Source organism: Brucella cytisi, assembly GCF_038433355.1.
Classification (GTDB): Bacteria; Pseudomonadota; Alphaproteobacteria; order Rhizobiales; family Rhizobiaceae; genus Brucella; species Brucella cytisi.
The window spans coordinates 56,103-112,152 of sequence record NZ_JBCAUP010000008.1; the positions used below are offsets into that span (position 1 = coordinate 56,103).

The window sequence follows — 56,050 nt, forward strand, 5'->3', positions numbered from 1 at the left end:
TCGCGCTGGCAATCGTGATTTTCTTGATGTTTGTATAGGGTGCAGTGACTGTAGCGATGGCCGCTTTTAATCCGCCATCGCTTCTTCGTATTCGGTGGAAAGTTCCAGCCACTTGTCTTCAGCATCTGCAAGTGCAGAACGAGCGTCGCTCATGTCCTTGTTGATCCGGATCGCCTTCTGAGGTTCCTTCTCATAAAGGGCCGGATCCTCCAGCTGTGACGAAAAACCTTGAATCTGTTTCTGCAGTTTTTGGATCAAAGATTCGGTTTCCTTGATCTTTTTCTGCAGCGGCGCCATGGCTTCGCGTCTCTGGGCGGCGAGCTTTCGCTGTTCGGCCTTGTTGACCTTGGCGTTATCGTCGCGGTCGGCAGCCGGTTCTCCCTTGGCATCAGCAAGAACAATCTGCCGGTATTCATCGAGATCGCCCTCAAACGCCTTTACGCCACCTTCGCGGACCAGCCAGAGCCTTTCCATTGTAGCTTCGATAAGATGGCGGTCGTGGGCAATCAGGATAACCGCGCCGTTGAAAGCGTTGAGCGCATGCACAAGCTCTTCGCGGCTGTCTATATCGAGATGGTTGGTCGGTTCGTCGAGGATGAGCAGGTTTGGACCATGAAAGGTCGCAAGTCCCATCAAGAGGCGCGCTTTCTCGCCACCGGACAGGTCTTTGGCCGGTGTCAGCATCTTCTCGGTCGACAGGCCCATTTGCGCAACGCGCGCGCGCACCTTCGCTTCCGGTTCCGTCGGCATCAGCTTGCGCACATGCTCGATGGCATTGTCTTCGGGGATCAGATCATCCATCTGATGCTGTGCGAAGAATGCAACTTTCAGGCTCGGCGAAAGCGTAAGCGTGCCTTTTTCCGGTGTCAGGCGACCGGCAATCAGCTTTGCAAGCGTCGACTTGCCGTTACCGTTCGAGCCGAGCAGGGCGATGCGGTCATCATTGTCGATGCGCAAGGTCACATTGCGAAGGACCGGCTTGCCTGGCACATAACCGACATCGGCATTATCAAGCGCGATGACAGGCGATGCAGTCTTTTTGTCAGCGTCTGGAAAACGGAACGGCTGCACATTGCTTTCAATATAAAGCTCGATTGGCTTGAGCTTTTCCAAAGCCTTCATGCGCGATTGCGCCTGACGGGCCTTGGTGGCCTTGGCGCGGAACCGTTCCACGAAGGATTCCATGTGCTTGCGGTGGGCTTCCTGCTTGGCGTGGGCCTTCTGTTGCAATTCCAGCATTTCGTGACGCTGGCGCTCGAACTGATCGTAATTGCCGCGCCAGAAGCTGATCTTCTTCTGGTCGAGATGCATGATCGAGCTGGTCGCCGAGTTCAGAAGATCGCGGTCGTGGCTGATGATGATGACGGTGTGTGGATAACGCTTCACATAGTCGACCAGCCACAGCACGCCTTCAAGGTCGAGATAGTTGGTCGGTTCGTCGAGCAGTAGCAGGTCCGGCTCGGCGAAAAGGACAGCGGCCAGAGCGACGCGCATGCGCCAGCCGCCGGAAAAGGCGGACGCGGGCTGGCGTTGTGCTTCGGCATTGAAACCAAGGCCGGACAGAATGGCACCTGCGCGAGCTTCCGCAGAGTGAGCGTTGATGTCGGCAAGACGGGTATGAATCTCGGCAATGCGGTGCGGATCAGTTGCCGTGTCAGCCTCTTCAAGAAGTGCCGTGCGCTCCTTGTCGGCCTTCATGACGATTTCGATCAGCGCATCCTCAGTGCCGGGCGCTTCCTGCGCCACCTGACCGATACGGGTGTTTTTCGGAAGCGAGATGCTGCCCGTTTCCGGCGCAAGATCGCCCGTGATCACACGAAACAGCGTGGATTTGCCGGTACCGTTGCGGCCCACAAAACCCGTCTTCGATCCCGCAGGCAGCGTTACGCTGGCGTGGTCGATCAGGAGGCGTCCGGCAATTCGTACGGAGATGTCGTCAAGGATAAGCATGGTGAAAGCGCTTTTGCACGGCTTGAAGCGTTTCCGCAAGTATCAACATCAGTCAGGCGAAACGGCGTCCGCCTTCGGTTCGCTGGAATTTTGAGAGGTCGAGCGATGGAGCGTCGTTACCGAGCCGCGTCAATGCTGCGTGGATCTGACCGCGATGATGGGTGTGATGATTGAACAGATGCGCCAGCGAAGGCGCAAGCCGCTGGCTCATCGTGCGCATGTCCGAAACAGTCGTATAGGTAAAACGTCCAGCAAGCTTGTCGGTGTTCAATGAGTCAGTATATCGGCAGATGCGTTCATCTTCGGCATTACGCAGATCGCGCAGCGTGATGAAATTATCGGTGATAATGGCGTCAAGTTGCTTTGGATGGTCACCTTCGCCTGTAAACCGCTTCATCCAGATGCGGTCGGTGACCAGAAGATGGTTGAGCGTGCGATGGACCGAACCGAAGAACAGCCCAAGATCGAGCCGGTATTCCTCGTCGCTCAGATCGGCGGCAGCGGCATAGAGCAGTTCGTTGGCCCAGCGATTGTACCACGCAAACATTTGAAAATGCTGTTCCATATAAGTCCCCCCGCTGCCCGATAGCCTGAATCAGAGTGACATTATCTATGCCTTCAAATTTCCACCGTCTCAAGCTGTCAGGCAGTGTTCGATGTGTTCTAAATTGAACGGCCTCTTGGCAATTCGGCCTATCGACGGTATAGAGCCTCACTTTTCTGAAATCTCCCAGCGAACAAGGTGTCATAATGGCAATCGAACGTACCTTCTCCATGATCAAGCCCGATGCGACCCGCCGCAACCTGACCGGCGCCATCACTGCCAAGCTCGAAGCAGCTGGCCTGCGCGTCGTCGCTTCGAAGCGCGTCTGGATGAGCCTGCGTGAAGCTGAAGGCTTCTATGCTGTTCACAAAGACCGCCCGTTCTTCGGCGAACTGACCGAATTCATGTCTTCCGGCCCGACGATCGTTCAGGTTCTGGAAGGCGAAAACGCCATCGCCAAGAACCGCGAAGTCATGGGTGCGACCAACCCGGCCAACGCTGACGAAGGTACCATCCGCAAGGAATTTGCCCTGTCGATCGGCGAAAACTCCGTGCACGGTTCAGACGCTCCGGAAACCGCTGCAGAAGAAATCGCATACTGGTTCTCGGGCACCGAAATTGTCGGCTAATCCCGCCCGGAATTCAAAGAAAAAGCCCGGTCAGACCGGGCTTTTTTGTTGGGTGGGATGACGCGCAAAAGCAAACCTCAAAGGCTTTGTGAGAGCCTTGCCATCTCTTTCCCTTCGTCATCGAAGAGAACAAGCTTGCCCATGTCGATCTTATAGGATTTAGTTTTGCCGAGCACATCGAGGAACTTGCGTTCCTGGTTCATGAGGGCAGGCGGGCACTGGACATAAGTCGATCCGATATCAGCGAAGGAAATGTTTTCTCCGGTCACGACCGCCTTGCTGAAATAACGGTTGCAGCCGCCTGAGCCACTGACGGCACCGTCGCTCGAAACCGTCAGCGTCGTCTGGGCATTGTCAATCACGCCGCCGCCCTGAATGTCTTCCGCAAGCCAGTCCTTGCCCTCGATGCCGATGGCAACGCCTGCATCACCGCTCTTGCGAACCATCACAACCTTGATTTCTGCCGGTTCTCCCGGGTTCTCCGGATCGATAGCGTAGCGCTCGTCATTGACGAACCAGAGCGTGTCACCTGCTGAAATGCGCGCCTGCAGGGCATAGGTATGACCGGGCTGGATCTGGTCTGTATCAAAATTGATGGCAAACGGGATCGGCGATCCCTGAACGGATTCAATCCGCGTTTCACCAATGACTTTGGACGGGGCATCGGCCAGCGAGATATCGGAGAGCTGAACCGTCAGGTCTGCCTCTGGTGGCAGCGCGATACGCTCACGATACATCACCTTGCCGCTTACGGTTTTTTCCGCAGCAATGCTACTCGTCGGCATAGACGTGGTCAGGAACAAGGCAGCGCCGCCAAGCGCGCCAATACCGACCACGAGTGCCGCAGCAATTGAAAGGGTTTTTGCCAGTCCATTTCGCATCGTCAAAGCCCGAAACTTCCGTTCCCGCACGCGTTATCTGTTGCAAGACAGATGGCACAGATGCGGTTTCCAATCTGTCTTTCATCGTCGCTTGTCAGCGTCTGATTCATCACGCCGACATTAGCGAAATCTTCATGTGAAAATTGTGGCAGCACAAGAACACGCCACCTAAATTAGCCATTATTCTAGGGGGTTAAATAGTTAATTCACGATTAAAATGAGAAATAGAGATCAACAGAACAGCTGACAATCGAAAGATTATGACTGTTTCCAGCGTTCGCGGATCTTCTCGTCTTCCTCTTTGGACGACACCCAGCCACCGACCGAACCATCTGCGAGATGTTCCCGCTTCCAGAAGGGAGCGTCGGTTTTCATGTAGTCCATCAGGTATGAGGCGGCCTCGAAAGCTGCATGTCGATGCGACGACGCTGCGGCCACCAGAACGATGTTTTCGCCTGGTTTGATGAGCCCGTAACGGTGAATGATCGTGAGGGCTGTTATCGGCCAGCGCTCGATGGCCTGTCGGGCGATGCGGGTAATTTCCGCTTCGGCCATACTCGGATAATGCTCCAGTTCCAGAGCAGAAAGCGTGCCGCTTTCATCGCGACAAAGGCCGGTAAAGGTGACGATGGCGCCGATATCCGTGCGCCCTTGTTCAAGCTTGCGCAGTTCTGCCGCCGTATCGAAGTCTTCGCTTCTTATGCCGACGAAAAGTGGGCACCTAGTTTGCCCGCTCATGTCATCCTCCCGTCATGGGCGGAAAGAGCGCAACTTCATCGCCGTCATTCACAAGTTCAACATGCTCTGCATGTTCCTGATTGATTGCTGCGCGGATGACATGTTCGTGCTCGAAGGCGGCTTCATATTCATCACCGCGCGATTTCAGGTGGCTGATCAGATCGCCAACGGTGGTTTTGGGCGAGGGGAGTTCGATTGACTCTTCACCCTTGCCGATTTTCTCGCGCACCCATGCAAAATAGACGAGTTTTACCGTCACTGGATCAATCCATTACGTGTTTGAGGCCCGCCTTGAAGTAATCCCAGCCCGTATAAAGCGTCAGAAGAGCTGATATCCAAAGCAGGACAATACCCATTTCGGTTACATAGGGCACGACTTTGTCACCAGCAGGGCCTGCGAGTAGAAATGCGAGAGCAACCATTTGTGCCGTCGTCTTCCATTTGGCGAGGCGAGAGACGGGAACACTGACTTTGAGTTCGGCAAGATACTCACGCAGACCCGAAACAAGGATTTCGCGACAAAGGATGATGATTGCGGCCCACAGCGTCCAGCCGGCAATTGTACCATCAGCCGCGAGAAGCAGGAGGATGGCGGATACGAGCAGCTTGTCGGCAATCGGGTCCAGCATGCGACCGATGGTCGATGTCTGCTTCCAGATACGGGCGAGGTAACCGTCGAAAAAATCTGTAATGCTAGCGACGATAAACAATCCCAGAGCTGTCCATCGGGCGAAATCGCTCGATTCCAGCCGCCCCTCGACAAAGAAGCACAATACCACAAGGGGAACGGCGATGATCCGGCCGTAAGTGAGGATATTGGGCAAGGAGAGGGTATGATTTTTCTGCATTGTTCCGCCGCGTCGTTGTTAGCGCACATCAACAGGGATGACCGATAAAATCAACACCTGCGAATATGTTCTGCCGGGACCTAATGACGCTTGTGCATAAATCCCGGACAAAATTGCGTCATCTGTCACGAAAATGATCGTGAATCGTCTTGGCCATGGCCTCCGAGATACCTTCAATCTGCATCAGATCGGCAACTGCGGCTCGGGAGACCGCTTTTGCAGTCCCAAAATGGTGCAGCAGGGCACGCTTGCGCGATGGGCCGATTCCCGCAATTTCATCGAGTGGGTTCTTGACCATTTCCTTCTTGCGACGAGCGCGGTGTGTGCCGATTGCAAACCGGTGCGCTTCGTCGCGCAGGCGCTGAATGAAATAGAGCACAGGATCGCGGGGAGGCAGCGTGAAGGCCTGTTTGCCTTCCACGAAGAAACGCTCGCGTCCTGCTTCGCGGTCGACGCCTTTGGCAATACCGATTGCATTGACGAGATGGCTGATTCCAAGCTCACCGAGAATCTGCCTGACTGCACCGACCTGACCTTGCCCGCCGTCGATCAAAATGACATCGGGCCATGCGGGAAACGTATCGATTACTTCTGCATCGGAGGGTTCTTCCGGCGCGCCATGCTCCTTGACTAGGCGTGAGAAGCGCCGCTCGATAACCTCGCGCATCATGCCGAAGTCGTCGCCCGGCGTAATGTCGGTCGAGCGGATATTAAACTTCCGGTACTGGTTTTTGACGAAGCCTTCCGGCCCGGCGACGATCATGCCACCGACGGCATTCGTGCCCATGATATGCGAGTTATCGTAGACCTCAATGCGGCGTGGGGGCTGGGACAGGCCGAAGGTCTCAGCCATGCCTTGCAACAGGCGCGCTTGTGACGATGTTTCTGCAAGCCGCCGCCCAAGCGCCTCTCGCGCATTGGTCAAGGCGTGATCGACAAGGTCTTTCTTCTCTCCGCGTTGTGGAACGTTGACCTGCACCCTATGGCCCGCGCGCGTCGAGAGCGCTTCGACGATAAGCGATTGCTCCTCAACCGTCTCGGACAAGAGAACCAGACGCGGACATGGCTTGTCGTCATAGAACTGGGACAGGAATGCCCCCAGAACCTCTGCCGGGCCGAGCGAACTGTCCGCCTTGGGGAAATAGGCGCGATTGCCCCAGTTCTGGCCGGTACGGAAGAAGAAAACCTGAATGCAGGTCATGCCGCCTTCCTGATGGATGGCGAAAACGTCAGCCTCTTCGACCGTCTGTGGATTGATTCCCTGATGTGATTGCACATGAGAAAGTGCCGCCAGACGATCCCGGTAAACCGCTGCATGTTCGAAATCGAGGTCTGCCGATGCGGCCTGCATTGCCGTTGCAAGGTGGTCTTTTACCGACTGGCTCTTGCCGGACAGAAACGCCTTGGCCTCGTTGACGAGTTCGGCATAGTCCTCATCGCTGATCTCGTGCGTGCAGGGGCCGGAACAACGCTTGATCTGAAAGAGAAGGCAGGGACGGGTACGCGTCTCAAAAACCGAATCCGTGCAGGTCCGCAGCAGGAAGGCGCGCTGAAGCGCGTTGATCGTGCGACCGACAGCACCGGCAGAGGCAAAGGGACCGAAATAGTCTCCCTTGCGGGACCGTGCGCCGCGATGCTTGAAGATGCCGGGTGCCCGATGGTCGCCGGTCAGCAGAATATAGGGAAACGACTTGTCGTCGCGCATCAGCACGTTGAAGCGCGGACGCAATCTCTTGATGAGATTGGCTTCCAGCAACAAGGCCTCGGTTTCCGTCCGGGTGACGACGAATTCCATCGTCACCGTTTCGCGGATCATCCGGGTGATGCGATTCGAATGGCCGATCCCGCGCGCATAGTTGGAAACGCGCTTCTTGAGATTGCGTGCCTTGCCGACATAGAGCACGTCACCATCACTGTTGAACATGCGATAGACGCCCGGATTGTTCGGCAGGCGCTTCACGAAAGCATTGATGATGTCCTGACCGCTCAGGCCTTCAATATCCGGCAGGCCATCCGAAGAATCCCATTGAATGGAATCGGCAGCGGACGGCGAGGCAGGAACGTCGACTATATCGTCGGTCTCGTCATCGTCGTCGGTTTCCGCATCGCCAATGATAATACCGGCCACATCCTGTTCGTCATCAGACGGCAGGTTTACAACGGTATCCTCATTGTTCTTGCGGTTTCCAGTCATTCGGTGATTCCTGCAATATCCGGGGTTTCCCACGCCAGATGCTGTCCGCCATCAAGTGCGATCATCTGGCCGGTAACGGAGCGGCTTTCCCAGAAATAGCGAACAGTACGCCCAAATTCCGGCAATTCCGGCGCACGTTGCAAAAGAAGTTTCTCGACCTGCTGTTCGAAATCGCCTGGCTTCTGCCGCTCGCTCGGCAATGTTGGACCAGGTGCGATTGCATTGACCCGGATCTGCGGTGCAAGCGCCTGCGCCATGGTTCGGGTGGCGTTCCAGAGGGCCGTTTTTGACAACGTGTAGGAAAAGAAGTTCGGATTGAGCTTCCAGACTCGCTGGTCGATGACATTGACGACAAGCGCTTCTTCGCCATCGGGCAGAGCTTTTGCCATTTCTTCAGCCAGCAGGACAGGCGCCTTGAGATGGATGGCAAAGTGCTTGTCCCACAGCGCCATGTCCAATTGGCCGATGCGGTCATCTTCAAAGAGGGATGCATTATTAACGAGGAGCCGGATCGGCCCGATCTGGCGCGATGCATCTTTAACAAGATTCCGAATATCGGATTCGGACGACAGGTCCGCACGCACGACGCAGGCTTTGCCGCCTTGTTCGTTTATGGCGGCCGCAAGGGTGGCGCTTTCATCGATGGAGTGTTTATAGTGTATGGCGACCGGGAAGCCATGGGCGGCAAGGTCTTCGACAATTGCCTTCCCAATGCGCCGTGCGCCGCCGGTGACCAGAACCGGGCATTTAGCAAGCAGGCGAGGCTCTTGATCGTTCAACACGGTAAACACTTTCTTATCGAGATTCTTCAATCGATTTCATGCCATTTCGGTCGGAAGATTGCAGCTAAAAACAGCGCCTGCAATGTTCATAACTGACAAATTTGTAGAGATTTCAGCGACTTCGTTTCACTTCGCCGGACGTTGCCGTCGCTGCAATCGACGTTCCCCCACTATATAGGTGGCTGAAGTCGGCGTTGCGATAATGCAACATCGTATTTTTGCCATGTTCTCGTCAGGTTCTCTCCACAGAAGCGGGCATTTCGTGCCGCAATTACCACCGATATGTCGATCCTGTCAGCGCGGCATGGACGATTTGCTCCCAACATCGCCCGCCCGATAAGGGACCGCGCTAAAGGTAATTTGTGTAAGGAGAATGCTATGCGCACTCTTAAGTCTCTCGTAATCGCCTCGGCTGCGCTGCTGCCGTTCTCTGCGACTGCTTTCGCTGCTGATGCCATTCAGGAACAGCCTCCTGTTCCGGCTCCGGTCGAAATGGCTCCGCAGTACAGCTGGGCTGGTGGCTACACTGGTCTGTACCTCGGCTACGGCTGGAACAAGGCCAAGACCGACACCGTAGGCACCATTAAGCCTGACGATATGAAGGCTGGCGCTTACGCTGGCTGGAACTTCCAGCAGGACCAGTTCGTATACGGTGTTGAAGGCGACGCTGGCTACTCCTGGGCCAAGAAGACCAAGGACGGTCTGGAAGTTAAGCAGGGCTTCGAAGGCTCGCTGCGTGCACGTCTCGGTTACGACCTGAACCCGGTTATGCCGTACATCACGGCTGGTGTTGCCGGTTCGCAGGTCAAGCTCGACAACGGCTTTGACGACGAAAGCAAGTTCCGCGTTGGTTGGACTGCTGGTGCCGGTCTGGAAGCCAAGCTCACGGACAACATCCTGGGCCGCGTCGAATACCGCTACACCCAGTTTGGTAACAAGACCTACGACCTCGGCAACGAATCGGTTCGTAACAAGCTCGACACCCACGACATCCGCGTCGGCGTTGGCTACAAGTTCTAATTATCTGATAATTGAACACGGAAAACCGGGCAGGCAACTGCCCGGTTTTTTGTTGCGTTTTTTAGCTCAGTTGTTCGCAGCATCTGTCAGCCAGTCGCGAAAAGCTGCCATCGCTTGCGTTTCCGTCCGCGATTGTAGCCTTGTCAGCCAGTAGCCGCCCATCGTCACCGTCGTCTCGAACGGCTGGACAATGGTTTCCGACAGCAATTGCCGGGAGAACATCAGTGGCGGGGCAAGCGCAATACCCGCTCCCTGCATGGCCGCTTCCATCATCGCGAGCGACGAATCGAACATGACGCTTCGCGGCAGGGGCATGTCGCCCGTTACGCCTGCTGCCAGAAACCACTGCGTCCATTCGTCGGCCCGGTAGGAGCGGAGCAAAGTATGCCGCGCGAGATCGACAGGTGCCCGCAATTCGTGTGCCAGTTCCGGAATGCAAAGTGGTGACAGGGGCGCCTCCAGCAGTCTGAACGCGTCGATGCCGTGCCAGGCACCGCTGCCGAAACGGATCGCGTAATCCAGTCCCTCCGCTGCAATGTCCACCCGGTTGTTGTTGGTCGAAAGCCGCAGGTCGATGAATGGGTAGCGATTCTGAAAATCGCGCAGACGTGGCAGAAGCCAGCCGACGGCCAAGGTGCCGACCGCACCCACACGCAAGATTTCCCGATAATGCCCCGCTTCGAAACGTTCAAGCGTTCCAGCAATCCTGTCGAATGCATCCTTCAGTGTGGGAAGCAACGTTTCTCCTTCGCTCGTCAGCATCAGTCCGCGGGGCAGGCGCTCGAACAAAGTCACGTTCAGACGGGTTTCGAGGCTTTTGACCTGATGGCTGACAGCCGCCTGCGTGACGCAAAGTTCAATCGCGGCCTTCGTAAAACTCAAGTGACGCGCAGATGCCTCGAAAGCGCGCAGGGAATTGAGCGGGAGATGCGGTCGAACCATGTTGCCCCAAATTTTTCTAATGCCAAATGCTAGATAACGTCGTTTGTCGCGCCAGCGCAAGCATCGTATATAAGCTGGGCTTAAAAGGCTTATATCCCGCAAGGCGGGCTTCAATATTATGGACCGCGCAATACCGGCTATGTCTTGAGAAAGATGCAGCGGAACGCATAATCATGAGGTTTATTTATCTGTCATGAGAAAATATACGACATTTTTGATCGGTTTCCTCGCCACTGCGGCTATTATGCCGAATAATGGTTCGCTGGCTGCGAGCAAGGTGAATGATGCTGATTTGCGCCGTATTGTCGATGAAACGGTGCGCCCGCTCATGACCGAGCAGAAAATCCCCGGCATGGCGGTTGCCATAACAATCGACGGTAAGAGCCATTTCTTCGGCTATGGCGTGGCATCGAAGGAAAGTGGGCAAAAAGTCACCGAAGAAACGATCTTCGAGATAGGCTCGATTAGCAAGACCTTCACTGCAATGCTTGGGGGCTACGGGCTGGCGACCGGCGCATTCTCCCTGTCCGATCCCGCTATCAAATGGGGTCCCGAACTGACGGGCAGCAGCTTCGACAAGATCACTATGCTCGATCTCGGGACCTACACACCGGGAGGGTTGCCGCTGCAATTTCCCGATACTGTTTCCGATGACAAATCCATGCTGTCTTATTTCAAGGACTGGAAACCCGATTACCCGGCGAGCACGCAGCGCCGTTATTCAAATCCCAGCATCGGCCTGTTCGGCTATCTGGCTGCACGGAGCATGGACAAGCCGTTCGACGTTTTGATGGAAGAAACGCTTCTGCCCGCATTCGGCCTGAAGAACACCTTCATCAATGTGCCTGAAAGCCAGATGAAGAATTACGCCTATGGCTATTCCAAAGCCAACAAGCCGATCCGGGTATCGGGCGGCGCGCTGGATGCACAAGCCTATGGCATCAAGACTACGGCGCTTGATCTTGCCCGCTTCGTCGAACTGAACATCGACAGCTCATCTCTGAAGCCCGATTTCCAGAAAGCCGTCGCGGCAACGCATACCGGTTACTACCATGTCGGTGCGAACAATCAGGGACTTGGCTGGGAATTCTATACCTATCCGACTGCGCTTAAGACGCTTCTTGCTGGCAATTCGTCGGACATGGCGCTGAAATCGCACAGGATCAAGAAATTCGACCAGCCCTTGCAGCTGTCAGCGGATGTCCTGATCAATAAGACAGGCTCGACCAACGGTTTCGGTGCTTATGCGGCTTTTATTCCCGCGAAGAAGACTGGAATTGTTCTGCTTGCCAACCGGAATTACCCGATCGATGAGCGCGTCAAGGCTGCCTATCGGATAATACAGGCACTCGACAAGAAGCAATAGACCGCAAAAAGAACTCCGGAAAATCGTACTACCCCCCGAAAGTTGGACACCCAACTTGGGGGGTAGTTCAAAATCCGGGGTTTTTTCTTTGCAGACGGATCAGCCGCGCGGCAGCAGTTCCACCAATTCAGGATGTAATTCCTGAAAACGCTTCATCCAGCGCTTCAGCTTGGGACGATTGCGTTCCCATTTGCCCTCGAAGCGCAGCGCCAGATAGCCGAGCGTAGCCGCGATAGCGATATGACCGCCATGCAGCTTGCCCGCCAGCCGAGGCGGTGCTTCGTTCAAGAGGTCGAGCGCACGTTCGGCCTTGCGCCATTGCAGGTCGAGCCAGGGCTGATGGATCTTCTCTTCCGGACGAAGTCGCCGCTCGTATACATGCGCCAGAAGCACGTCGCAAAGACCGTCGGCGATGGCTTCATAGCGCTCTGCATCGGTGCGCTTTTCGGCATTGCGCGGGAAGAGCTTGTTACCCGAAGCCCGGTTCAGATACTGGGTGATCGCACGGCTGTCGAAAACCGATTTGCCATCATCCGTTACCAACGTCGGAATTTTCCCGAGCGGATTGGCGTGGATGAGATTCTCCGGTTCTGCCGAGGTGTTGACGACGACGCTTTCAAACGGAATGCCGGCGTAGTGGGCGGCCATGCGAACCTTCGCGCTGTAGGGCGAAGCGGGCGAATAGAGAATCTGTGTCATCGTTAGTTCCTAAACAGGGTATGTGAGCTTATTGCGTGGCGGGCATCATGACTGAGCGGCTTCGGCAGGCATTGGCATCGACCTGACCGCAAGCGCGATATTGCAGGTCCTTTGTCATGCAGATACGAACTTCCTGAAGATAGTTACGCTTGCAGCTTATCGAAATACCGTCCGGTTTCATGCCGGGATTGGCTGCGATAAAGGCTTTTTCAACGAGAAGAGGATCTACGCGCCGACCGCTCGCCAGATTGCGCAGGCTGGGTGGAATGCGAACTTGATCGAAAGCGTTGCGCAGCGTGGAGAAATATTCGTCCTGCGACAAGCCCGAACAGCTGCCATGTTTGCGCCATTGATAAGCGACAAGACCGGCAGAAGGCATGATATCTGACAGGCGGGAGATGATCGGACGAGGCACGTAGCTGCCCCGACTGCGGGCATTATCGAACTGGCAGTTTGCCGGATAGCCCCATTCGTTCTGTGGCCAGAGGCCGTGCACCACAAAACCAAAGGGACGACTGGTTCCACATTGCTGCTTGTTGGCGCGGGGGCCTTCGGAGGCACAATAGCTCGGCGACCAGGAGAGGGCGAGGACGTAGAAGTCGAACTCGCCCGGAACGTCATCCGCCCAGCTTGGCACAACTGCCAAAGTGCTCGCAACTGCCGTTGCGAGCAACGTAAACGCACCTGCTCCAAACTTTCGCAGCATGTGCCCTCCACTCAATCAACGACTGACCGTATCAAGCCGCTCAATTTTTAGCGAAGAACGCGGCAACTTGCGTCGTACACATACCAGCGGTCGAAACCGTCGACGCAGAATTCGACGTTGCGGCCCACCGAGGCAAAGCCTTGACCTTCTTCTACCATATACCAGACCGAACGATACTGGCCGTCGGTCAGAACGGCAGTTGCCTTGCAATAGGTACGTTCAATCTGAGCCGGATTGGTCTTCGGCTCATAGCGTGTCAGCTGAACATCGCTCATCGCCGAAATTCCGACCTGCGGCAGGTTCGGAACATGACGCACTTGATAGCCGAAATCGGAAACCACTGAGCGCAAAACGCTCTGCTGGCTGCATGCGCCTGCATCGGCAACTCCGGCTGGAGTTGGAGTAAGATAGTCTGCGGCACTGGCCGGCAGAGACACAAGCGTAAGCGGAAGGACAGATGCCGCAAACAGGGCTGTACGTGAATACTGTCCGATACGTTCCAGGGTTCGTTGCATATCTCTGTCCTGTCCCAAATTGCGAGCTCACGCCCGCTTTAATCCGTGATAGCCGAAGCGTTGAGGCGCAGTTTCTGTCAGCAATTCACGCGGGTCAAGTCCGATCCGTCTCGCTGCGCACCCACTTGATGCTGAAATTGCTCCCTTTTTCCTCGGCCAGAAGTTTGGTAAGGCAGGGAAGCAGGGTTTGCATCTCACTTTCGAGTGTATAGGGCGGATTAACGACAATCATGCCGGTGCCATCCAGGCGTGGTTCAATGGACGGTGCACGAATCGCAAGCTCGATCTGCATGATCTTCGGAATACCGGTTTCCCGCAGCTGCCGGGTGAACAGTTCCGTTTCTCTGCGGTCTTTCACCGGATACCACAGTGCATAAATGCCGCCGCCGAAGCGCTTATGCGCCTTAGTCAGGCCATCAACTAGACGGTCGAACTCGCCCTCTTTTTCAAAAGGAGGGTCGACCAGAACCATGCCGCGTTTTTCCTTGGGCGGGAGGTGAGCGCCAAGCGCCAGCCATCCGTCGAGCTCGGTCACGCGGACCTGATAATCACCGTCGAAAAGTTTCGCCAGCTTGGTGGAGTCCTGCGGATGCAGTTCCAGTGCGGACAAACGGTCCTGCTTGCGTAGCAAATGCCGGACGAGAAGGGGCGAACCCGGATAATGGCGAAGCTTTTCACTGTTGTTGACCGCACGAACGGCTGCGAGATAGGGCTCCAGAAGTTTCAGCACGGGCTGCTCGACCTGCCCTTTCCGTACCGCATCGATGATGCGGTCGATACCGCCTGTCCATTCGCCGGTCTTGCCTGCCTCGATGCCCTTCAGGTCGTAAAGGCCGATGCCTGCATGCGTGTCGATGACGCGAAAGGCCTGATCCTTGTGTTTCAGATATTCGACAAGACGGGTCAGGATGACGTGCTTGACGACATCCGCAAAATTTCCGGCGTGATAGGCGTGACGATAATTCATGGCTGCGCTTGTTTCATGTCAGCCAGTTTTCGGCAAGAGGCAGTGATATCCAAAAAGGCCCCGGTCTGCGTCGTTCCTGCAATATCTCTGCTGTCACAAATATGACATACAACCTTCAACATCCGCTCCTTAGCTTTGAGTCGAGTCCCGAAATGTCTGGTGGCGTCCTTCTGATCGTCCTCTTTGGTGCGTTCCTCCACGCGAGCTGGAACGCAATTGTGAAGGGAAGCGGAGACAAATTCTTCGGTGCAGCAAGCGTGACGAGCGCCGCGGGTTTGATTGCTCTTTTCACCTTGCCTTTTCTGTCGCTGCCGAACCCGGCAAGCTGGATTTATATGTTGCTGTCGACAATCACGCAGACCTTCTACATGTCGCTCGTGGCCGCAGCTTATAAATCCGGCGACATGAGCGAAGCCTATCCCATTATGCGTGGCACGCCGCCCTTGCTGGTGGCAATGGTCAGTGCTCCACTGGTTGGCGAGGTCATGGGCTGGCAGAGCTGGCTCGGCATCGCGCTGATCTGTTCCGGCGTTCTGGCGATGGCACTTGACGCGCGGCGTAGAAATCGTGGTGCATCAAGCCGTACCGCGTTGCTTGCTCTGGCGAATGCGGGCTTCATAGCAAGCTATACGATCATTGATGGCCTCGGTGTCCGTGTTTCGGGCGAACCATTGTCCTACACACTGTGGCTGTTTTTGATGAACGCCATACCGCTGGCAGGCTGGGCTCTTTATCGTGAACCGGACAGGTTTATCCAATATCTGCGCAATCATTGGCGACCGGCTATGATTGGCGGTGTCGGAACCATCGGTTCCTACGGATTGGCTCTTTGGGCGATGACCATGGCTCCGATTGCCGTCGTGGCGGCGCTTCGTGAAACGGCGATACTCTTCGGCGTGCTCATCTCGGCGCTCGTGTTGAAGGAAAGGGTTGGCTTGCCGAGGTTCATCGCTGCCGGTCTTATCGTTCTTGGCGCGATTTCGCTGCGCCTGTCGTGAAAATTTATTTCGTCACAGTGACAATCTTCCAGCAGAAATTCGTTTCTGCGCGAAGTGGCTTGAGATAATAAAGTAACATGAACCAGCACGCTCCTATCTCGAATATCAAAACAGGTCATTCGGCTTGCCCGCACGACTGTCCATCAACTTGCGCACTCGATGTCGAAATTCTCGATGGGCGCACAATTGGGCGCGTGCGCGGCGCAAAGGACAACAGCTACACGGCTGGTGTCATATGCGCGAAGGTGGCGCGCTATGCCGAGCGCGTTCATCATCCTGACCGCCTCAAGCATCCACTGGTTCGTGCCGGTGCGAAAGGTGAGGGGCAATGGAAGGAAGCTTCATGGGAAGCAGCTCTTGATCTCATTGCCGAGCGTTTTCTGAAAGCAGAGCGCAACTATGGCAGCGAGAGCGTCTGGCCGTATTACTATGCGGGCACTATGGGGCTGGTACAACGCGACTCGATCAATCGCCTACGCTTTGCCAAGCGCTATTCCAACCAGTTCGACAGTTTCTGCACCAATATGGCCTGGACCGGCTATTTCGCGGGAACAGGAAGCCTGACCGGTCCTGATCCACGCGAAATGGCGAAGGCAGATGTGGTGGTGATCTGGGGCACCAATGCCGCCGCCACGCAGGTCAATGTGATGACCCACGCAGTTCGGGCGCGCAAGGAACGCGGTGCCAGGATCGTCGTCATCGACGTTTATGCAAATGCGACCGTCCGGCAAGCGGATATGGGCATTGTGCTGAAACCGGGAACGGATGGCGCCTTTGCCTGCGCGGTCATGCATGTGCTGTTCCGTGATGACCTTGCCGACTGGGACTATCTGGAGCGCTACACTGACGATCCGAAAGGACTGGAAGCACATCTTCAGACCCGGACGCCGGAATGGGCTGCCGCTATTACCGGCCTGACCGTTGAAGAGATCGAGGCATTTGCTCATCTCGTCGGCAAGACTAAGCGCACCTATTTCCGTCTCGGCTATGGTTTCACCCGCCAGCGCAACGGCGCGGTGAACATGCACGCAGCTTCTTCAATTGCCTGTGTGACGGGCGCTTTTCTTTATGAAGGCGGCGGCGCATTCCATTCCAATTCTGGCATCTTCAAAATGGACAAGCGCGAGATCGAAGGTCGCGCCATGCAGGACGTCGGGCTTCGTTTTCTTGATCAGTCGAAGATCGGTCGCATTCTTACCGGTGACGCTGAGGCGCTATATGGCGGCCCGCCTGTCATGGCGATGTTGATCCAGAACACGAATCCGATGAATGTGACGCCGGAACAGCGGCTGGTTCGCAAGGGCTTTGCGCGCGAGGACCTTTTCATTGCGGTGCACGAACAGTTCATGACCGATACGGCGAAGATGGCCGATGTCGTCCTGCCTGCGACGACATTCCTTGAACATGACGATATTTATCGCGGCGGTGGACAGCAGCATGTCGTCCTGGGGCCGAAGCTGATCGAGCCTCTTGCCGATGCGCGCCCGAATATCTTTGTTATCAATGAATTGGCGAAACGTCTCGGCGTAGCGCATCTGCCGGGTTTTGATCTCGATGAGCGCACACTGATTGACAACATGAATGCCAATAGCGACTTGCCGCAATTCGATGAATTGAAGGAAAAGCGGTTTGTCGATTTGCAACCGCCCTTCGAAGAAGCACATTATATTAATGGCTTCAAATGGCCGGATGGCAAATTCCGCTTCCGACCTGACTGGACTGGAAGCCCGTCGCCGAACAAGCCGCCGGAAGTTATGGGGCTTCAGGGGCCTTTCCAGTCGATCCCTGAATTCCCGGATTATTGGGAAGTGATCGAAACGGTGGATGCTGAACATCCCTTCCGTATGACAACCTCACCGGCGCATAACTTCCTGAATTCGACTTTTGCCGAGACACCGACATCGCGCGCCAAGGAAATCCGGCCTGAATTGCTTATTCATCCTGACGATGCGGCAAAGCTTGGCATCGAGAATGGCGAGCGAATCGAGATCGGCAATCATCGCGGCGAGCTGGTGCTTCATGCCGTGCTGCGTGCCGGGCAAAAGCGTGGTGTCGTGGTGTCGGAGGGCATTTTCCCGAACTCGACATTCGAGCGCGGCGAGGGGATCAATATATTGATCGGCGCTGAACCTGCCGCCCCCTATGGCGGGCTGGCGGTGCATGACACCAAGATCTGGATTCGCAAACTGAGCGCATCCTGAAAAGTGTGAAACGGTTTTCGGATCAGATGCGCATCAAAAATACTTGGGGTGCATAGATATTTTTCCAACAACGCCGGGGCGCATATATAGTTTATTTATGTGCCCTGGCGTTGTTGTTTATTCGCGCTGCTCGTCAGCCAGCGTAACGCAGTTTCAGCTTGGAAACACCCACAGCTGCATTCAGGCCGCGCTGGCCCTGAAGCGAAATTGGCTGAAGCGAAATCGTCTTCCACGAACCACCGGTCAGGATGTTGGTGCCGAAGCCGACGCCGATCGCTGCATTGGCAGATGCGCCTACATAACGGCCCTGAAGGGCGCCTTCAGGACGAACGGTCGGGGCCCAGACGGCCCAGGCGACACGACCGCCATTGATGAAGCCGACATCGATGCCAAGCTTGGTAATCGTCCCTGTGTAACGTTCAGCCGGACCACGTCCACGGGCGGGGCTGAATACGCAATCTACATCCTGCTGGCTGCCGATGATGACGCCGATGGCTGGAGCGATGTCGCAGGACAGCGTGCCGACTTCCGAGCGCGGCTGGGTGCGACCTGAAGCGGGAGGAGCAACGTAGTCGGCAGCAATAGCTGGAGCCGTGACGGCAATGCCCGAAATCACGGCCATTGTCGAAAGGAAGGAAGTCGAAAAACGGAGAGACATGTCCTTGTCCTCTTCTAAAACACATATTGAAAGAGACGCTTACACGTCCCTTAACGAGATTTGCCGAAGCAAGTTCCGTTACGAATGGGAATTAGAGCTTTTTGCGGGAAATTAAAGTTTTATTAACAAAAAACTTCGTCTGTGATTAATTTGCCGCGGTTGAACATGGAAACAGTGCCATCAGGCGCTCAGAACCATCGCATCGGTCAAATCCTGCTGGCCGTTGTGTTCATCGGCAAATTTGCGAAGAGCCAACGCATAAAGTTGGTGCTCGGCTTTCAGAACGCGGGCTGCGAGCGCTTCGGCATCATCGCCAGCGAGCACCGGAACTGCTGCTTGGGCCAGAATTGGACCTTCGTCCATCCCTTCCGTGACCAGATGAACGGTGCAGCCTGCGACTTTCATGCCCGCATCCAGCGCGCGCTGATGTGTATGCAGTCCGGGGAAGAGCGGGAGCAGGGAAGGGTGAATATTTAGGATACGGCCTTCATAGGGAGCAATGAAGCGGCCCGACAAAAGGCGCATATAGCCTGCGAGGCAGACGATATCCGGCTTCAATGCGGCGAGGGCCTCCAGAATGGCATCTTCATGCGCATCCTTCGAGGCATAGTCCTTACGCTTGAAGACCTGTGTCGCAATACCGGCAGCTTTTGCCTTGGCAAGGCCGCCAGCTTCTTCCTTGTCGGAAAAGACCGCCATTACTTCCGCCGGAAAACCAGTGGTTTCAGTGGCGCGGATCAGCGCCTCCATATTGGAACCGCCCCCCGAAATGAAGATGACGACCCGCTTGCGGCTCATAGCGAAAGCGTGCCCTTGTAGATGACGCCGTCCTTTTCACGCTTCACCATCTGGCCGAGCGTGACAACCTTTTCGCCTTCAGCGGCAAGGGCAGCCACGACTTCTTCGACCTTCTCAGGCTTCACGACGGCAATCATGCCGATGCCGCAATTGAATGTGCGCAGCATTTCGTTCGGCTCGACGCCGCCCGTCTTGGCAAGCCAGGAGAAAACCGCCGGAACGGAAATCGACGTAAGATCGATTTCGGCGGCGAGACCTTCCGGCAGGACACGCGGAATATTGTCGGGAAAACCGCCACCGGTGATGTGTGCCAGCGCCTTGATGCCGTCTGAAGCGCGGATCGCAGCAAGAAGGGGCTTCACATAAATACGTGTGGGCGTGAGCAGTGCTTCACCGAGCGTCGCGCCCGGCTGGAACGGTGCGTCGGACTTCCAGCCGAGGCCGGAGAGTTCGACGATGCGGCGCACCAGCGAAAATCCGTTGGAATGCACACCGGACGAAGCAAGGCCGAGTATTATGTCACCTTCGGCAACATCACCACGCGGCAGCAGACGGTCGCGTTCAGCTGCGCCAACCGCGAAACCGGCAAGATCATAATCAGCGTCGCGATACATGCCTGGCATTTCAGCGGTTTCACCGCCTATCAGCGCGCTGCCGGCCTGTCGGCACCCTTCGGCGATACCCGCTACGATATCGACACCCTGATCCGGCGAAAGTTTGCCGGTCGCAAAATAGTCGAGGAAGAAAAGCGGTTCAGCACCCTGCACGACAAGATCGTTGACGCACATGGCAACAAGATCGATGCCCACTGTGTCATGCTTGTCGGCATCTATAGCGATCTTCAGCTTGGTGCCGACGCCATCATTAGCGGCAACGAGTACCGGGTCCTTGAAGCCAGCAGCCTTGAGGTCGAACAGTCCGCCAAAACCGCCGATCTCGCCATCCGCACCGGGGCGGCGCGTGGAGCGAACGAGCGGCTTGATCTTCTCGACCATCAGGTTCCCGGCATCGATGTCGACACCAGCCTGCGCATAGGTCAGGCCGTTCTGGCCAGCGGGCTTATCGGCGGGCTTGTTTTCCATGGTCATGGCCTGCTCCTGAAATTGGGTGCTTATCCACGCAGTTGTTTAATGCATTTTCGGCAAAAGCGTGTAACGGTTTTGCTCAAGAAAAATGCGACAAACAGAGAATGTGCGCGCAATGGCACGAGACGGCGCTGCCTGCAAGGCCACAGAGCACGAAAAGAGCGAAACAGCGCAGGTTTCTGCCTGAAATCGTAAAGCACTGTCCAGTACTCGATAGAAGGTTGTGTTTCGTCGGGCCTCTCGCACAGACATTGCAATCCGCGCAAACCGTTCTAACTTGTTCCCGACCGCAATAAGATATCCGTAACGCCATCCTGTTATCAGGACAGGCTTATCCAATACGTTTCCTAGAAAATGGACGCCTATGGTCAAGAAACCAACCCCCACGCGCACGAGCGCCAGCCGAACGATCCGTCAGTCGGAAGCGACAGTTCGGGATGGCGACATCCACGTCAATGTGGAAGTCGGCGCCCTGACCAGCTCGTCGGTGCGTCGTCAGGCGATGTTCTGGGTGGGGACCGTCGCGGTCTTTATATTGTTCCTGATCGTATTTAGTTCAGTCCTGTTGCCTTTCGTTGCGGGCATGGCGCTGGCCTACTTCCTCGACCCTGTCGCAGACAGGCTGGAGCGTTTCGGCCTGTCGCGGCTTGCGGCCACGATTGTCATCCTGCTCATCTTCCTCATGGCGCTGATTCTCGGTTTGATGATTGTTGTGCCGATTCTCGCAACGCAGCTCGCGGATTTCATTTCCAAAATCCCCGAATACATCACCCAGCTGCAGTCGCTGCTGGCGAATGAGGATTCGCAATGGCTGAAGAAATATATCGGCATTGACAGTTCGGTCATTCAGCAAAATCTGAGTTCGCTGCTCCAGCAGGGCGCCGGTTTCCTGTCGACCCTGCTTCAGTCCCTGTGGAATTCGGGGAAATCGCTGATCGATATTGCGGGCCTTTTCGTCGTCACCCCGGTGGTTGCTTTCTACATGCTTCTCGACTGGGATCGCATGGTCAGCAGCATCGATTCATGGGTGCCGCGCCGCCAGCTTCATATCGTGCGCCGCATCGCACTTGAGATGAATGCCGCCGTCGCCGGTTTCATTCGCGGGCAGGGAACACTCTGCCTCATTCTGGGAACCTATTACGCAATAGGTCTCACGCTGACCGGGCTTAATTTCGGCTTGCTGATCGGCTTTTTTGCCGGTCTTATCAGCTTTATTCCTTATATCGGTTCGTTTGTCGGCCTGGCACTCGCCATCGGTGTGGCGCTGGTCCAGTTCTGGCCTGACTGGATTATGATCTGTGCAGTCGCGGGTGTGTTTTTTCTTGGTCAGTTTGTGGAAGGAAATATCCTCCAGCCAAAGCTGGTTGGCTCGTCAGTGGGGCTTCATCCGGTCTGGCTCATGTTCGCCCTTTTTGCCTTCGGCTCGCTGTTTGGCTTTACAGGAATGCTGGTGGCAGTGCCTGCCGCAGCTGCGGTCGGGGTGCTTGTGCGGTTCGCATTGAATAGCTATCTCCACTCACCGATGTATGATCCTGCCTACCATCAGTCGAACCCCGACGCCGGGCCGTTGATCGAGGCAGGCGAGAATGCGGGCAAAGAGAAATGAGATTGGGTCGTAACCGGGCAAGGTTTGAAACGGGATTTGCAGGAGGCCGCGATGCGTGAAGCACCGCGCCAGATTCCGTTGAATCTTGAGCACCAGCCCGGTTATCATCGGGAAGACATGATCGTCACGGGTTCTAACCGTGCCGCTGTCGATCTTATCGATCGCTGGCCGAACTGGCTGTCGCCTGTCACGATCCTTGCTGGGCCGACAGGATCGGGCAAGACGCATTTGGCGGAAATCTGGCGCGCCGGAACAGGTGCGCTTCTGGTAGACCCCACGAACATTACCGAGGAAGCCGTGAACGGCGCCGCCGAATATCCGGTGCTGATCGACGATATTGGCGCGACGTCTTTCGATGAAACCGGACTTTTCCATCTCATCAACAGCGTTCGGCAGAATGCGGCTCAGGGCGTTGGGCCTTCGCTGCTCATGACTTCCCGCCTGTGGCCCGCGAACTGGAACGTCAAGCTCCCTGATCTTGCTTCGCGCCTCAAGGCTGCAACCGTCGTGGAAATTTCTGAACCGGACGACCTGCTGCTTTCCGGCGTCATTCACAAACTCTTCGCGGACCGGCAAGTAAGCGTCGAGCCGCATGTCGTCGCCTATCTGGTGAGCCGGATAGAGCGTTCGCTTTTGTCGGCGATCCTGATTGTCGACAAGCTTGACCGGGCAGCACTTGAGCAGAAAAGCCGCATCACGCGTGCGCTTGCCGCTCAGGTTCTGGCAGGCAGCGAACAGCCGGAACGCTGAGGATGAAGATCGCGGTTACCGGAGCGGGTGGTTTTATCGGAAGCGCACTCACTCAAATGCTAATCGGGGAAGGGCATGATGTCCTGCCTCTGTCCCGGAATGAACTATCTGATCCGGATTTTTCAAGTGTGGAAACGGTCATCCATTGTGCCGCGCTCGCCCACCGCACCGGCGCAGAACGACCAGATGCAGATACATTCGATGCGGTCAATCATCGACTGGCCGTGGAACTTGCTGCCAACGCAAAAGCCGCCGGTGTAGGGCGCTTCGTGTTTGTATCCACGATCTATACGATCGCCGGAAATCCGTTGCCGCTGACGCCGGACATGCCACTGAAACCGCGTGACGATTACGGGCGTGCCAAGGCAAAGGCGGAAGCCGATCTGCGTGAAATCAACGGGATCGAGATCGTCATCGCGCGCCCGGTTCTCGTGTACGGTCCTGGAGCGCGGGCGAACCTTAAAGCCTTGGTAAAGCTCTGCGATAGCGGATTGCCGTTGCCGTTTGGTCTGGCAGACAACAGGCGCAGTTTAGTCTCGCTTGAAAATGTCGCACGTGCGCTGACATTCTTAAGCGTTGCCCCTGCAGAAAAAGTTGCAGGGCGGGTTTTTCATCTTGCGGAGCCACAACCGCGCTCCACAAAAGAACTCGTGACAAAACTGCGTGCTGCCTTGGGAAAGCCTGTGCGTCTGGCACCTGTTCCGCCGGTCTTCATGCGGCTCCTGTTATCAGCAGCTGGCAAAAGCGGTCTTTACGACCAACTTTATGGCGATCTGGTCGCGGATAGCTCATCGTTGACTGAAGCAGGCTTCGATTATCTGCCTGGTGACCGGCAGCTCGAAGCAATGGCGCGTGGTCCGGTTTAGTTTTTCTTTCCGACAGCTTTGGGCGGCTCCATGCGCGAATGCGCTGGATTTGAAACATGTTTCGGTGCGGCTGCCGTTGCAGTTTGCGGTTTCCTGGCAATAGAACCGGTTATCAGGCTTGCACTGTCAGGCTTGTTGCGTCCACCGATAAGCTGATCTTCATGCACCCAGCCGATCATATTGGTCTTCGGGACGATCACGCGATGCCAGCGTCCAGTCTTCCCATAGGAGCGCATCTCGCGGCCTTTTTCCACGACGCCGATGGATGGCGACTTGTTCCAGGCATTCTTATGGATGGTGAGTCGCGCCTTGGCATAAATCACCGATGGGGAGCTTGCCGGAGTGTTGACGCCACGCGGAGGCATCGAGCGCAGTGCCGCGGCGGGTGGGGACACAACAACCTGATTTGTGGGGCGGGGCGGGGTGGCGGTCTGGATTGCCGCCTGCTGTACCGGCTTTTGCGGTGCGGGTGCCGCAACTGGCGCCGATGGACGTGGTACAGGGCCGACGGCGGCGCCAAAGTCCTTTGCTGGCACCTTGCTCTCGGGGGCTTTGCTGGTGACGGTCGTCTTTGGCTCGGCTCTCGCAACCGGCTGTGGGCTCGGCTTGGAAGCGGGGCGCTGGAACAGGGCTGTTATCGCGGCTTGCGGGCTCTTGTGCTGCGAGGTTGCCCACAGGCTGAAAGCACCAAGGCCGAGGATGGCGGCAAGCGCGAGCACAGGAGTGGACGAGCCGGACGACTTGCCCGACGACCTGCTTGAACGCTTTGTGGAGCGCTTGGGCGAGCGGGTGGTGCGTTTCCGTGCAGCCATCGTCTGTCTCCTGTTCGAATCGCGATGGGGAGACGCTACCAATTGTTCCTTCGCATTTGGTTACCGAAGCATCAGGCGCGAACGGCTGAAACGACGAATCGGAAACAAAAAACGCCGCTTTCGCGGCGTTTCAATGTAGATTGGTGAAGACTTACGGTTGCCCAGACGTCTTGTCATCGCAGGAGGTCTGGCCGGAAGCCTTCTCCTGCTGCCGTTGGTTGGCTTCGCTTGCCTCAACTGCGTTACGCAGCTCTGCCCATTCGCGTTCATGACGACGATAAAGCTCGTCGGAAACAGTCTGGATACCCATTTCGGTCCTCCGTTTTATCTGGTGCCCCGAATAACATGGCGAAGTCCAAAACGTTTCATCACAAAGCGTAAGCGTTTGAAATCTTAATCGGTTTATATGTTTATAACGTCTTGCCGATTTCAGTTTTCCTGAATGGAAACACCACCTTCTCCGATTTTCATCTCAATCCCGGCGGGTTTGGTCTCTTCACGATAGACATAAACCGCGAGGCCTGCAGACACGACAATCAGCGCGCCAATAATCAGATAAAGCCCGTTTCTATTCACATTCAGTCTCCAACTGGTTGTAGTGAAATGAAAACGCGTGCACGTGCGATTTGGTTCCCCTGAGAGATTTTACAAAAGCCTTCACAAAAACAGAAAACCCACGGAGGAGCGCTCGCGTGGGTTCGCCTGTCGGTCAATGCGTGATGGCGGGTAGTGCTTCTGCCGGAACCATAGAGGTGAATGGCGGCAGATAGGCCTGAGCCATAACCAGTAGGCCCACGAGTGCAGCAAGTGCGATTGAATGGAAGAACACATAGCGCAGGATCTTTGATTCATGCCCGTACCACTGCGTCGCGGTCGAGGCGACGACGATAGACTGTGCGTCGATCATCTTGCCCATCACGCCACCGGAGGAGTTTGCCGCCGCCATCAAGACAGGCGATAGGCCGAGCTGTTCCGCCGTGATCTTTTGCAAGCCGCCAAACAGCACATTCGACGCCGTGTCGGACCCTGTCAGTGCAACGCCAAGCCAGCCGAGCATCGCTCCAAAGAACGGATAGACCCAGCCAGTCTGCGCGAACGCAAGACCGAGGGTTGCATCGGTGCCTGAATAGCGTGTGACATAGCCAAGCGCCAGCATGGCCGAGATTGTGATCAGCGAGAAGCGAACAACATAAGCGGTCTTGCCATATTCCTTTAGAAGCCTCAGCGGATTGAAGCCGAGCACCAGTCCGCCGACCACTGCCGAGAGCAGGATGCCCGTGCCGGTGGCCGAAAGCAGATTGAGCGTGTAGACTGCAGCTTCTGAATGCGCTTCGGCGACTACCGGCGGAACCTTGAACACCAGATTGTGCAGATAGGGGATCGGCATTTTCCAGACCCAGAGCGAGTCGAGCCATGCTCGGAATTGCGGTGTACCCCAGAGGAACACGAATACCGATAGGATGAGCCAGGGAGTCCATGCTCGGAAAACGGTTCCGGTCGAATGCTTGGGTGGGGCCGACACCGGTGTCGAATCTGCTTCTCCCTCCTTGCCGGTGGATGTCCAAATCCGTTTCGGTTGCCAGATGCGCAGGAAACCCGCCAGAGCTGCCATCGAACAGATCGCCGCGACGACGTCCACCAGCCACGGTCCATGGAAGTTGGACACCAGATATTGCGGAACGGCGAAGGCAACGCCAGCCACCAGTAGCGCAGGCCAGACTTCCAGCATGCCCTTGCGTCCCGCAAAGGCCCAAATTAGCCAGAAAGGCACAATGACGGAAAAGAACGGAAGCTGACGTCCGATCATCCCGGAGAGTTGCATAAGGTCTATCCCGGTCACGGCCGAAAGCGCGATGACAGGCGTTCCGAGCGCTCCATAGGCTACCGGGGCTGTGTTCGCGATCAGTGAAAGGCCTGCCGCGGGCAGGGGAGCAAAACCGAGTCCCATCAGCATAGCAGCCGTCACCGCAACGGGAGTGCCAAAACCAGCAGCACCTTCAAAGAAGGCACCGAACGAAAAGGCGATAAAGAGAAGCTGGAGGCGGCGATCCGGCGTGATGCCCGCGATAGAATCACGCAGAATGTTGAACTGGCCAGTCTGTTCGGTCAGTCGATAGAGAAATATGACGTTGAGAATGATCCAGCCGATGGGCAGAAGTCCATAGGCAGCACCGTAAACGGCGGTGGCACCGGCCATATCGGCAGGCATGCCGAAGCCGACGACTGCGATAACAAGCGCCGTCAGAAGACCAAGTATGGCTGCGGTGTGCGCTTTGATGTGGAAAAAGCCGATGCCGCCCAGCAGGACGACAATTGGCAGGGCGGCAAGCAATGTCGACCAGAACATGCTCCCCAAAGGGTCATAAACTTGATTCCAGGGCATAGGTCCTCCCTTCCTGGATGTGCAGTTCCTCTCCTTGATATCGAATGCACCGTCTTAATTTTTTCGACGGTTATGCAATGAACGGCCATCATTCTCCCGAATGACAGTTAGATTATGAAACACTAATTTATGCAGGCAGATAATTGGTAAGCTTACTTTAACTGAGCTGTCAATTCGCTGATTCTGCTATTTCGCACGAGAAAGACCTTGGTTGCTTGAAGGTGTGGCTGTCGAATAGCTCGTTTGCGACCCGGTCGATCCCGGTCATTGATGCGAAGCTGAGCATGCTCTCTGTGCCAGTGTCAGGTTAAAGGGCAAAACATGTCCCATAATGAGCTGTTTAGTTTATTTTTTTTATAAAAGTTAGAAAATAGCTCTTGCCTTAAGAATACGAATTCTCTAGGGAACTCAACGTCCGAGAGGGCCACGGAGCGTAGCGCAGTCTGGTAGCGCACCTGATTTGGGATCAGGGGGTCGCAGGTTCGAATCCTGCCGCTCCGACCATCTTCCCCAAGATTTGAAATGGTCGATATATGCACGCTCCGACGCAGACCGTGGCGTGCGTCTTTATCGCGTTGACATGCATTCCCGTGTAAACTATTGGCTTGGTGGATTTTCAGCACCCCGGTGGGGCAAGAGAGTAGTTCAGGGTTCTTCAAATGGTTGCACGTATTTACCGTCCAGCTAAGACTGCAATGCAGTCCGGTCAGGCTAAGACAGACCAGTGGCTTTTGGAATATGAGCCGGAAAGCCCACGTAGTGTCGAGCCTTTGATGGGATATACTTCTTCCGGTGATATGAAGAGTCAGATTCGTCTGTTCTTCTCCACGCAGGAAGAAGCAGTCGATTATGCAAAGCGTAACAGCATTGCCTATCGCATTACGGAACCGAATGAGCCGAAGCGCCGCAAGGTTTCCTATTCGGACAATTTCCGTTTCGACCGGACAATGCCCTGGACGCATTGATTGCCTGTATGGCCTGACAATTGCTTCAGGCCGCGCGATGCGATAATTCGGCAGGGCTTTGCTGGCAAAGCCCTGCATTAATAGAAATATATTTGATCTTTTTCGAAAGGCGAGGTCCCGTAGCTCAGTTGGATAGAGCGTCAGCCTTCTAAGCTGAATGTCACAGGTTCGAATCCTGTCGGGATCGCCACCCCCCTCTTATTTGTCGAATGACACGATATTTGGCCTTTTTGGCCACTAATTTGCAATTGGGCAGGATTGCTGACGTTTCTCGACGATTTGCCTGCCTGGCGCGGTTTGACGATGTTTGAACACTAGGTTTTGCTGCCCTCATCATCATCTGCCCGAAAACGATTTCCGCTGAATGGCCCTCGACCTCAGGGCGGGCGTGATAATTTTGCGGTACGAAGCGGCACCTTTCGGCCCGCGGCGCAGTCGTTGCAGCGCTATTCTGGTTTATCGCCCTGCGGCGAAGAGGCAGCCGAGGAATTCAATCCCGGTTGTCGCACTTCGCGTCTAGCGTGGCTGGGTCCTGGATCCGATTTGCATTCGGTGGGTACGTCGTATCCGCCTTTTCGCATCTACACATAATAACGAGAACGGAGAAGCAGATTCCAGATATAGACGATGCCGCGGTTAATTATGAAAACGCAGGTAAGTAAGCACCTCTGGTGAAAGAAACTTCAAAAGTGTTTTTTGTCGATCAATCTGGGGGAGATGTTCAAGGAAGCACGTGCCAATAGCATTTTCCAGGCGATCCGGAACTGTAATGCATCGGTCAATCAACGTCGCCAAGCCAGCAAGTTGTGACGGATTTGCCGTTTTGGCATCGAATGAGGAAGCGAACATAATCATCACCGTATGCAGGCTGGCATCACCAGAACGAATATCCTCTACCAGTGTTTCATCAATAAAATCGGGGAAAAGACGCTGCAATTCCAACAGCAAATTCATTGGTTCGAAAAGTAATTCTCGCGAAGATTGAAGTGCCATATGAAATATCGCCTTGTATGAATTATCTTACTCGATTAAAATCGTTCGACCGACGACGAATGAATAAAGCAAATGAACATGAAAAGAAAAACAAAAAAATTGCACCTATCACGCTGATCTGTCTCGTCCTGCTTGGTTTTGGTGCTTTTATTGTTTGAACCGTAAACAAATTTTTTAATTTTATTGCCTTTTTGTTTGTACTCTTTTCACATCCAACTTGCAGCGGGTTGACTTTAGGATGACGCCGACAAAGTCAGATTTCGTCCTCAGCCGGAGCCAACCCAAAGGGTATCAGTGAAAATGAAACGATTGGTATTCACCCTTTCGGCCATTTCGAGTTCCCATGGGGCGGAACGTCGGCACCAAAAAAGAAAAGCCCCGGTCCAACAAACGTGACAGCTCCAAACGACGCGCATGTCGCAATCGCGGATTTAGTCTCCGAAGCACGTTCCTCGACGGATCGGTGAGGAAAAATGCTAAATCTCACTGTTGTTCCTTATAACTGGGCGTCTTCAGTACCAACCTCTATCTGCGCATTCCGGAGGCTCCTTGCCGATCATTCGGTTCTGAAATCGATAGGCAACTGAAGGACAACAGGATCACCAAGCATATCTGAGGATGGCTTGGGAAGTTGCTCAAATTCCCTCACCATCTGCAAGGCGGCCTCATCGAGGCGCGCTACACCTGAGCTCTGGCTGATTTTCGCTTCGATCAGTTTTCCGTCTCGGGCCAATTTCAGATCGACAATCGTCCGGTCCGAGGGAGTTTCGCCGTCGGCAACGATATCTTTTAGCGAACGGGTAAGGACCCGAATCTCAGGGGACACCAGCTCACGGAATTTACGTTGCCACTCCGCACTATCCGCCGGGTGCGAGATCTGATTATGTGTCTCGCTTTGGCGAGCTTGCCTGCCGATTTCCGCGAGTTTGGGACCGACCATGACGGCTGCCATGATAAGCAGTAGAGACGTGAATATGATGGAAGCAACTCTCTGAGATCGCCTAAACAGCAGCCAAAGCAACCATGTTATCAAATACGGGGCTGCCAGAACCATTACGTAGGCTGACAATCTGCCCGCCACACCTGCATTCATCAATCCGGCAGTTATGGTCCAGATAATAACTGCGCACCATATCAATATCCACGGGACCAGAATAAGCCATGCGGTAACAGGTATCCGAAATGTCCATTTATGTTTTGGTTTGCTAGATTCCGATATACTCATTTCTCAATCTTCAAATATAATCCCGACCGCTAATTTTATTTCATGAGTTTTAAAATGAAAATCAGCAGAAATCAAAGGGTTATGTGTCTTCGTGGCGCGGGATTGTCCTTGGTTTTGCAGAAGTTGTTTTGAAATTTGCTTTCCATACTATGGCAAAATCGCGAAGGGTTTTCTTAAATAATCGCATTCAGAAAGGCAAACACAGGAGCGCCTGGATGTCGAAGCCGTTGTGAGGCACGCCTTTTCCGGATGTAAATGTCATTCTTTTTTGAAGGGCCCAATATCGTGTCACTCGACGCTTATCGATTATTTCGCTAGATCGCTGTTTTGTGCAAGAAGCTGGCACAAAACAGGTCGCGAGGCGAAGACATGACGACGACACGCTCCGGATACAAGGGCGAGCGTACCGGCGATACGGTCTCATTCATCATTCGTTCGGAGGAGGTGCCCGCATAGTGCCCAGTCTCTTAGCGTATGGCGGTATCAACTTTTCCGCGCGTCTAGGCTTCGCCGGTCAAGTTTGGTGATACGATGGTGGTATTTCGCTGCCGACGTCATACTTGTTTTAATCGGTCTGGAGCTGACGGTCTTCACGAAGCGATAAGGCAGTAAATATCGATATCGGGCCAATTTAAGTTGCAAAAAGGCCAAAAGCTCAGGCTCGATCTTGAGCATAGTGCAAAGGCCTGACAGAGGGGCGCCTTACTGCAATTGATATGGAGGCCATCTTGAACAAGCAAATCACTGCACAATTGGCCTTGGGGCTTCTGGATTGGAACCGAAAGCATTTAGTTCAAGGCGTAGCGCTCACCGAGGCAATCATAGCCGAGAAATTCGCAATTCAGTTCCTCGTCAAGGCCAATGGGCGCGTCCATCCTGCCAATCATACCAGTTATCTAGCCTTTTTGAATGGCTTCCGCAGTACCATCCATTCCATCGACTACGATGTGCAAGACGTTGTAGCGGAAGGAAACTCAGCCGTGCTCGCAATGACTGCCAGAGTTGTTCGTCTTGATGAAACCGTAGATCGTTTCGAAGCAATGCTGCTTTTGAAATTCGATGAAGCTGACCTTGTCACCCTCTGGCACGAAGTTTACCTGAAAACACAATAGGGCGCGGTACGAGGCTTTCAGCAAAGGCAGAACGCCGCGACCATTTCGCGGCGTTTCGATTTCTGTTCGGTTGTCCGTTATTTTCCGTGTGGGCCATCGGGAACGCGGTGCCTCATATAGACACGCGGTCGGTCGTTCCCATGCCAGCCGGGGCGGTCGCGCCAACCACGGCGATCCCAATGTCTGTCGCGATAATAGCGACGATCACGATACCAATAGTCATCCCGATCATTGAGAGCGGAGCCTATGGCAACGCCAGCGATAAGCGGAATGCCGATCAGCGCCGCCGTTCGACCGAAATCATCAGAGTAACCACCAGATGTTCCCTCGCGAAATGCCAGATAGCGCGACGATGCCCAGCCATAGGTCGGGCCATAACTGACCTGACACCAGCCATAACCGGATGTGCAGCCGCGCACCATGACAGGCGCTCCGCTTGGGATGGAACCCAGTGTCGCATAGCGCGTTCCGGGGCCTGTTCGAATATTGAGGTTGGTGGTGGATATGGCGTTCGCCGCCTGCGCTGCGCCCGCCGCAAATACGCCCAAGGCAACAAGGGCGGCTTTGAGAGCAAGCTTCATCGGAGTTCTCCCTGAACTGTCTCTATTGTCTATAAAACGATATCGGCGAATGAAGGTTCCCTTCAGGGCAGACATGCGGTGCATGTCGTACAACAAAAAAGCGCCGGAAAACCGGCGCTTTCGATGATCATTGCGGATTATAGGAACTATCGTCTGCAGCGAGCCACATACATACGGCCATGACGGTCGCGATATTGGCAATTGCCATTGCGCAGTTCACGCACCAGAAGGCCGCCCAATGCGCCTGCACCTGCGCCGATCAGCGCGCCACGTCCGCCACCAGCAATGCCGCCAATGATGGCACCTGCGCCGGTGCCGATGGAAATATCCTTTTCGGTGGTCGTGCAGCCCGTTATTGCGAGCAAGGCCACCAACCCAAGCGCCATTTTCCGCATCCCTGTCTCCTCCTGAGAAATATCAGACTAAGCTTAAACGATTGATTTCGTGTTCGGTTGCGTCGCAACCAGCAGGTCTGCGCGAAAAATATAGCAGACCGAAACCGCGTTAGTGGCGACGATGGCGAAGGATGACTGCGATGGCCAACCCAGCCAGTCCGAACGCGATAACGCCTTGCAGAATAAAAACCCAGTTCATCACGGTCTTAGTCCCCTAACACTTACCTCATTGAGAGGCACGCACGAATTTGGATTCTACCTAGCGCATTTTAGTCGGATGGGAAACGCAAGATATTGGCTTTGAGCTGGTGCGCATCCTGAAAAGTGCGAAGCGCCTACGCAGGGAGATCAGTTCAATGGACTGATCTCTGATCCTGTTTCGATTGGACATGATACGGACTGATAAAGACTAATTGTATGAAATCATTAAATTTATTTAATGGGGGCATTCAGTTGGCATTCACATTGGCTGGTGCTTTTTCCTCTCATCGAATGAAACAAAGGAAGCCGATATGAAGCCGATCATTATTGCTCTTACTGCCTTTTCGTTTCTCGCTGCTCCTGCTGCGGTGGCCCAACCGTATCCGTCGCAACACGGCAAGCCGTCTCACAGCCAGATGCACAAGGGCGGTCCGAAATATGATGCGCGTAAATATGACAACCGCCGTCACCAGAGCTGGAAGAAGGGCAACCGCTTGCCGCCAAACTACCGCGGCCGCGTCGTGAACAACTATTCTGGCTACAAGCTGCGCAAGCCGCCGCGCGGCTATCACTGGGTCAAGGTCAACAACGATTATATGTTGATAGGCATAGCAACTGGCATCATTTCGTCCATCGTGGCGGGCCGGTAAATAATCTGCATAAGAAAGGCGGCCATTGGCTGCCTTTTCCATGTCTGCAATGTCAGTTCTCGGGGCCAAAATATTTGTCTTTCAGCTTGGCGACCTCTTCACTCTCGTGAGCCCTGATAATTGCCACGCTGGCGGGTTTGACGAGTTCACTATGGCGCGGAAAGGCAAAACCATATTTGTCCGGGCTGAATACAGTGCCTACAAGATCGATAGGCTGGTCGGCGTGCTGGTGGGCGTAATATTCCAGAACCGGCCCGTCACCGACGATTGCCGAAATTTCATCGCTGACCAGTGCGTTTACGGCTTCGGGCATGTGGTCGAAAGGAATAGTCGCGATAGAGCGCGACTTCAGAAACCGTTCCGCGACACCGCCTGCACGAACGCCAACGGATTTCCCCTGCAGATCAGAAAGGCTGGAAATATTGTTGTCGATATGAGCAACGGTCATGACGCTAGTAATCGATGAAGTCATGTAGGCGATGATCGCTATGCCGAACACCATCCAGAATGTCTGCCAGATGCGTCCTAACCAGCCGAACAGGTTTTTGCGAGAAGTTTTGCCCGACGTCGCAATGGAAACTACGTGATAGAAACTTTCCGCCAGTCCCTCTCGCCAGCGTTTCGGAAAGCCTTCATCAAAATGCCTGTCGAAGATCGTCAGCAATACCGTGGCTGCAATGAGAATGCCGAGGATCCAGGCATAGGTCGCCAGATGTCCGGCATCATCAAGGCGGCTGATGAGATCATCCCAGCCGTTTCCCGCCTGGGTGTGCACCATGATGCGCAGGCCCGCATCGAACCATGGATGGGTGAAATCCACGATTTCAGCCCGCTGTTCCGTGATAGTTAGATTGGTAACAGCGGCTTCGACTTTGCCTTCTGAAACCGCTTTAACCAATTCGGTGTAATTCGGATATTCCACATACTGCGAAGCAAGGTTCATGCGTGTGGCAATGTCCTGCCAGATATCGATAGCCATGCCGGAAAACGCATTGCCCTGTTTGTTGACGAATGGTTCACTGACATAGACACCGACCTGCACGGGTTTGGGTGCCGGCTGCGCATACGATGCTGACGGAAATGCCACCAAAAGTAGAATCAAAAGGTGTTTGTATAAATGGCGGTTGATGAAGTTGTTCATTGGCATTAACGAAAAAAACACGTCCCCAAAATCCCAGTACTTTTGCAATTTTGACATGCTATACATTTTAATTTTATTAATATTTACTTCAAAATATATCGCGAAAATTCGATGAATATTTTCATTGGGATTGTTAATTTAATCTGTTCTCTGTTCCGGCGAAATATGGAACCGAACGCCCTCTTGTTCAGTTATTGCGGCTAACAAGCCGAAGGTTACAACACGGCTAAAGAGGGGTTCATGGAGAGTATCGACCGTCCGGATTCTGCGGTGCGTCCGATCGCGTCGGCGCCGCCACGCCTGCCCACTCTGGCGGCAATGGCTGTAGCCGTTGCCATTCTCTACTTTGCAAAAGACGTCTTTCTGCCTCTTGCCATAGCGGTACTGCTGACATTTGCGCTTGCGCCGATTGTCGCCTTTCTGCGCAGGACCGGTCTTCCACGGCTGTTCGCGGTGATTACGAGTGTGGCCGGTGGTTTTCTGATCGTCGCAGTCTTCAGCGCCGTCGTTGCTTTTCAGGTCTCTGAGGTTGGACAAAATATCTCAATCTATCAATACAACATTATCGAGAAGATCAGGACACTGAAGGAAGCGGGCTCCGACAACAGTTTCTTTGACAGGCTCAACCGTTTTGCTGAGCGTATCGGCACGGAAATCAACAGGCCGGAACAGAAGACACGGGCACTTCCTTCGGATCAGCCGGAGGAAAAGCCGCTACTCGTCCAGATATTCGCGCCTCGCCACCCGGTTGAAACGCTCCGGAGCATAATCGAACCGCTCATCGGCCCGCTGGCGACGACGGGTCTCGTCGTCGTTGTCGTGATTTTCATGCTGCTCGAACGGGAGGAGCTGAGGGATCGCTTCATAAGGCTCGTTGGTTATGGCGATCTTCACCGAACGACGGAAGCCTTGCAGGATGCAGGAAAGCGGGTTGGCCAATACCTGCTGACGCAGCTTGTGGTGAATATCACTTACGGCGTGCCGCTCGCTTTCGGGCTTTGGATTTTGGGCATCCCCAACGCCGCCTTATGGGGAATGCTGGCAATCGTTTTGCGGTTCGTTCCCTATATCGGCCCGGTTATCGCGGCGATCCTGCCGCTGTTCCTTGCCTTTGCCGTTGCACCCGGCTGGAGCCTGCTCCTCTGGACGATCGGGCTCTTCGTTATCATCGAGCTTCTCATAAACAATGTGATCGAACCTTGGCTTTATGGTTCTCGCACCGGCCTTTCGCCGCTTGCAATCATCGTTTCGGCCATTTTCTGGACTTGGCTCTGGGGACCGGTTGGCCTGGTCTTGTCGACGCCTCTGACGGTCTGTCTCGTGGTGTTGGGGCGTCATGTGCCGCAATTCGAATTTCTGGAAATCCTGTTCGGCAACGAGCCTGTGCTCGATCCGAAGGAACGTCTCTATCAGCGGCTCCTGGCAGGAGATCCGGATGAGGCCACGGATAATGCCGAGGAAATGCTGGAACGGAAATATCTGGTCGAGTTTTATGGTTCGGTCGCGATCCCGGCGCTCCTGATGGCAGAGCGGGACCGTCTGCGCGGTGTTCTAACCGAGCCACAATTGCAGATCGTTGAAGAAAGCACAAAGACGCTGGTGGCCAATCTGGAGCAGATTGCGAGCGAGGAGGAGGATGGCGAAGAGATCTCGATTGAGAATCCCGATGGCGATGGCAGCCCATCCGATCTGGAACTTCCCTCCGGCGAAGGCCGGTCGCTGCTGACATTCGGGGGACGGAAGGGGCTAGACGACACTGCCGCGATCATGCTGGCGCAGGTCCTCGCCGTACAGGGCGCCGCGGCAGAAGCCGTCGTGCATGATGCGCTCAAGCCCGCCAATCTCAGGGCGCTGGATATTTCCGGCAGGGATACGCTGATAATCTGCTTTCTGGATCAGCAGGCGGCGCGTCACGCCCGGTTTGCCGTACGTCGTCTGCGACGGCTGCGGTCCTCTTTGCGCATCGGCGTGGTGCTGTGGCATGACCCGAACGAAGCACGATCCGTTGATCGGGAGGCGATGCGGGAAGAAATGCAGGCGGATTTTGTCGCCTGCACCATGATAGAGGCCGTCGTGGAAGGGCTCTCTGAAATCGATCCGACGCCCTTGAAGGCGGCAAAAAAAATGGTTCGCGCGCGGTCACGCAAGATGATCACTGCAAAACCGGCCTAGATCGCGGCAAAGCCTTTTTCGAGATCTGCAATGAGGTCCGGCACGTCTTCCAGGCCGATCTGCAGGCGGATCACCGGTCCAGGATAGTTACCCTTGGCTACGGTCCGCTCATCTAGGCGAACATGAACGGCGAGGCTTTCATAACCGCCCCAGGAATAGCCGAGGCCGAAAATCTCCAGCGCATCGAGGAAAGCATGGGCTTCCTTCTGCCCACCGCTGGCAAGCACAATGGAGAAAATGCCGGCAGAACCGGAGAAGTCCCGCTTCCAGATTTCATGACCCGGATGGCTTTCCAGTGCCGGATGCAGAACCCTCTCGACAGCCGGGTGGCTTTCAAGCCAACGGGCGACGTCCAGTGCGCTCTTGCGGTGATGTTCCAGCCGCACGCCCATTGTGCGCATGCCGCGCAGGATCTGGTAGGTATCGTCAGCCGATGTACACAGTCCAAGCGTTCCGTGCGTTTCCAGAAGCTGCGGCCAACATTTTTCATTGGCCGAAATCGTGCCAAACAGAATATCGGAATGGCCGGACGGATATTTGGTCGAGGCATGGATGGTAATGTCCACGCCGAAATCGAGCGCTTTGAAGTAAAGCGGGGTAGCCCAGGTATTGTCCATCATGACGATGGCGCCACCCTTGTGCGCTTCTTCGACGATGGCTGGAATATCCTGCATTTCAAACGTGTTCGACGCCGGTGATTCCGTGAACACGACTTTGGTGTTCGGGCGCATCAGCTTGGCAATGCCAGAACCGATCTCCGGATCGTAATATTCGACTTCCACGCCCATGCGCTTCAGGATCGTATCGGCAAAATGACGCGTCGGATTATAGATCGAATCGACAAACAGCACGTGATCGCCGGGCGACAGGAATGCAAGAAGCGGAACGGTAACAGCAGCAAGTCCGGACGGGACGCAGACTGTACCCGCCGAACCTTCGAGCGCATCGATGGCCGCGCACAGCGCATCGCTGGTTGGAGTGCCGCGCGTGCCGTATGTATATTTCTGGCCACCGGTTGCCATCGTCTCTGCATCCGGGAAAAGAACGGTTGAAGCGCGGACAACGGGTGGATTGACGAAGCCATGGTAGTCGCGTGGCTGATAACCGTCGTGAGCGAGCCGTGTGTTTATACCCAGCTTCTCTGTCTTGCCCTGCTGCTTAGTCACGAAAATGCCTCCAGACCATGTTGCATCCTATCCCACCGATTCTCGAACGAGAGGATTCTGCCGGGGCGCATCAAGGTCGGCTGCGGCAAAAAGATCTGCGATTCCGTTTGCGGCGGAGACTTTGAATACTTGGATAGGATGCGCGCGTTCCGGATGCAACCTCGCGTGCAATTTATTGCGTAAGAAGCTTTTGAAAGGATATTTGTGTTATGATGGCGTCCAGCACGGGAAGCATTTTTCTTTATCCCTTTCGCGTGGCGCTGGAACTCCTTCAAGCTCTTTTGCGCCCGGCTTACAAGGGGGCGCCATCCTCCTGGACGCTTGAAATGACGGCAATTGTCGTGCTTCTGCCCTTCATTATTCTCGTGCTGCACCTGTGGGATGCCGACATCATTCGCGCCACGGCGCAAAGCACCAATTTCATCATGGAATTCCTGCGAAAGGTTACGGATGCGATTCGCACCATCGTCTGGCTGGCCATAGGCATTGTCGTGTGGGTCATCACAGCGATATTGCTGTCTCCGAAACTGCGTGCTGCGGCCAGGCCATGGTTCGTCACGCTTCACAGCTGGGCAACACTGGTGCTGACCTCGATCATTGTCGCAAGCGTACCAGTTGAAATCGGCAAACTCGCCATTGGCCGGGCGCGCCCATTTTTGCTCGATGAGGTGGGAGCCGCCTATTTCTCACCGTTCAAAGGCCAGTTTCTTTATGAAAGTTTCCCATCCGGCCATTCCATGATGGCAGGCATCATGATGGTTTCGCTTTGGATATTCCTGCCACGCTGGCGCATCCTTACCGTCCCGGCATGTTTTCTCTTCGGGATCAGCAGGCTTGCCGCCGGTGCGCACTATCCGACCGACGTCGTCGCGGGTCTGACAATCGGATTCTTGGCGACATGGTGGGTTGCGCGTTATATGGCGACGCGAAATATTATTTTTTCTTTGGATGGCGAAAGCACGATGCCGCACGTTTGATTTCTATCAAGGGTTGCTGTCCGTATGGCCCATCTAGGGTGGTAGTCACATTTAACCAATTGTATTAATTGAGTTATAATGCCGTATTCAAACTGGCAGCGGCTTAACCTTCTCCGAAGAGGACTCCTACCCAGAAATCGGGAAATCGTGTAAATTTTCAAATATTTCTCACCCATCTTTTTTGGAGGTCAGCTCGCCGGGCTACGTTATTGCCTTGACCAAAGGCAATTTTTCGCCTTCGATAAGACCCGTGAAGGCGGCAGGTTTGTCACTGCGCTCAAAAACAAGAATCGAAGACTGGAAAGCGGTCTCGGGCGAGGGGCAGCCTGCTGTATGGCATGGGCTTGGGAGGTCACACGGCTTTTCCGACCGGTTTATGCAAAAATAAAGCAACAAGAGATGCTTGAGCCAAAGGTTCAGCGCTCTCCAGGGAACAAAAGGTTGCAGGCCAGATGAAAAAAACTCTTATGACGGGTGTATTGGGTGCGGCGGCGCTGTTTGGCGTAGCTTCGGGAGCATCCGCGGATACGCTTTCCGATGTGAAGGCGAAAGGTTTCCTGCAGTGCGGCGTTAATACGGGTCTGCTTGGCTTTGCTTCGCCCAACGACAAGGGTGAGTGGTCCGGCTTTGACGTAGACTATTGCCGCGCTGTGGCTTCTGCGATTTTCGGCGATCCAACCAAGGTGAAGTTCACGCCACTGAACGCCAAGGAGCGTTTCACGGCCCTGCAGTCGGGTGAAGTGGACGTCCTGATCCGTAACACGACCTGGACGATCAGCCGCGACACTGCGCTTGGCCTTGATTTTGCTGGCATCAACTACTTTGACGGCCAGGGCTTCATGATCAATTCAAAGAAGCTGTCGGGCATCAATTCCGCATTGCAGCTTTCCGGCGCTTCCATCTGCGTTCAGGCCGGTACGACGACCGAGCTGAATATGGCCGACTATTTCCGCGCCAATAAGATGGAATATAATCCGGTGGTCTTTGAGAAGATCGAAGAAGCCAACGCCGCCTACGATTCCGGTCGTTGCGACGCCTATACGACCGACCAGTCCAGCCTTTACGGGGTTCGTCTGGCGCTTGCCAATCCGGACGATCACGTCATCCTGCCGGAAATCATCTCCAAAGAGCCCTTCGGTCTGACCGTTCGTCAGGGCGATTCCAAGTGGGCGGACGTCGTTCGCTGGACGCATAATGCGCTGCTTAACGCCGAGGAATACGGCATCACGCAGGCCAATGTCGAAGAGATGAAGAAGTCCGATAATCCGGACATCAAGCGTCTTCTCGGTGTGGAGGCAGACACGAAGATCGGCACGGATCTCGGCCTCGACAACGATTGGGTCGTGAAGATCGTCAAAGGCGTCGGCAATTACGGTGAAATCTTCGAGCGCAATATCGGCGCCAGCAGCCCGCTCAAGATTGCACGTGGCATCAACGCCCAGTGGAACAAGGGCGGCCTGCAATACGGCGTCCCTGTGCGCTAACGGGCCTTACTCTCCAGACTGATCATCGGCGGGTGCAACTGCGCCCGCCGGATTTTTCGGCTTTGCAGTTTGTCCGTTTGCTACCGGCCTTGCATCATGCGGGCAATTGAACGCTGACAAGCTGCTTTTTGGAATTTAACCGCGTCTTGCTGGCCCGCAAGCTCGAGATGAGCCTGAATTGGGGACGGCAAGACCGAACGGTTCGGCATTCGATGTCTCGATTTCAGGAATTGCTCCGCAGATGCGATCAGCCCTTCCTGCTTGACGTCGATGCAGCCAGCCGAGAGGCACAGGAAACATATGGCTTCCTATTCTGCAACTGAACGTCGCCAGGACAGCGGCGGAACTTCGCTCCTGTACGATCCGCGGATTCGCGGCATCTTCTATCAGGTCATTGTCTTTGGTGCGGTCATTGGCGCCATCTACTGGATTGTCGGCAACACGATCACCAATCTGCAGCGCGCAAACATTGCGTCCGGCTTCGCCTTCCTCAATGGGCGTGCCGGGTTTGATATCAGCCAGACGCTTATTCAGTACAACAGCGATTCGAACTATGGCCGGGCCTTTCTGGTCGGCCTCGTTAATACGCTTTACGTGGCCTTGCTCGGTGTCATTACGGCATCGATCATCGGGTTTCTGGTTGGTATCGGGCGTCTTTCGCGCAACTGGCTGATCCGCAAGATCTGCACGGTTTATGTGGAAGTATTCCGTAATATTCCGCCGCTGCTCGTCATCTTCTTCTGGTATTTCGGCGTTCTGTCGGTCCTGCCGCAGGCCCGCGACAGCTTCGCGCTCCCGCTCGGCACTTACCTGAACAATCGCGGCTTCTTCATGCCATCTCCTATATGGGGTGAGGGGGCGTGGCTTCTGCCGGTGGCGCTTCTTGTCGGCATCGTGGCTTCGGTCATCGTTGCACGCTGGGCAAAACGTCGCCAGATGGCAACGGGTCAATCCTTTCACACGATACGCGTGTCCGCCGCCCTGATTATCGGCCTGCCGATACTGGCGCTGATCGCGACCGGTTTTCCGGTTTCGTTCGACTCACCGAAGCTTGGAACTTTCAATCTGACCGGCGGTGCGCAGATCAAGCCAGAGTTTCTGGCTTTGTTTCTGGCGCTTTCCTTCTATACGGCGTCCTTTATCGCTGAAACGGTTCGCGCCGGCGTTCTGGGCGTCAACAAGGGGCAGACCGAAGCGGCTTATGCAGTCGGGCTCCGTCCCGGCCAGACGATGCGTCTCATCATCGTGCCGCAGGCGCTTCGCATCATCATTCCACCGCTCTCAAGCCAGTATCTCAACCTTATCAAGAACTCGTCGCTCGCCATTGCCATTGGCTATCCCGATCTTGTCGCTGTCGGCGGCACGATTCTCAACCAGACCGGTCAATCGGTCGAAGTCGTGGCGATCTGGATGGTGATCTACCTGGGCATCAGCCTGATTGTGTCGGGCCTGATGAACTGGTTCAATGCCAAGATGGCGCTGGTGGAGAGGTGATCATGGAAAACGCAGATCTCCAATATGTCCGCTCGCAGATGGTGGATGGCGAAGCGCCGCCACGCTCCGTGCAGGGCATCTCGCACTGGCTGCGCGTCAACCTGTTCGCGACGCCTGTCGATGCGGCGCTGACCATTCTCGGCCTGTTGGCCTTGGCATGGTTCCTTCCTCCGGTCATCGAGTGGCTGTTCGTCAAGGCCGTTTGGACCGGTGCGGATCGCACGGCCTGTCTGTCTGTGGCGCAGGGCGGCACGCAACCGGAAGGTTGGTCGGGTGCATGCTGGGCATTCGTGAATGCGAAATATGAACAGTTCATCTATGGCCGCTATCCGATTTCGGAACGTTGGCGCGTCAATCTGACGGCGCTGATCTTCGTCGTTCTGCTGGTGCCGCTGCTGATTCCGAAGGCCCCGAAGAAGGCTCTCAATGCGATCCTGTTCTTCTTCGTGTTCCCGATCGTCGCTTTCTTCCTGCTGGTCGGCGGCTGGTTCGGCCTTCCTTATGTGGAAACGCCGCTGTGGGGTGGGCTTCTGGTAACGCTCGTCCTGTCCTTTGTCGGCATCGCCGTGTCGCTGCCACTTGGTATCGTGCTCGCACTCGGACGTCGTTCGAAGTTGCCTGTCATCAAGACTTTTTCGATCATCTTCATCGAGATGGTGCGCGGCGTTCCGCTGGTGACGGTGCTGTTCATGGCCAGCGTCATGCTGCCTTTGTTCCTGCCGCCGGGCGTGACTTTCGACAAACTCCTGCGTGCGCTCATCGGTGTGGCGCTGTTCGCTTCGGCCTATATGGCGGAAGTCGTGCGTGGCGGTCTCCAGGCAATCCCGCGTGGACAGTATGAAGGTGCGGATGCGCTGGGTCTCAGCTACTGGCAGAAAACGGGACTTATCGTTCTGCCGCAGGCGCTGAAGCTGGTCATTCCGGGTATAGTCAATACCTTCATCGGTCTCTTCAAGGATACGAGCCTTGTCTACATCATCGGCATGTTCGATCTGTTGGGCATCGTCCGTCAGAACTTTTCCGATGCTAATTGGGCTTCTCCACAGACGCCTGCCACCGGTCTAATCTTTGCGGGCTTCGTTTTCTGGATTTTCTGTTTCGCAATGTCGCGATACTCTATATTCATGGAACGACGGCTCGACACGGGTCATAAACGATAAGAATAAAGGGAATAATGGAAATGAGTGCACAAAACGCCCTCCCGCAATCCGAGCTGGGAATGGATGTTGACCGTTCAAAGATGCAGGTTTCCAAAACCGATGTCGCCATCGAAATCACCAATATGCATAAGTGGTATGGTGAGTTTCACGTCCTGCGTGACATCAATCTGAAGGTCATGCGTGGGGAGCGCATCGTTGTTGCCGGACCGTCGGGGTCGGGCAAATCGACCATGATCCGCTGCATCAACCGTCTGGAAGAACACCAGAAGGGCAAGATCGTCGTCGACAACATCGAACTGACTAACGATCTCAAGAAGATCGATGAAGTGCGCCGCGAAGTCGGCATGGTGTTCCAGCATTTCAATCTCTTCCCCCATCTGACCATTCTGGAAAACTGCACGCTCGCGCCGATCTGGGTGCGCAAGATGCCGAAGAAGCAGGCGGAAGAAATCGCCATGCACTATCTGGCCCGCGTGAAGATCCCGGAACAGGCCAACAAATATCCGGGCCAGCTGTCCGGCGGCCAGCAACAGCGCGTGGCAATTGCCCGTGCGCTGTGCATGAACCCGAAAGTCATGCTGTTCGACGAGCCGACATCGGCTCTCGATCCGGAAATGGTGAAGGAAGTTCTGGACACGATGGTGAGCCTCGCTGCCGAAGGCATGACCATGATCTGCGTGACGCACGAAATGGGCTTCGCCCGTCAGGTTGCCAACCGCGTGATCTTCATGGATCAGGGACAGATCGTTGAGCAGAACTCGCCGGACCAGTTCTTCGACAATCCGCAGCACGAACGTACCAAGCTGTTCCTGAGCCAGATACTGCACTAATCAGGATAGTGGCCTGAAACCGAAACACCCGCCGGTTCGCCGGCGGGGGTTTTGTTTATGCGTCGTCGGTGCGTTCGCAAAACTGGATGCGATTGCCGAAGGGATCGATGACCGCCATCACGCGGCCCCAGGGTTCATTCTCGATCCCCGGCCGCATGAAACCGTAGCCGCGTGCATTGACCTCTTTGTGCAATTCCTCAACACCTTGCATGCGCACGAAAATATTGGCGCCCGGACTTCCGTCGCCGTGATGCTCGCTGAGATGCAGTACCAGCGCGCCGCGGGATAGCTGCATATAGAGTGGCATTCCTTCGGCAAATCGATGCTCCCAATCCAGATTGAAGCCCAGAAAGCCAAGATAAAATTCACGGGCCTTTTCAATGTCGAAAATGCGAAAGATCGGACAGGTCTGTTCGAACTGGATTGCCATTCTGGAACGCCTTTGCGACTGATTGTTCCGTAAAGCGGAGGAGAAGCAGTGACTGATTTTCGTTGGGTAGAAAAACTCGCGCCTGAGCAATATCGCGAATTTCATGAGTTTTACAGTAAAGAATGGTGGACGGCAGAGCGAACGCTCGATGATGTCATGCACATGCTGGCCCATTGTGATCTGCTTCTATTCTGCCTCGACGCAGAAAGCCGGATCGCAGGTTTCGCCCGTGTCCTCAGCGACTTCACCTTCAAGGCACTTATCTTCGATGTGATTGTGTCAGAGAAGCATCGTCGACAAGGCCTGGGGCAGGCTCTTGTCGAACAGGTTCTCAATCATCAGAAGCTGAAGCGTGTGAAAAGCTTCGAGCTTTACTGTCCGGAACGGCTTGTACCCTTCTACGAGAAGCTTGGCTTTGTGAAGGGCGCATCCTCGTTGCTTTTCAATCAGCGTTAGAACACCGATCTGACTGGATCGGATCGGTGTTCTAAGTATTTGTTTCGTCGCATTGCCTTATGCAAAACCGCGTCGCACTTTTGTTGGAAATCCTCTAATCCTCGACAAACCGGCGCAGGCGCTGGAGAGCATCATCCCACTGGCCGGAGACGTTTGTGAGATAGGCACGGGCGTCGATCAGTGGTGCTGGATGCAGGCGAAACCTGCTTTCCCGTCCGACCTTTTCCCGTTCGACCAGATTTGCCTGTTCCAGCACGGACAGATGCTTGGTGACGGCCTGCCGGGTGATGCTGCCATTTTGCGACAGCACCACAATCGAACGGCTTTCACCATCACTCAGGGTTTCGATGAGGGCCAGCCGGGTCGGATCGGCGAGCGCTGCAAAAACCATGGACATGTCCATACCGGTCATCTCTGGCCTATCGTTCATTTTCGACGTGTTTTTTTATGTTGCCGACCTGTTCCTCCCAGCCCCCTTCGTTCATCCGTAACGCCAGCGGGCGACGTTCGGCAGGCAGGGCATCGAAACCGCTTTCGACCACCGTCAGCCGCGTTCCGGCCTCAATCGGCTCCAGTTTGAATTCCACCAGCGTCGGAAGTTCCTTGGAATAGTCGATGCTGTGGTCCACCGCATAGGGATGCCATGTGAAGGCAAAATAGCTCGGAGCCTTCATTTCCTTGATGAAGGATTCCCAAGGCTCGTGTTCGAAACCGGGATAGGTGATATGGCCGGTTGAACGGGTGCCGACGATGAAAGGCCCGTCGATCTTGACCTGAAACCAAGCCCCGAATTCTCCATGGTCAGTGAGCGCGCGCCATACACGGTCGATCCCTGCATGAATGTCGATGGTCTTCACGATGCGATCAGTATTGTTTGCAACGGTCATGATATGCATCCTCCGTAATTGGCAACTTAACGGTTGCGAATATAGAGCGATTGATAATACAGGCAACTAAAAAGTTGCATATCTATTCAGGTGCCGGAGCCTTGTCGGGAAGCGGGAACAACGTCACGAGTTTTTCCGCAAGGGTACGGTTGCCTATGACCTTGAGAACATTGGCGCTTTCCAGCGATGAAAGGGATTGCCCGCCATAGATGGCGGCAGCCAGCATGCGCGGCGAACTTTCGAAATGCAGATCGTATTTCTGCGCTGCGCCGCGCTCTATCCGAATTCCTTCATCGTTCAGCTGTGCAGTAAAATCTTCTCCGTCCAGACGGAGACCGATCACGGCGCGCATGCCAAGAGACCTGTCATGATCCATCATGGTTCGGAGCGAAAGCAGGAAAGAAGCAGTTGAAATCGGCAGGTTTGGATCGTGCTTTGGCGAACGAGCGGCCCAACGACCCAACGTCTGAAGGATAGGTTCGCTCTCATAGCCCCATTTAGTCAGTTCATAGACCTGCACCGATGCGGGCGGCGGAAGTTTTGTCTTGCGAAGAATGCCTGCTTCTTCGAGCCCTTCAAGCCTCTGCGTGAGGACATTTGCACTCACTCCCGGCAGGTCAGCGCGCAGATCGCTGAAGCGTTTGGGGCCGAACATCAATTCGCGCATGACCAGAAGCGACCAGCGTTCTCCAATCAAATCAAGGGCATGGGCCGCAGCGCAGGCATCGTCATAACTGCGTTTGGTGGCTGGCTTTTCTGGTTTAGTTATTTTTTCTAACTTCATAGTTGCTAATTATAACTTATATGCCATTATGTACAAGCAAAGTTTGAGTTCTTCTGATGCCAACTGCGTGAATTGTTTTACGCCCGGAAGACTCAAGCATCGATTGCATGTCGGGCTTCAGACTCATGGCTCGAACTTATCGCCGGGGGAGCCGGGCAGGCGATAGATAATCGTAAAACGAGAGCGGGCCATCTGGCCCACTAATGGAGGAAATCTTATGCCGAAAATGATATTCGTGAACCTGCCAGTGAAGAATGTTGCGCAATCGACTAGCTTCTATGAAGCCATCGGGGCTACCAAGAACCCAATGTTCTCGGACGAAACGGCCTCCGGCATGGTCTTTTCGGACACGATCCACGTGATGATCCTTGACCACGAAAAGTTCAGCCAGTTTACGCCGAAGAAGATCGCTGATGCCAACATGGTCAGCGAAGTGCTGGTCTGCCTGTCGGCTGAAAGCAAGGCAGAAGTCGATACCACTGTTGAGAAGGCGGTAAACGCTGGCGGAAAGGCCGATCCGGGCCCGAAACAGGATTACGGCTTCATGTATGGACGCAGCTTCGAAGATCTCGATGGCCATATCTGGGAGATAATGTGGATGGATATGGAAGAAGCCAAGAAGGTCATGGGCTAGAGCACTTCCAGAAAAACGGAAAGAACAAACTCTTGGAGCGCCCTGCGTCGTTACGGATGCACAAAGAACGCTCCATCCTACTAACCCTTTAAAACAACGCATCGTGCTTTCCGAAAATCGATTCCGATTTTCGGGACCGATGCGACGGGAGGAGAAAATGTCAGGTCTGACAATCTGTCTCTGGTTCGACAAGCAGGCCGAAGAAGCGGCGAACCACTATGTCTCGATCTTCCGTTCCTGCGGAAGGTCGGCGTCTGTCGATGGTTTCATCCGGTTTGAGCATGCACACCAACCCGAAGGCACCGATGTGGTGGTTGCGAACTTTACGCTAGACGGGCAGGCGATATCTGGTCTCAACGGTGGACCGACATTCAAGTTTTCCCCGGCAGTCTCGCTCTTCGTCCAATGCAAGGATCAGGTGGAACTGGATATGTTCTGGGAGAAACTTATGGAGGGTGGAGCACCCATGGAATGCGGCTGGCTAACGGATAAATATGGCTTCTCGTGGCAAGTGGTGCCGCAGATGTTGCTGGATGTCCTGCAGAACGGCTCTGACGAACAGCGCCAACGGGTGGCTGATGCCGTAATGAAGATGGTCAAGCTAGACATTGCGACGCTTGAAGCAGCACGCGACGCAGCTTAATATCGCACGGTCGCAATGGCATCATAGCCATAGAGCCAGTCCAGATCCTTCAGGAAACTTTCCGGGCTGCGCATGGCGAAGAGCGTGTTGCGGGCAAGCGCGAAAATGCCGGTGGCGTGATAGGCGAACCTGTTCAATTGGCCACGCTTGGCAACCGCAGCGATCCGCTCCTTGCGGGCGTTATCGAAGTGCTTCAGTCTAGTCGCGTGGTCGCCGCCGTCCAGCGCTTCGGCAAGGGCTGCCGCATCCTCGATAGCCATGGCGGCACCTTGCGCCGCAAAAGGTGTAACCGCGTGCGATGCGTCACCGAGAAAAATCGTCCGGTCCGGCCCAACGAAATGAGCGTCTGCCATTTCGAAAAGCGGCCAGTAGGTCCACTCGTCAGCTGCCGCCAGAACATCGCGAACGGGAGCACCCCAATCCGCATAGATGGAGCGCAAACGGGTCGGATCGCCGATTCTGGACCAGACTTCACCGGGGTTCTCGCCCGTTGTGATGGCAACGAAATTGAAGAAACTGCCGCCCTTGACCGGATAGGCGATGAAATGCGCCTGCCTGCCAAGCCATGCTGAAACGGCGTTCCTCGTCCTCATGGCGGATAAAAACGATGCGGGGAGAGCTTCGGCGGCAAGAGTTGTGCGCCAGGCGATATGGCCGCTGAACCGTGCCTTGCTGAAACCTGCCTTCGAGCGCTCCACCGACCAAACACCATCGCAGGCGATCAGATAGGCGGCGTCGAGGTTTTCTTCAGAATTGTCTTGGCGGATGGTGGCTACAACTGCGCCGTTTTCGACGCAATGATTTGTGATTTCAGCGCCGAGACTGATCTCGATGCCGGGCTCTTCACGGCAGGCATCGAGCAATGCGGATTGCAGATCGGCGCGATGGCAAACGGCATAGGGATGGTGCCAGCGCTGACAAGCCTTGTCGCCGAGCTTCATTTCCATCAGCGGACGCGCTTTACGCCCATCCATGAGGTAGAGTGCTTCCGGCGTTACGGCTTGTGCAGAAAGACGGTCTGCAACGCCGAGCCGTTCCAGATGGCGCATCGCATTGGGCGCGAGTTGCAGGCCAGCGCCAACTTCCGAGAGGGTCTCAGCTTTTTCTACAAGCCGGACATTCCAGCCGCGTGCTGCCAGTTCCAGTGCGGTCGACAGACCGGCAACTCCGGCCCCGGCAATCAATATACGCCCTTTGCTCATGTCGATGAGATCATCCGGCATTCAGCCCCGTCAGGCTGCCCAGATTAGGCAGCTTTGTCGGCGGGTGCTTCGTAAACGCAGCCAGCCGGAACGGTTTCATCGGCATGGAGCTTGGCGTTGTAGCGATAGAGGGTCGAGCAATACGGGCAAACGACTTCACTTTCATCACCCATGTCGAGAAACACGTGCGGATGATCGAAAGGTGGGTTTGCACCGACGCACATGAATTCCTTCACGCCGATTTCGATGGCCGCATGGCCGGCGTCGTTCTGAAAGTGAGGAATAATGTGATCGGACATAATATGCTCCGGTTCTGGTCGATGGGCGGTACGAGCATGGTCTTGGACCGGGTTCCGGACAAGATCATGCATAGACATTGGCATGCGTGTACCGCGAAAGTCTTGTTTCCGGAAGCGTTTTCATCAATTCTGAGGACATTTCAAGCTAATTGCTATCAAACTGTCATATGACAGCCATAGGCTTAAGGCAGAGCCGGAATGTTCCGGCGGAAGTCTGGACAGGAAAAATGAGCGAAAACAGCGTTATGGCGAGCGAAACCCCCAGCGCACCTCAAGGCGGAACACACGAGATGACAGCCGAATTAGCCCCCAGCCCAACCATCGTTTCTGACATGGATGCAGGCCCTGGTGCTCACAAAGCTTTGAACGGCGAGTTGATGCAAAGTGCCGATCGCTTCGTGAATCGCGAGTTTTCCTGGCTGCAATTCAACCGACGCGTTCTCGAAGAGGCAGCGAATATGCGGCAGCCTCTGCTCGAACGCCTACGCTTCCTGTCGATCTCCGCCGCCAATCTCGATGAATTCTTCATGGTCCGCATCGCCGGCCTCGCCGCACAGGTTCGTGCTGGTGTGGCGATGCGCAGCGCCGACGGGCGCACGCCACAAGAACAGCTCGATTTCGTTCTGGATGAAGTAGGGCGCTTGCAGGAAGAGCAGCAGGAACGCCTGCGCGTGCTGCGCGAGGAACTGGAACAGGACAGCATCGAGATCGTTCGCCCGTCTGCGCTTTCAAAGCCGGAGAAGGAATGGCTTGAAAACCACTTCCTCGAAACGATTTTCCCGGTTCTGACGCCGCTCTCCATTGATCCGGCGCATCCGTTCCCGTTCATTCCGAACCTCGGTTTCTCCATCGCCCTGCAACTTGCGCGGCGTGCCGATAATCATCCGATGACGGCGCTTCTGCGCATTCCGGTCGCGCTCAAGCGCTTCATTCAGCTGCCGACAGATCAGCAGAACACCTACCGCTTCATCACCATTGAGGATGCCGTGAGCCTGTTCATCGGGCGGCTTTTCCCCGGTTATGAAGTGCGCGGTGCCGGTACGTTCCGCATCATTCGCGACAGCGATATCGAAGTGGAAGAAGAAGCGGAAGACCTCGTTCGTCTTTTTGAGACAGCTCTGAAGCGCCGCCGTCGCGGTCAGGTGATCCGCATCGAGTTTGACGGCGAAATGCCGGAAGCGCTGCGCGTCTTCGTCGCGACGGAACTTGGCGTTTCGGAAAACCGGATCAGCGTGCATGAAGGTCTTCTGGCGCTCAACATGATTTCCGAGATTGTTTCGATCCCGCGCGAAGACCTGAAATTCGTGTCCTACAATCCGCGTTTCCCTGAGCGTATTCGCGAGCATGGCGGCGATTGCTTCGCAGCGATTCGCGAAAAGGACATTGTGGTCCATCACCCGTATGAATCTTTTGACGTGGTGGTGCAGTTCCTCCGGCAGGCCGCAGCCGACCCGGATGTGCTGGCGATCAAGCAGACGCTTTATCGCACCTCCAATGACAGCCCGATCGTGCGCGCATTGGTCGATGCTGCAGAAGCGGGCAAGTCGGTAACGGCGCTGGTCGAGCTGAAGGCACGCTTCGACGAGGAAGCGAATATTCGTTGGGCACGTGATCTGGAGCGCGCAGGTGTTCAGGTGGTGTTCGGTTTCATCGAATTGAAAACCCACGCGAAAATGTCGCTCGTGGTGCGCCGTGAAGACCAGAAGCTGCGTTCCTATGTGCATCTGGGCACAGGCAACTATCACCCGATCACCGCGCGTATCTATACCGATCTGTCGTTTTTCACGTCTGACGCAGATGTTGCCCGCGACGTGGCGCATATCTTCAATTTCATCACGGGCTATGCCCAGCCCGCGGAAGAGATGAAAATTGCGATTTCACCCTTCACGCTCCGCGCGCGAATCCTCAAGCACATCGAGGACGAGGTTACGCATGCGAAAGCAGGTCGTCCGGCTGCAATCTGGATGAAAATGAACTCGCTCGTTGATCCACAGATTATTGACGCGCTCTACGTGGCGAGCCAGGCGGGCGTACAGATTGATCTGGTCGTGCGTGGCATCTGCTGCCTGCGTCCAGGCGTTCCTGGGCTTTCCGACAATATTCGCGCCAAGTCGATTGTCGGGCGCTTTCTGGAGCATAGCCGTATTTTCTGCTTCGGAAATGGCAATGATCTGCCTTCCGACAAGGCAATCGTCTATATCGGTTCCGCCGACATGATGCCGCGCAATCTCGATCGCCGCGTGGAGACCCTTGTTCCGATCACAAATGCAACAGTGCATCAGCAAATCCTGTCGCAAATCATGTTTGCCAACATAATTGATAACCAACAGAGCTATCAGCTACTTGCGGACGGCACCTCTCGCCGGATAGAAAAAGAAGCAGGAGAGGAAGCTTTCAACGCGCAGGAATATTTCATGACCAATCCTAGCCTGTCGGGTCGCGGAAAGTCGCTGAAGTCTTCGGCGCCCCGCCTTATCGCGCACCGCAAGCGCGCGCAGGCGGAAAGAAAAACGACTGCATGAGTCCAGCTGTAGCACAAGGCCGCCTCAAGGGACTCAAGCCCGTCGCGGTCATCGACATTGGCTCGAACTCGATCCGTGTCGTCATCTATGAAGGCATCGTCCGTTCGCCGACGGTGCTTTTCAACGAAAAGATACTTTGCGGCCTCGGAAAAGGCCTCGCGAAAACCGGCAAGCTCAACGAGAAGTCCGTTGAAGCGGCGCTTCGTGCGCTGAAGCGTTTTCGCGCGCTGGCCGAACAGGCTGGCGCGGTGTCCATTCACGCGCTGGCGACTGCGGCTGCACGCGAAGCGAAAAATGGCCCGGACTTCATTGCACAGGCGGAAGCCATTCTCGGTCGGCACATCGAAGTGCTGTCCGGCAAGGAAGAAGCCTATTACTCGGCGCTCGGCATTATTTCCGGTTTCTACCAGCCGAAAGGCGTAACGGGCGATCTCGGCGGCGGCAGCCTTGAGCTGATCGCAGTGGATGACCACGAGGTGGGCGAGGGGATCACCTTGCCGCTCGGTGGCCTGCGTCTGCAAGATATGTCTGATGGACGGCTGCCAGAGGCAAGCAAGATTGCGCGTACGGAACTGGCAAAGGCGACGCTTTTGCAAGTACATGAGGGCCAGGTTTTCTATGCGGTCGGTGGTACTTGGCGTAACCTTGCCAAGCTGCATATGACGGCGAAGAACTACCCGTTGCATGTTATGCACGGCTACGAGATGAATCCTGTGGAAGCGCAGAGCTTCCTCAAGCGCGTCGCCAAGGGCAATCTCGACACGATGCGCGGCATTGAAGCGGTTTCGAAAAACCGCCGTCAGCTTTTGTCTTACGGCGCCACGGTGCTGCTTGAGACAATCCGTCTTATGAAGCCCTCCAAAATCGTTTTCTCGGCGCTCGGCGTGCGTGAAGGCTATCTTTATTCGCTTCTACCCAAGAATGAGCAGCGGCTCGATCCGCTGCTGGCCTCGGCTGACGAACTGTCCATTCTGCGGTCACGTTCTCCGCGTCATGCGCGCGAACTGGCAACATGGACGACATTGTCCTTGCCGGTCCTTGGTTTTGACGAAACCGAAGACGAAGCGCGCTACAGGCAAGCCGCCTGCCTCGTGGCTGATATAAGCTGGCGCGCGCATCCCGATTATCGCGGATCGCAGGCGTTAAACATCATCGCTCACGGCTCGTTTGGCGGTATCGATCATGCTGGACGTTCATTCATGGCGCTTGCCAATTATTATCGTCACGAAGGGCTGATCGAAGACGAGATCGCGCCGGAGATCATGCAGCTCGCCACGCCGCGCCTGCGTGAACGGGCAAAGCTGCTTGGAGCCTTGCTGCGCGTGGTCTACCTTCTGTCGGCTTCGATGCCCGGCGTCATCCCACGCCTTGTCTGGCGCGAGGAAGAAAATGGCATTGCGCTTGTCGTGCCGGGAGACCTGGCCGATCTGATTTCGGATCGTCCCGAAGGCCGCTTGCAGCAGCTTTCCAAGCTGACCGGAAAGAACATCTATTTCGCGGTAGGCGACGCGGCTATCGAGGGGACACGAGAGTAAGGCAGTAAGTGAGTAGGACAGTAAGGCAGTATGTTTAACTTAAGCATTAACATATTGCCTTTCTGCCCTATTGCCCTAATCCCCTAATTCAACCGCCCTGATCCGCCGGTTCTCAAACTTGATGCCGATCTTGCCATCAATGAGATCGAGGGCTTTCTGACCGAAAACCTCACGACGCCAGCCATGCAGGGCAGGGACATTGGCCATGTCGCCTTCCGAGGCGATCTTGTCGATGTCGTCGGAGCTGGCCACGATCTTTGCCGCGACGCCGTGCTCTTCCGTCACAAGCTTGAGCAGAACCTTGAGGATATCCGCAGCGGCGGCGCTGCCTTCCGGCGAATGCGACGGCTTCGGCAATTTCGGTAAATCTTCCTTCGGGATTTCAAGCGCGGACTGGATTGCGGCGACAAGCCCTGCAGCCTGTGCCGAACGCTCCCAACCCTTCGGGATCGAGCGGAGACGGCCCAATGCTTCCGCGTCACGTGGTTGCTGCTGCGCGATTTCGGCTATGGTGTCGTCCTTGATGATACGCCCACGCGGCACATTGCGCTCGCGCGCTTCGCGTTCACGCCAGGCGGCGACTGCCTGCACAATTGCCAGTTCGAGCGGCTTGCGAACACGTGCTTTCACGCGCCGCCACGCATCGTCCGGATGCAGGTCGTAGGTTTCGCGGGAGGTCAGCACGGCCATTTCCTCGTTCACCCACTCGCTGCGACCTTCTTTCTCAAGTTCTACCTTCAGATAGAGGTAGATGTCGCGCAGATATGTAACGTCAGCCAGCGCATAGTCGAGTTGCTTGTCTGAAAGCGGGCGGCGACGCCAGTCGGTGAACCGGGACGATTTGTCGATGTGCTTGCCCGTGACTTTCTGGACAAGCTGGTCATAGGAAATGGAATCGCCAAACCCGCACACCATTGCCGCTACCTGACTGTCGAAGACAGGGGACGGTATGAGATCGCCGAGGTGGAAGACAATTTCGATGTCCTGTCGTGCGGCGTGGAAAACCTTGACGATCTTCTCGTCGGCCATCAGGCGGAAGAACGGCGCGAGGTCGAGCCCGGGCGCAAGCGCGTCCACAAGCGCCGTATGGTCAGGCGAGGCCATCTGGATAAGGCACAATTCCGGCCAGAACGTCGTTTCACGGATGAACTCCGTGTCAACGGTAACGAAATCGGATTTGGCGAGGGTGGATACGGCCTCTTCGAGAGCCTGTGTTGTCGTGATCAGATGCATGTCTACCTTTTAGAGCATTTCCAGCAAAAGTGCGAAGCGGTCTTGCGTCGAATAACGCGACAAAACAAAGAGACAGAGCTTTGCCGCTTGTCGCGAAATAATCAGGAACTGGCGCTCCACTTAATACGCGCATAGTGTTTTTTGTCGACACGTTACGTCAAGGTGGTTTAACACCAAAACCCGCAGGGAATGCAGACTTGACAAAACCCGGTCAAAATGCGCTTTTCCGCGAGAATTTAAAGCGTTTCCGTCAGCAATGACTGACTTATTATTCCAAAGGCAGAAATCATGCACCGTTACCGCAGCCATACCTGCGCAGCCCTTCGCAAGACGGACGTTGGTTCGAACGTTCGCCTTTCCGGATGGGTTCACCGCGTCCGTGACCATGGCGGCATTCTCTTCATCGATCTTCGCGATCATTATGGCATTACCCAGATTGTGGCCGATCCCGATTCGCCCGCCTTCAAGGTTGCTGAAACTGTTCGCGGCGAGTGGGTTATCCGTGTCGATGGTGAAGTGAAGGCCCGCGCAGGCGATGCGGTCAATGCGAATCTGCCGACCGGTGAAGTCGAAATCTTCGCAACCGAAATCGAAGTGCTGGCGGCTGCCAAGGAACTGCCGCTGCCGGTATTCGGCGAGCCGGACTATCCGGAAGATATCCGCCTGAAGTACCGTTTCCTCGACCTTCGCCGTGAAACGCTGCACAAGAACATCATGAGCCGCACCAAGATCATTGCTGCGATGCGTCGCCGCATGACAGAAATCGGTTTCAATGAGTTCACCACGCCGATCCTGACGGCCTCCTCGCCGGAAGGTGCACGTGACTTCCTCGTGCCGAGCCGTATTCATGAAGGCAAGTTCTACGCGCTGCCGCAGGCACCGCAACAGTACAAACAGCTTCTGATGGTTGCTGGTTTCGACCGCTACTTCCAGATCGCGCCTTGCTTTCGCGACGAAGACCCGCGTGCGGACCGTTTGCCGGGCGAGTTCTATCAGCTCGACCTTGAAATGAGCTTCGTGACCCAGGAAGAAGTCTGGGAAACGATGGAACCTGTCATGCGCGGCATCTTCGAAGAGTTTGCTGAAGGCAAGCCGGTGACGCAGCAGTTCCGTCGCATTGCCTATGACGATGCGATCCGCACCTATGGTTCGGACAAGCCGGATCTGCGCAACCCGATCGAAATGCAGGCTGTGACTGATCATTTCGCCGGTTCGGGCTTCAAGGTCTTCGCAAATATGATCGCCAACGATCCCAAGGTCGAAGTTTGGGCAATTCCGGCCAAGACCGGCGGCAGCCGAGCATTCTGCGACCGCATGAACTCCTGGGCGCAGAGCGAAGGCCAGCCAGGTCTCGGCTATATCTTCTGGCGCAAGGAAGGCGACAAGCTTGAAGGCGCTGGTCCGATTGCCAAGAACATCGGTGAAGAGCGCACCGAAGCGATCCGCACGCAGATGGGTCTTGAAGACGGCGATGCCTGCTTCTTTGTTGCCGGTCTGCCGTCCAAGTTCTACAAGTTCGCAGGCGATGCCCGCACGCGCGCTGGTGAGGAACTGAACCTCGTCGATCGTGACCGTTTCGAACTGGCTTGGATTATCGACTTCCCGTTCTACGAATGGGACGAAGACAACAAGAAGCTCGACTTCGCACACAATCCGTTCTCCATGCCGCAGGGCGGAATGGACGCGCTGGAAAACCAGGATCCGCTTGCGATCAAGGCTTATCAGTATGATCTCGTCTGCAACGGCTTTGAAATTGCTTCGGGTTCGATCCGTAATCAGCTGCCGGACGTCATGGTCAAGGCATTTGAAAAGGTCGGACTGAGCCAGCAGGACGTGGAAGAGCGTTTCGGCGGTCTTTATCGTGCGTTCCAGTACGGCGCACCTCCGCATGGCGGCATGGCTGCCGGTATCGACCGCGTCATCATGCTTCTGGTCGGTGCA

The 56,050-nt window shown here is 55.2% G+C and carries 57 protein-coding genes and 2 tRNA genes (2 of these 59 only partly in view); 26 read left to right on the forward strand and 33 right to left on the reverse strand.

Features of this window, described 5'->3' with window-relative positions:
* A protein-coding gene (locus tag AAE521_RS09815; RefSeq protein WP_342061229.1) for a hypothetical protein crosses the window boundary here: on the forward strand, positions 1-38 show its 3' end. It extends 238 nt beyond the left edge of the window; only the last 38 of its 276 coding nucleotides appear in the window; the start codon falls outside the window, past its left edge; it ends in the stop codon at positions 36-38.
* Positions 39-66: 28 nt separating this feature from the next.
* On the opposite strand, the gene AAE521_RS09820 is transcribed toward AAE521_RS09815, so the two are convergent.
* On the reverse strand, positions 67-1,950 hold the full coding sequence (locus AAE521_RS09820) for an ABC-F family ATP-binding cassette domain-containing protein (protein WP_071631419.1): 1,884 nt from the start codon (positions 1,948-1,950) through the stop codon (positions 67-69).
* A 52-nt stretch (positions 1,951-2,002) separates the two neighbouring features.
* Positions 2,003-2,515 carry a DinB family protein gene (locus AAE521_RS09825; protein WP_071631418.1) on the reverse strand — a complete coding sequence of 171 codons (513 nt, stop codon included), beginning with the start codon at positions 2,513-2,515 and terminating at the stop codon, positions 2,003-2,005.
* Positions 2,516-2,700: 185 nt separating this feature from the next.
* Between AAE521_RS09825 and ndk the strand changes: the two genes are divergently transcribed.
* Complete coding sequence (gene ndk / locus AAE521_RS09830) at positions 2,701-3,123, forward strand: nucleoside-diphosphate kinase (protein WP_010661674.1); 423 nt, start codon at positions 2,701-2,703, stop codon at positions 3,121-3,123.
* Between the two features lie 77 nt (positions 3,124-3,200).
* Here the strand turns inward: ndk and AAE521_RS09835 are convergent, their stop codons facing one another.
* The 6 genes from AAE521_RS09835 to AAE521_RS09860 form a co-directional block, all read right to left on the reverse strand.
* Positions 3,201-4,004, reverse strand: a complete 804-nt coding sequence (locus AAE521_RS09835; protein WP_342061272.1) for a YbaY family lipoprotein — start codon at positions 4,002-4,004, stop codon at positions 3,201-3,203.
* Between the two features lie 258 nt (positions 4,005-4,262).
* The gene (locus tag AAE521_RS09840) at positions 4,263-4,742 is read right to left on the reverse strand and encodes a molybdenum cofactor biosynthesis protein MoaE (protein ID WP_342061230.1); all 480 of its coding nucleotides are present in this window, start codon (positions 4,740-4,742) and stop codon (positions 4,263-4,265) included.
* A 1-nt stretch (position 4,743) separates the two neighbouring features.
* Positions 4,744-5,001, reverse strand: a complete 258-nt coding sequence (gene moaD, locus AAE521_RS09845) for a molybdopterin converting factor subunit 1 (protein WP_342061231.1) — start codon at positions 4,999-5,001, stop codon at positions 4,744-4,746.
* Between the two features lie 4 nt (positions 5,002-5,005).
* The gene (pgsA, locus tag AAE521_RS09850; RefSeq protein ID WP_010661678.1) at positions 5,006-5,590 is read right to left on the reverse strand and encodes a CDP-diacylglycerol--glycerol-3-phosphate 3-phosphatidyltransferase; all 585 of its coding nucleotides are present in this window, start codon (positions 5,588-5,590) and stop codon (positions 5,006-5,008) included.
* Between the two features lie 118 nt (positions 5,591-5,708).
* On the reverse strand, positions 5,709-7,784 hold the full coding sequence (gene uvrC, locus AAE521_RS09855) for an excinuclease ABC subunit UvrC (protein ID WP_342061232.1): 2,076 nt from the start codon (positions 7,782-7,784) through the stop codon (positions 5,709-5,711).
* Positions 7,781-8,596, reverse strand: coding sequence for an SDR family oxidoreductase (locus tag AAE521_RS09860; protein ID WP_342061233.1), 816 nt, complete (start codon positions 8,594-8,596; stop codon positions 7,781-7,783). The genes uvrC and AAE521_RS09860 overlap by 4 nt, the downstream gene beginning before the upstream one ends.
* 348 nt (positions 8,597-8,944) lie before the next feature.
* On the opposite strand from AAE521_RS09860, the gene omp25 reads away from it, so the two are divergent.
* Positions 8,945-9,586, forward strand: a complete 642-nt coding sequence (omp25, locus tag AAE521_RS09865; RefSeq protein WP_071631412.1) for an outer membrane protein Omp25 — start codon at positions 8,945-8,947, stop codon at positions 9,584-9,586.
* Between the two features lie 66 nt (positions 9,587-9,652).
* On the opposite strand, the gene AAE521_RS09870 is transcribed toward omp25, so the two are convergent.
* A complete protein-coding gene (locus AAE521_RS09870; protein ID WP_071631411.1) occupies positions 9,653-10,528 on the reverse strand; it encodes a LysR family transcriptional regulator in 876 nt (291 codons plus the stop codon).
* A gap of 193 nt (positions 10,529-10,721) precedes the next feature.
* Here AAE521_RS09870 and blaOCH point away from each other — a divergent pair, with 193 nt between their 5' ends.
* Complete coding sequence (gene blaOCH / locus AAE521_RS09875; protein ID WP_071631410.1) at positions 10,722-11,894, forward strand: OCH family extended-spectrum class C beta-lactamase; 1,173 nt, start codon at positions 10,722-10,724, stop codon at positions 11,892-11,894.
* A 99-nt stretch (positions 11,895-11,993) separates the two neighbouring features.
* Here blaOCH and AAE521_RS09880 read toward each other — a convergent pair whose 3' ends face one another.
* From AAE521_RS09880 to AAE521_RS09895, 4 genes are all read right to left on the reverse strand, one after another.
* On the reverse strand, positions 11,994-12,593 hold the full coding sequence (locus AAE521_RS09880) for a glutathione S-transferase (protein WP_071631409.1): 600 nt from the start codon (positions 12,591-12,593) through the stop codon (positions 11,994-11,996).
* 28 nt (positions 12,594-12,621) lie between these two features.
* On the reverse strand, positions 12,622-13,299 hold the full coding sequence (locus AAE521_RS09885) for a ribonuclease T2 family protein (RefSeq protein ID WP_071631408.1): 678 nt from the start codon (positions 13,297-13,299) through the stop codon (positions 12,622-12,624).
* 47 nt (positions 13,300-13,346) lie between these two features.
* The gene (locus tag AAE521_RS09890; RefSeq protein ID WP_342061234.1) at positions 13,347-13,814 is read right to left on the reverse strand and encodes a phage portal protein; all 468 of its coding nucleotides are present in this window, start codon (positions 13,812-13,814) and stop codon (positions 13,347-13,349) included.
* Positions 13,815-13,908: 94 nt separating this feature from the next.
* On the reverse strand, positions 13,909-14,781 hold the full coding sequence (locus tag AAE521_RS09895; RefSeq protein ID WP_071631406.1) for a 23S rRNA (adenine(2030)-N(6))-methyltransferase RlmJ: 873 nt from the start codon (positions 14,779-14,781) through the stop codon (positions 13,909-13,911).
* 152 nt (positions 14,782-14,933) lie between these two features.
* Here AAE521_RS09895 and AAE521_RS09900 point away from each other — a divergent pair, with 152 nt between their 5' ends.
* The gene (locus tag AAE521_RS09900) at positions 14,934-15,779 is read left to right on the forward strand and encodes a DMT family transporter (RefSeq protein ID WP_071631405.1); all 846 of its coding nucleotides are present in this window, start codon (positions 14,934-14,936) and stop codon (positions 15,777-15,779) included.
* Positions 15,780-15,856: 77 nt separating this feature from the next.
* Complete coding sequence (locus AAE521_RS09905; RefSeq protein ID WP_071631404.1) at positions 15,857-17,980, forward strand: molybdopterin oxidoreductase family protein; 2,124 nt, start codon at positions 15,857-15,859, stop codon at positions 17,978-17,980.
* 133 nt (positions 17,981-18,113) lie between these two features.
* Here AAE521_RS09905 and AAE521_RS09910 read toward each other — a convergent pair whose 3' ends face one another.
* The 3 genes from AAE521_RS09910 to purM form a co-directional block, all read right to left on the reverse strand.
* Entirely contained in the window at positions 18,114-18,638 is a 525-nt protein-coding gene (locus AAE521_RS09910) for a DUF992 domain-containing protein (protein ID WP_071631403.1), read from the reverse strand.
* A 180-nt stretch (positions 18,639-18,818) separates the two neighbouring features.
* A complete protein-coding gene (gene purN / locus AAE521_RS09915; protein ID WP_071631402.1) occupies positions 18,819-19,436 on the reverse strand; it encodes a phosphoribosylglycinamide formyltransferase in 618 nt (205 codons plus the stop codon).
* Positions 19,433-20,524, reverse strand: coding sequence for a phosphoribosylformylglycinamidine cyclo-ligase (purM, locus tag AAE521_RS09920; protein WP_071631401.1), 1,092 nt, complete (start codon positions 20,522-20,524; stop codon positions 19,433-19,435). The genes purN and purM overlap by 4 nt, the downstream gene beginning before the upstream one ends.
* A 361-nt stretch (positions 20,525-20,885) precedes the next feature.
* On the opposite strand from purM, the gene AAE521_RS09925 reads away from it, so the two are divergent.
* The 3 genes from AAE521_RS09925 to AAE521_RS09935 are packed head-to-tail and all read left to right on the forward strand — an operon-like array spanning position 20,886 to position 23,743.
* Positions 20,886-22,127: an AI-2E family transporter gene (locus AAE521_RS09925; RefSeq protein WP_206044291.1), complete on the forward strand. Its 1,242-nt coding sequence runs from the start codon at positions 20,886-20,888 to the stop codon at positions 22,125-22,127.
* A 51-nt stretch (positions 22,128-22,178) separates the two neighbouring features.
* Positions 22,179-22,877, forward strand: coding sequence for a DnaA regulatory inactivator HdaA (gene hdaA / locus AAE521_RS09930; RefSeq protein ID WP_071631400.1), 699 nt, complete (start codon positions 22,179-22,181; stop codon positions 22,875-22,877).
* Between the two features lie 2 nt (positions 22,878-22,879).
* Positions 22,880-23,743 (forward strand): NAD-dependent epimerase/dehydratase family protein, encoded by an 864-nt coding sequence (locus AAE521_RS09935; protein WP_071631399.1) that lies wholly within the window; start codon positions 22,880-22,882, stop codon positions 23,741-23,743.
* Here the strand turns inward: AAE521_RS09935 and AAE521_RS09940 are convergent.
* The 4 genes from AAE521_RS09940 to AAE521_RS09955 form a co-directional block, all read right to left on the reverse strand.
* The gene (locus tag AAE521_RS09940; protein ID WP_071631398.1) at positions 23,740-24,555 is read right to left on the reverse strand and encodes a hypothetical protein; all 816 of its coding nucleotides are present in this window, start codon (positions 24,553-24,555) and stop codon (positions 23,740-23,742) included. The two genes, AAE521_RS09935 and AAE521_RS09940, sit on opposite strands and share 4 nt — an antisense overlap.
* Positions 24,556-24,706: 151 nt before the next feature.
* The gene (locus AAE521_RS09945) at positions 24,707-24,865 is read right to left on the reverse strand and encodes a hypothetical protein (protein ID WP_167375527.1); all 159 of its coding nucleotides are present in this window, start codon (positions 24,863-24,865) and stop codon (positions 24,707-24,709) included.
* A gap of 119 nt (positions 24,866-24,984) precedes the next feature.
* Complete coding sequence (locus tag AAE521_RS09950; protein ID WP_167375526.1) at positions 24,985-25,131, reverse strand: hypothetical protein; 147 nt, start codon at positions 25,129-25,131, stop codon at positions 24,985-24,987.
* A 133-nt stretch (positions 25,132-25,264) separates the two neighbouring features.
* Positions 25,265-26,938, reverse strand: coding sequence for an L-lactate permease (locus AAE521_RS09955; protein ID WP_071631397.1), 1,674 nt, complete (start codon positions 26,936-26,938; stop codon positions 25,265-25,267).
* 427 nt (positions 26,939-27,365) lie between these two features.
* Between AAE521_RS09955 and AAE521_RS09960 the strand changes: the two genes are divergently transcribed.
* The 3 genes from AAE521_RS09960 to AAE521_RS09970 all read left to right on the forward strand — a co-directional run bounded on the left by AAE521_RS09960 (position 27,366) and on the right by AAE521_RS09970 (position 28,093).
* Positions 27,366-27,442, forward strand: a tRNA-Pro gene (locus AAE521_RS09960).
* Positions 27,443-27,597: 155 nt separating this feature from the next.
* Positions 27,598-27,903 (forward strand): ETC complex I subunit, encoded by a 306-nt coding sequence (locus tag AAE521_RS09965; RefSeq protein ID WP_071631396.1) that lies wholly within the window; start codon positions 27,598-27,600, stop codon positions 27,901-27,903.
* 113 nt (positions 27,904-28,016) lie between these two features.
* A tRNA-Arg gene (locus AAE521_RS09970) sits at positions 28,017-28,093 on the forward strand.
* A 446-nt stretch (positions 28,094-28,539) separates the two neighbouring features.
* Here the strand turns inward: AAE521_RS09970 and AAE521_RS09975 are convergent.
* Positions 28,540-28,896 (reverse strand): hypothetical protein, encoded by a 357-nt coding sequence (locus tag AAE521_RS09975; protein WP_342061235.1) that lies wholly within the window; start codon positions 28,894-28,896, stop codon positions 28,540-28,542.
* Between the two features lie 556 nt (positions 28,897-29,452).
* Positions 29,453-30,121, reverse strand: a complete 669-nt coding sequence (tolA, locus tag AAE521_RS09980) for a cell envelope integrity protein TolA (protein ID WP_071631394.1) — start codon at positions 30,119-30,121, stop codon at positions 29,453-29,455.
* Between the two features lie 728 nt (positions 30,122-30,849).
* On the opposite strand from tolA, the gene AAE521_RS09985 reads away from it, so the two are divergent.
* A complete protein-coding gene (locus tag AAE521_RS09985) occupies positions 30,850-31,233 on the forward strand; it encodes a hypothetical protein (protein WP_235817609.1) in 384 nt (127 codons plus the stop codon).
* Between the two features lie 77 nt (positions 31,234-31,310).
* On the opposite strand, the gene AAE521_RS09990 is transcribed toward AAE521_RS09985, so the two are convergent.
* Both AAE521_RS09990 and AAE521_RS09995 read right to left on the reverse strand, forming a co-directional pair.
* Positions 31,311-31,814: an SH3 domain-containing protein gene (locus AAE521_RS09990; RefSeq protein ID WP_071631392.1), complete on the reverse strand. Its 504-nt coding sequence runs from the start codon at positions 31,812-31,814 to the stop codon at positions 31,311-31,313.
* A 146-nt stretch (positions 31,815-31,960) separates the two neighbouring features.
* On the reverse strand, positions 31,961-32,209 hold the full coding sequence (locus tag AAE521_RS09995; RefSeq protein WP_071631391.1) for a YMGG-like glycine zipper-containing protein: 249 nt from the start codon (positions 32,207-32,209) through the stop codon (positions 31,961-31,963).
* Positions 32,210-32,721: 512 nt separating this feature from the next.
* Between AAE521_RS09995 and AAE521_RS10000 the strand changes: the two genes are divergently transcribed.
* Positions 32,722-33,060 (forward strand): RcnB family protein, encoded by a 339-nt coding sequence (locus tag AAE521_RS10000; protein WP_071631390.1) that lies wholly within the window; start codon positions 32,722-32,724, stop codon positions 33,058-33,060.
* Between the two features lie 52 nt (positions 33,061-33,112).
* Here AAE521_RS10000 and AAE521_RS10005 read toward each other — a convergent pair whose 3' ends face one another.
* On the reverse strand, positions 33,113-34,147 hold the full coding sequence (locus AAE521_RS10005; RefSeq protein ID WP_342061236.1) for a transporter substrate-binding domain-containing protein: 1,035 nt from the start codon (positions 34,145-34,147) through the stop codon (positions 33,113-33,115).
* Positions 34,148-34,441: 294 nt separating this feature from the next.
* Between AAE521_RS10005 and AAE521_RS10010 the strand changes: the two genes are divergently transcribed.
* A complete protein-coding gene (locus AAE521_RS10010) occupies positions 34,442-36,373 on the forward strand; it encodes an AI-2E family transporter (protein ID WP_342061237.1) in 1,932 nt (643 codons plus the stop codon).
* Here the strand turns inward: AAE521_RS10010 and AAE521_RS10015 are convergent.
* Positions 36,370-37,539: a cystathionine beta-lyase gene (locus tag AAE521_RS10015; RefSeq protein WP_342061238.1), complete on the reverse strand. Its 1,170-nt coding sequence runs from the start codon at positions 37,537-37,539 to the stop codon at positions 36,370-36,372. The two genes, AAE521_RS10010 and AAE521_RS10015, sit on opposite strands and share 4 nt — an antisense overlap.
* A gap of 209 nt (positions 37,540-37,748) precedes the next feature.
* On the opposite strand from AAE521_RS10015, the gene lpxE reads away from it, so the two are divergent.
* From lpxE to AAE521_RS10040, 5 genes are all read left to right on the forward strand, one after another.
* Positions 37,749-38,516, forward strand: coding sequence for a lipid A 1-phosphatase LpxE (gene lpxE, locus AAE521_RS10020; protein ID WP_071631387.1), 768 nt, complete (start codon positions 37,749-37,751; stop codon positions 38,514-38,516).
* Between the two features lie 452 nt (positions 38,517-38,968).
* Positions 38,969-40,000 carry an amino acid ABC transporter substrate-binding protein gene (locus AAE521_RS10025; protein ID WP_071631386.1) on the forward strand — a complete coding sequence of 344 codons (1,032 nt, stop codon included), beginning with the start codon at positions 38,969-38,971 and terminating at the stop codon, positions 39,998-40,000.
* 300 nt (positions 40,001-40,300) lie between these two features.
* Positions 40,301-41,494, forward strand: a complete 1,194-nt coding sequence (locus AAE521_RS10030) for an amino acid ABC transporter permease (protein ID WP_342061239.1) — start codon at positions 40,301-40,303, stop codon at positions 41,492-41,494.
* Positions 41,495-41,496: 2 nt separating this feature from the next.
* The gene (locus AAE521_RS10035) at positions 41,497-42,654 is read left to right on the forward strand and encodes an amino acid ABC transporter permease (protein ID WP_071631384.1); all 1,158 of its coding nucleotides are present in this window, start codon (positions 41,497-41,499) and stop codon (positions 42,652-42,654) included.
* Between the two features lie 20 nt (positions 42,655-42,674).
* Positions 42,675-43,484 (forward strand): amino acid ABC transporter ATP-binding protein, encoded by an 810-nt coding sequence (locus AAE521_RS10040; RefSeq protein WP_071631383.1) that lies wholly within the window; start codon positions 42,675-42,677, stop codon positions 43,482-43,484.
* A 55-nt stretch (positions 43,485-43,539) separates the two neighbouring features.
* Here the strand turns inward: AAE521_RS10040 and AAE521_RS10045 are convergent, their stop codons facing one another.
* Positions 43,540-43,914: a glyoxalase superfamily protein gene (locus AAE521_RS10045; protein WP_071631382.1), complete on the reverse strand. Its 375-nt coding sequence runs from the start codon at positions 43,912-43,914 to the stop codon at positions 43,540-43,542.
* Between the two features lie 48 nt (positions 43,915-43,962).
* Here AAE521_RS10045 and AAE521_RS10050 point away from each other — a divergent pair, with 48 nt between their 5' ends.
* On the forward strand, positions 43,963-44,370 hold the full coding sequence (locus AAE521_RS10050; protein ID WP_342061240.1) for a GNAT family N-acetyltransferase: 408 nt from the start codon (positions 43,963-43,965) through the stop codon (positions 44,368-44,370).
* A gap of 94 nt (positions 44,371-44,464) precedes the next feature.
* Here the strand turns inward: AAE521_RS10050 and AAE521_RS10055 are convergent, their stop codons facing one another.
* From AAE521_RS10055 to AAE521_RS10065, 3 genes are all read right to left on the reverse strand, one after another.
* On the reverse strand, positions 44,465-44,782 hold the full coding sequence (locus tag AAE521_RS10055) for an ArsR/SmtB family transcription factor (protein WP_342061241.1): 318 nt from the start codon (positions 44,780-44,782) through the stop codon (positions 44,465-44,467).
* Between the two features lie 7 nt (positions 44,783-44,789).
* Positions 44,790-45,257 carry an SRPBCC family protein gene (locus tag AAE521_RS10060; protein ID WP_342061242.1) on the reverse strand — a complete coding sequence of 156 codons (468 nt, stop codon included), beginning with the start codon at positions 45,255-45,257 and terminating at the stop codon, positions 44,790-44,792.
* A gap of 82 nt (positions 45,258-45,339) precedes the next feature.
* Complete coding sequence (locus AAE521_RS10065; RefSeq protein ID WP_342061243.1) at positions 45,340-46,041, reverse strand: winged helix-turn-helix transcriptional regulator; 702 nt, start codon at positions 46,039-46,041, stop codon at positions 45,340-45,342.
* Between the two features lie 217 nt (positions 46,042-46,258).
* Between AAE521_RS10065 and AAE521_RS10070 the strand changes: the two genes are divergently transcribed.
* The gene (locus tag AAE521_RS10070; protein ID WP_071631378.1) at positions 46,259-46,675 is read left to right on the forward strand and encodes a VOC family protein; all 417 of its coding nucleotides are present in this window, start codon (positions 46,259-46,261) and stop codon (positions 46,673-46,675) included.
* A gap of 157 nt (positions 46,676-46,832) precedes the next feature.
* Positions 46,833-47,318: a VOC family protein gene (locus AAE521_RS10075; RefSeq protein WP_071631377.1), complete on the forward strand. Its 486-nt coding sequence runs from the start codon at positions 46,833-46,835 to the stop codon at positions 47,316-47,318.
* On the opposite strand, the gene AAE521_RS10080 is transcribed toward AAE521_RS10075, so the two are convergent.
* Both AAE521_RS10080 and AAE521_RS10085 read right to left on the reverse strand, forming a co-directional pair.
* On the reverse strand, positions 47,315-48,520 hold the full coding sequence (locus AAE521_RS10080; RefSeq protein WP_342061273.1) for an FAD-binding protein: 1,206 nt from the start codon (positions 48,518-48,520) through the stop codon (positions 47,315-47,317). The genes AAE521_RS10075 and AAE521_RS10080 overlap by 4 nt on opposite strands.
* A 44-nt stretch (positions 48,521-48,564) precedes the next feature.
* Positions 48,565-48,819: a zinc-finger domain-containing protein gene (locus tag AAE521_RS10085; RefSeq protein ID WP_010661074.1), complete on the reverse strand. Its 255-nt coding sequence runs from the start codon at positions 48,817-48,819 to the stop codon at positions 48,565-48,567.
* Between the two features lie 290 nt (positions 48,820-49,109).
* Here AAE521_RS10085 and AAE521_RS10090 point away from each other — a divergent pair, with 290 nt between their 5' ends.
* Together AAE521_RS10090 and ppx are read left to right on the forward strand one after the other, a co-directional pair.
* A complete protein-coding gene (locus AAE521_RS10090) occupies positions 49,110-51,341 on the forward strand; it encodes an RNA degradosome polyphosphate kinase (RefSeq protein ID WP_071631540.1) in 2,232 nt (743 codons plus the stop codon).
* The gene (gene ppx, locus AAE521_RS10095) at positions 51,338-52,876 is read left to right on the forward strand and encodes an exopolyphosphatase (protein ID WP_342061244.1); all 1,539 of its coding nucleotides are present in this window, start codon (positions 51,338-51,340) and stop codon (positions 52,874-52,876) included. The genes AAE521_RS10090 and ppx overlap by 4 nt, the downstream gene beginning before the upstream one ends.
* 75 nt (positions 52,877-52,951) lie before the next feature.
* Here ppx and rnd read toward each other — a convergent pair whose 3' ends face one another.
* Positions 52,952-54,109, reverse strand: a complete 1,158-nt coding sequence (gene rnd / locus AAE521_RS10100; protein WP_071631374.1) for a ribonuclease D — start codon at positions 54,107-54,109, stop codon at positions 52,952-52,954.
* Positions 54,110-54,397: 288 nt separating this feature from the next.
* Here rnd and aspS point away from each other — a divergent pair, with 288 nt between their 5' ends.
* On the forward strand, positions 54,398-56,050 hold the 5' portion of the coding sequence (gene aspS, locus AAE521_RS10105) for an aspartate--tRNA ligase (RefSeq protein WP_071631373.1). 135 nt of this gene lie beyond the right edge of the window; the window shows 1,653 of its 1,788 coding nt (coding positions 1-1,653); its start codon is at positions 54,398-54,400; its stop codon lies beyond the right edge, outside the window.

Coding starts and splice junctions, on each gene's coding strand:
- AAE521_RS09820 (WP_071631419.1), bottom strand. CDS start 1,950: ATGCTTATCCTTGACGACATCTCCGTACGAATTGCCGGACGCCTCCTG.
- AAE521_RS09825 (WP_071631418.1), bottom strand. CDS start 2,515: ATGGAACAGCATTTTCAAATGTTTGCGTGGTACAATCGCTGGGCCAAC.
- ndk (WP_010661674.1), top strand. CDS start 2,701: ATGGCAATCGAACGTACCTTCTCCATGATCAAGCCCGATGCGACCCGC.
- AAE521_RS09835 (WP_342061272.1), bottom strand. CDS start 4,004: ATGCGAAATGGACTGGCAAAAACCCTTTCAATTGCTGCGGCACTCGTG.
- AAE521_RS09840 (WP_342061230.1), bottom strand. CDS start 4,742: ATGAGCGGGCAAACTAGGTGCCCACTTTTCGTCGGCATAAGAAGCGAA.
- pgsA (WP_010661678.1), bottom strand. CDS start 5,590: ATGCAGAAAAATCATACCCTCTCCTTGCCCAATATCCTCACTTACGGC.
- uvrC (WP_342061232.1), bottom strand. CDS start 7,784: ATGACTGGAAACCGCAAGAACAATGAGGATACCGTTGTAAACCTGCCG.
- omp25 (WP_071631412.1), top strand. CDS start 8,945: ATGCGCACTCTTAAGTCTCTCGTAATCGCCTCGGCTGCGCTGCTGCCG.
- AAE521_RS09870 (WP_071631411.1), bottom strand. CDS start 10,528: ATGGTTCGACCGCATCTCCCGCTCAATTCCCTGCGCGCTTTCGAGGCA.
- blaOCH (WP_071631410.1), top strand. CDS start 10,722: ATGAGAAAATATACGACATTTTTGATCGGTTTCCTCGCCACTGCGGCT.
- AAE521_RS09880 (WP_071631409.1), bottom strand. CDS start 12,593: ATGACACAGATTCTCTATTCGCCCGCTTCGCCCTACAGCGCGAAGGTT.
- AAE521_RS09885 (WP_071631408.1), bottom strand. CDS start 13,299: ATGCTGCGAAAGTTTGGAGCAGGTGCGTTTACGTTGCTCGCAACGGCA.
- AAE521_RS09890 (WP_342061234.1), bottom strand. CDS start 13,814: ATGCAACGAACCCTGGAACGTATCGGACAGTATTCACGTACAGCCCTG.
- AAE521_RS09895 (WP_071631406.1), bottom strand. CDS start 14,781: ATGAATTATCGTCACGCCTATCACGCCGGAAATTTTGCGGATGTCGTC.
- AAE521_RS09900 (WP_071631405.1), top strand. CDS start 14,934: ATGTCTGGTGGCGTCCTTCTGATCGTCCTCTTTGGTGCGTTCCTCCAC.
- AAE521_RS09905 (WP_071631404.1), top strand. CDS start 15,857: ATGAACCAGCACGCTCCTATCTCGAATATCAAAACAGGTCATTCGGCT.
- AAE521_RS09910 (WP_071631403.1), bottom strand. CDS start 18,638: ATGTCTCTCCGTTTTTCGACTTCCTTCCTTTCGACAATGGCCGTGATT.
- purN (WP_071631402.1), bottom strand. CDS start 19,436: ATGAGCCGCAAGCGGGTCGTCATCTTCATTTCGGGGGGCGGTTCCAAT.
- purM (WP_071631401.1), bottom strand. CDS start 20,524: ATGACCATGGAAAACAAGCCCGCCGATAAGCCCGCTGGCCAGAACGGC.
- AAE521_RS09925 (WP_206044291.1), top strand. CDS start 20,886: ATGGTCAAGAAACCAACCCCCACGCGCACGAGCGCCAGCCGAACGATC.
- hdaA (WP_071631400.1), top strand. CDS start 22,179: ATGCGTGAAGCACCGCGCCAGATTCCGTTGAATCTTGAGCACCAGCCC.
- AAE521_RS09935 (WP_071631399.1), top strand. CDS start 22,880: ATGAAGATCGCGGTTACCGGAGCGGGTGGTTTTATCGGAAGCGCACTC.
- AAE521_RS09940 (WP_071631398.1), bottom strand. CDS start 24,555: ATGGCTGCACGGAAACGCACCACCCGCTCGCCCAAGCGCTCCACAAAG.
- AAE521_RS09945 (WP_167375527.1), bottom strand. CDS start 24,865: ATGGGTATCCAGACTGTTTCCGACGAGCTTTATCGTCGTCATGAACGC.
- AAE521_RS09955 (WP_071631397.1), bottom strand. CDS start 26,938: ATGCCCTGGAATCAAGTTTATGACCCTTTGGGGAGCATGTTCTGGTCG.
- AAE521_RS09965 (WP_071631396.1), top strand. CDS start 27,598: ATGGTTGCACGTATTTACCGTCCAGCTAAGACTGCAATGCAGTCCGGT.
- AAE521_RS09975 (WP_342061235.1), bottom strand. CDS start 28,896: ATGGCACTTCAATCTTCGCGAGAATTACTTTTCGAACCAATGAATTTG.
- tolA (WP_071631394.1), bottom strand. CDS start 30,121: ATGAGTATATCGGAATCTAGCAAACCAAAACATAAATGGACATTTCGG.
- AAE521_RS09990 (WP_071631392.1), bottom strand. CDS start 31,814: ATGAAGCTTGCTCTCAAAGCCGCCCTTGTTGCCTTGGGCGTATTTGCG.
- AAE521_RS09995 (WP_071631391.1), bottom strand. CDS start 32,209: ATGCGGAAAATGGCGCTTGGGTTGGTGGCCTTGCTCGCAATAACGGGC.
- AAE521_RS10000 (WP_071631390.1), top strand. CDS start 32,722: ATGAAGCCGATCATTATTGCTCTTACTGCCTTTTCGTTTCTCGCTGCT.
- AAE521_RS10010 (WP_342061237.1), top strand. CDS start 34,442: ATGGAGAGTATCGACCGTCCGGATTCTGCGGTGCGTCCGATCGCGTCG.
- lpxE (WP_071631387.1), top strand. CDS start 37,749: ATGATGGCGTCCAGCACGGGAAGCATTTTTCTTTATCCCTTTCGCGTG.
- AAE521_RS10025 (WP_071631386.1), top strand. CDS start 38,969: ATGAAAAAAACTCTTATGACGGGTGTATTGGGTGCGGCGGCGCTGTTT.
- AAE521_RS10030 (WP_342061239.1), top strand. CDS start 40,301: ATGGCTTCCTATTCTGCAACTGAACGTCGCCAGGACAGCGGCGGAACT.
- AAE521_RS10035 (WP_071631384.1), top strand. CDS start 41,497: ATGGAAAACGCAGATCTCCAATATGTCCGCTCGCAGATGGTGGATGGC.
- AAE521_RS10040 (WP_071631383.1), top strand. CDS start 42,675: ATGAGTGCACAAAACGCCCTCCCGCAATCCGAGCTGGGAATGGATGTT.
- AAE521_RS10045 (WP_071631382.1), bottom strand. CDS start 43,914: ATGGCAATCCAGTTCGAACAGACCTGTCCGATCTTTCGCATTTTCGAC.
- AAE521_RS10055 (WP_342061241.1), bottom strand. CDS start 44,782: ATGACCGGTATGGACATGTCCATGGTTTTTGCAGCGCTCGCCGATCCG.
- AAE521_RS10060 (WP_342061242.1), bottom strand. CDS start 45,257: ATGACCGTTGCAAACAATACTGATCGCATCGTGAAGACCATCGACATT.
- AAE521_RS10065 (WP_342061243.1), bottom strand. CDS start 46,041: ATGAAGTTAGAAAAAATAACTAAACCAGAAAAGCCAGCCACCAAACGC.
- AAE521_RS10070 (WP_071631378.1), top strand. CDS start 46,259: ATGCCGAAAATGATATTCGTGAACCTGCCAGTGAAGAATGTTGCGCAA.
- AAE521_RS10075 (WP_071631377.1), top strand. CDS start 46,833: ATGTCAGGTCTGACAATCTGTCTCTGGTTCGACAAGCAGGCCGAAGAA.
- AAE521_RS10080 (WP_342061273.1), bottom strand. CDS start 48,520: ATGAGCAAAGGGCGTATATTGATTGCCGGGGCCGGAGTTGCCGGTCTG.
- AAE521_RS10085 (WP_010661074.1), bottom strand. CDS start 48,819: ATGTCCGATCACATTATTCCTCACTTTCAGAACGACGCCGGCCATGCG.
- AAE521_RS10090 (WP_071631540.1), top strand. CDS start 49,110: ATGACAGCCGAATTAGCCCCCAGCCCAACCATCGTTTCTGACATGGAT.
- ppx (WP_342061244.1), top strand. CDS start 51,338: ATGAGTCCAGCTGTAGCACAAGGCCGCCTCAAGGGACTCAAGCCCGTC.
- rnd (WP_071631374.1), bottom strand. CDS start 54,109: ATGCATCTGATCACGACAACACAGGCTCTCGAAGAGGCCGTATCCACC.